Origin of the sequence: Murimonas intestini (genome assembly GCF_024622195.1) — a bacterium.
Lineage (GTDB): Bacteria > Bacillota > Clostridia > Lachnospirales > Lachnospiraceae > Murimonas > Murimonas intestini.
The window spans coordinates 173,015-230,685 of record NZ_JANKBI010000003.1 but is presented as its reverse complement, the minus strand read 5'-3'; the positions used below and the strand labels follow the sequence as shown (position 1 = coordinate 230,685).

Below are 57,671 nucleotides of genomic sequence, written 5' to 3'. Positions count from 1 at the left end.
TGTTGCTAAAGCACCTGTAGATATTGTATAATCCGGCCTGTCAGTGATAATGATAAAAAGAGATTTTGCAATGTTTAAAAAAAATTTTAAAAAAAAGGTTTTATCTGTTCTGTTGATGGGCATTACATACCTAACAGGAATTTTTCCAACCCTCACGTCATACCTCATTTTTTCTGTAACTATATAGCCATCATATTTTTCTATGAGTGGTTTAAGCATCAACAACTGTTCAAAATGTCCCCCCGATGATGATACCAAACAGATTTTAACCTCTTTCTTCCTTTCACCCATCTTACAGCCTCCAAAAACACATACCAGATGCTTTCAAGTCGACAACTTTGTAGAGTCCTTTAACGTCTATCAGTACCATTTCATTATCCTCACGACACTCAAATAATTTCTTAATGTCCACTAAACTTAATGCCCTGAATTCATTATGTGCAACTGCAATGATTACGCAATCCGCCTCACTAACTTCTTCCAGTTTGGTAAGGGTTACGCCATACTCTTCCCTTGCTTCTCGTTCACTTGCCCAAGGATCAACGACCACAGGCTTAACACCATATGTATTCAACTGCTTTATAATATCGTACACCTTGCTATTCCTTATATCCGGACAGTTCTCTTTAAAGGTTAAGCCTAGAATTACAACCTTTGATTTTTTGGGTGCCTGACCCACTGCAATCATCTGTTTGACTGCAGAATCAGCAACATAACTTCCCATACTATCGTTAACAATGCGACCATTCAGGATAATCTGGCTGTGATAACCCAACTTTTCAGCCTCATATGTAAAGTAATATGGATCTACACCAATGCAATGCCCCCCAACCAAACCAGGACGAAACCCAAGTGCATTCCACTTGGTGTTCATACCATCAACAACTTCATTTGTATCAATATCCATTCGGTCAAAAACCATCGCAAGTTCATTCATGAATGCTATATTGATATCGCGCTGACTATTTTCAACTACTTTTATTGCTTCTGCTGTTCTCATATTAGAAACAGGATGAGTTCCAACCTCAATAACGATATCATACACATTTTTGATTTCCTCAAGAGATTCATCATCGCAACCAGATACAATTTTTTGAATATTTTCCAACCGATGTACTTTATCACCAGGATTGATACGTTCCGGACTATAACCAATTTTAAAGTCTTCACCACATTTGAGACCAGATTCCTTTTCAAGAATAGGAATGCAGACAGTTTCTGTGCAACCTGGATAAACTGTAGATTCATACACTACTATTGCCCCCCTAGTAAGGTTACGGCCGACAATCTCAGATGCTCCAATAATAGGTGAGAAATCAGGTGTATGGTCTGTATTTACAGGTGTAGGAACCGCTACAATCAGGAATTTCGCTTCTTTCAATTTTTTTTCATCCGACGTAAAATCTACAGTAGCGTTTCTGATTGCCTCATTACCAACCTCTTTTGTTGGGTCAATTCCAGATTTATAAATATTAATTTTTGTTTTATTAAGATCAAATCCAACTACCTTTAAGCCCTTTTTAGCAAAAGCTATAGCAATTGGCAAACCAACGTAGCCGAGTCCTACCAAAGCAAGTTTTTCTTCACCATTTTTTAGGTTTTGATACAGGGACATTCTCTTTTCCTCCATTTTATATCTTCATCTATACATTTTTAAGCCATCATGTATTTCGGTAGCCTTCCTAATTATGTTCGGATTTATCGGTTTATAAACTCTTAAGCATTCAGATACAGTCACGTAATAACTAAATAACTACATCGAATTTTCAATTCATATACATTTGTCTTACATTTATAGTAAATAGTTTATATACTACATTAAAATCATAGAAACTATTATTGTAGTATATTACCCTCTAATCTAACTTTAAATAATTCTGGTAGAGTCGGTAGCACGTAATCGGCAAATAAGAGAAATCTATGATTTTCTTTTATATCCTCTAAATAATTGTTATTATTTGGACCTACAACACCGCATCCCCACCACTCTTCCACGACTCTCCCATCTCTAAACCGACCCTTTCTTCCCCACCACAACAAGCAAAGTCCTGAACAAAATCTTTATATCCAAACTCAAACTCCAATTCCGTATATATTCGTTATCTAACCGAACCACTTCCTCGAAGTCTGTGATATCACTCCTGCCGCTTACCTGCCAAAGCCCTGTTACTCCTGGTTTCATTGCCAGGCGGCTCTTATGATGAGGTTCATACTGTTTATACTCGTCCAGGGTCGGAGGTCTTGTCCCCACAAGGGACATTTCCCCTTTTAACACATTCAGAAACTGAGGAAATTCATCCAGGCTTGTCTTCCTGATGAAATGACCAAAGGGATAAATCCGGGGATCATTATCCATCTTAAACATCAGGCCATTCATTTTATTGCTGGCCATCAGTTCTTTCTTTCTCTGTTCAGCATCCATATACATAGAACGGAACTTATAAATCTTGAACTGCCTTCCATTTCGCCCCACCCTGGTCTGAGTAAAGAATATGGGGCCGGGAGACTGGACTTTTATTACCGGTGTTATGATAAGTGCGATAACACCGGTAAGAATGATCCCCACTATACCTCCGCAAATATCCATAAGCCGCTTTAACGCCAGCTGCCACTGGGTTACATTGTTAATTCCTGTGGTGAGTGTCATGATTCCGTTGATCGTCTCTACCCTGTAGGCCAGATAATTTTCTTTTAGCTGGACCAGATTTACGTGGACTACTATTCCCATATCCACTAATTCTTCTATTTCATCTGAAAGCTTTTCATTTTCCAGATAAAACAAAACGTCATCTATAACATTATTTTTACAATACTCTATGTAATCAGACCACTTTGCTACGATCGGAACACCTTCAATAGAATCCTCTTCTGTCTCACGTTCTCCGTTTTCCATTAGGACTATACCCACAAGCCTCATAGACCCATATGGATTTTTCATAAGCCGGTCTACGCATTGATGCACATATTCTCTTTTAGTTATAAGAAGCATCCTGTTTAGTTTCCCGTCATGGTAGGTACGCTTTCTGATTTCCCGTTTCCACATGACATGAAGAAACCATGTCATTACACTGTTTATTATAAAAAATGTAAACAGCATTATTCTGGAATAGTCAGCCGACATCTTCATGGCAAATAAAAATGTGAAAACCGCTGCCAGAAGAATGGCGTTAAATGACAGTACTGCCCATAACTCTTTCAGATATCCGCGCCGCAGGATTCCTGAATATGGCTCATTAAAAAATACAATGCATATAAACAAAACACCTACTAACAATGCCAGCCTGCCATAATTCTTTGAAACAATAGTTCCTTCTAAACCATTCCGAAATGCATAACACAGGAAGATAACTATTTCGGCGCATATAAGATCCAGTAAAATAAAATCGAAATGCTTAGCCCAGCTGCTCTTCTTTTCATAACGCATCCTGCTCTCTCCCCTGCCAGTTCTTTCTGCTTTTTCACACACCTGCTATTTTACAGTCAGTTCCAGCTTAACTATGTCTGACATGTTGCCGTCTGAATCTGTCACATAATAGGATAATGTATGTGTTCCACGTTCTGCAGCGTCTTCTCTTCCGTCTATCGATATGCTTCTCCATATCTCCAGTCCATCTTTGTCATCCACAATGTCGTCAATATAACTCATATAATCAATTTCCGTCCCATATTCAACTGTTGCTTTCTTTGTATTCAAAAATATGGCCGGTCTTCCGTCTTCTCTTGGTGTTCTGTCTTCTGACTCAGATTCATCTTCCGATTCTGATTTATCTTCTGACTCTTCTTCTGAATTATTTGTTTCGGTTTCATCGCCAGGCTTATTTGAATCATCGTTTTCTGTGGTCTTCTCCTCACCCTGTCCAGGGTTGTCTGTTTGACCAGCCGCTGCTCCGCCTGAAACCGGGACAGCTCCATCTTCGTTATTCTCTTTGCTGTCATTACTGCTGTAATTGATAATTCTGGCTACTTTTGCGACATTATTGCTGCTATCGACTACTACATAAGTAACAGTAGCCGTTGTCCCGTCAATGGCAGGTACTATTTTTTCAATAAAGACCTTGTCACTCAAATCGCCGTCTTTATTATCAATGGCAGTGACGCCCTCCAGAAGTTTTGATTCATCATCTCCAGGTGAGTAACTGATTTCTTCTGAATTAAATTGAATCTGAGGTGCAATTCTGTCACTTCTTGAGTAAAATAATATAGTGAGTCCGAGCATTCCTGCTGACAGTAAGAGAAGAACTGACACTATAATCTTTCTACTCATTTCTCTCCCTCACTTTTTCCGTAGTACTGACCATAATATTTACCATAGTATTTACCATAATACCGTCCATAATAGCTGTCAGATTCCATATCCACTTTATTTAGTACAGCTCCCAGAACTCTCACGTTCGCCTTTTTCAGCTGAGACAAAATATCAATAGCAAATCTGCGCCTTATATTTCCCTGTGAAACTACCAGCATCACCCCGTCACATTCTTTCGCTACAATCGCACTGTCTATAACAGCTCCCAAAGGCGGGGTATCTATTATCACATAGTCATAATACTTTCTTCCTGAATCAATCAGCACCCTGAAAAATTTGTTTCCCAGCAGCTCCGCCGGATTAGGAGGAACATGCCCGGCAAATATCATATGGAGATTTTGGATATTTGTACTGTACAGTACTTCATCAGCAGAACATCTTCCTGAAAGGAAACTGGACAGTCCTGTAATCTGTCCTGTAGCCTTATATCTTCCTACCATGACCGACTTTCTTAAGTCTGCGTCGATAAAAAGTACCTTGTCCCCATTCTCGGCCATGGATTTAGCAAGATTAAAAGCTGTGCTTGATTTTCCATCATTCGGCAGACAACTGGTAACTGCAATTACCCGCACATCATCACCGCAAAACTCAATATTTGAACGAAGGGATTTATATGCTTCACTGGCCTGGTGATTTAAGCTTGTAACCTTTTCTAAAACTACACTTTTCATCTCACTGCCTTCCTGCCCTTCTTACTATTTTTTTTACTGCTCCCAGACGTATACGGTATGGTGCCAATACAGCTGATTCCCAGATAACTTTCTATATCATCAGGAGTTTTAATCGTATCATCCAAAATCACTTTTATTACTATTATGAGGACTGAAACAAATCCTCCAAGTATCCCTCCTAAAAGAACATTCTTCGTAGTACTGGGACTTGATTTTACTAATGGGACATTTGCTTCATCCACAATATTTACTGCCTGTATGTCCATTACATCTTTAATATGTACTGCTGCCACTTCCCGTACCTGATTAGCTATTTTCATGGCCATTTCCGGATTCTCATTTTCAACAGAAATCTCCAGTATTCGTGTATCCGTCGGGGATGTGACTTCAATTCGTTTTGACAGCTGTTCACTTGTAAGGGGAAGGCCCAGATTCGCAATAACCTGCTCTGTTACTGTTCTGCTCTGAATCAGCTGGGCATAGTCTTTTGTCAGCTGTGTTCCTGTCTGCAGATCCGAATATGTTACGGACTGGCTGTCCTGTTTATTCAGAACATATACACTTGTAGTAGAAGTATACATGGGCGTCATCAAAAATTTTGTGATAACTAAGGCGATCAATGCACAGGAAACTCCTGCCAGTACGATCAAATACCATTTAGACAGCAAGCTGATAAAAAGCTGCCCCAAATCAATTTCTATTTCTTCTTTCTGATAATTGTTTTCCATCTCTCACTCCTGTTTTCATTCATATCATATAATCCGTAGACCAGGGTTGGATTTCCTAAATCATAAGATTATAGGATAAGGACCGCTCCCCCTTATTATTAGAGGGGACAGCGGCTGCCTACCACACTTTTGACCATAAATGTCTCATTAACTCAAGCTATACTCCCAGTCTGTCCATCTGCAGTTTTTTCTGCTGCATACTGCTGTGGACATAAATGTTCATTGTAGTGCTCACCGTTGAATGCCCCAAGATTTCTGAAAGAGATTTCATATCAAAACCCTTCTCAATGCACATAGTTGCGAAACCGTGTCTTATTGAATGAAAATTAAATTGATCCATATTGCATTTTTCCAGACATTTATGAAAATGGTATTGGATAATTCTTGGTTCCATTGGAGCCTCTTTTCCATTCAGGACATAACAATTATCATCACCTTTCCACTTCTGTAGTTCTTCAGTCAAGAAGCTGGGAATAGGAATCCACCTGTCGGAATCAGCTGTCTTTGGAGATACTACCACTAATTTTGTTTTAGCCTCCATATCATTTTTATTATGCTGAACGTTTTTAATCCTTATTACAGTTCTGGCTACATGCATTATTTCGCTCTCAAAGTCAAGATCTTCCCATCTTAATCCGCTTATTTCACCAATCCTCAGTCCTGTATACATACAGAGTTTTATTCCGGCACCAAAAGAACTGTTCAAAGTACCCAGATACCTTTCGAATATAGTTCTTTCATACGAAGACATAATTCTTGAGACTTTGCTGTCTTTGCGGATTGACGGAAAGGTTATTCCTTCCAGACTGCAGTATCCGGACTTATTGGCATATTGAATAATTCTTTTCATAAGAATAAAAATCATTTTCAATGTTGACGCGGCGAGCCCCTCTTCAGCTTTTACGCCGATAAATTTATCTAAGTCCTCGCTTTTCAGTTCTTTCAAATTTATATTTTTAAAATATGGGATTAAATGATTAGAAATTGAATTTAGATAGACAGCATATGTACTTTCTTTTATACTGTGCTTAATGCTTTTTAACCAAGAATGGCATAATTGTTCGAATGATATATCTTGAGATATGGTAATATTTTCCAGTTCTAAGAGTCTGACTGCCTCATCACGCTTCTGTTTCACTAATTGATATTTTGAAGCATATACAGAGGCGTATACAGATTTTCCATTTTCATCTTTACCAGCAATGTAGCGTGCTTCCCACCTCCCATCCTTTCGTTTTCTGATATTTTCCCCTCTTCTGGGCATATCACGCACTTCCTTTCATTCCGTATTTAGTTTTACAAATTTATAATAATATAAAACGGAATGATGCTGCAAGTAAAATAGAAGTTTGACCATAAATGCGACCCTGAATATGACACTATCTTCTATTAATTCCTATAATATTTGGGATATTTTTCTAAAATGCTAAAATGTTTATTGACATAATCTTATGGAAGTATTAATATATAACCTGAGTATTGTGGATATAAAAAAAAGATGCTACTATATTTAGTAACACCAAAGAGATTTACTTTATCGCAAAATCTTATGATTTGCGATAATTTTTCTTCAAATATCTCATCATTTCATACAATATTCTATAAAGTTTTCTAAAAAAACATACTACAAATATTCATTTCCAAGCATTTTTTTCGGATTTTCCCAATACAATTGCTGAGCATATTCTTCTCCAAAATGCTTTATGACGTATTCGATGCTTTTTTCTATCTGAGGCGTTCTTTTTGTGCTTCCATGACAATCTGTACCAACAAAATGTACGCAGTCCATGCTCATCAGTTTTTTACAGAAACGCCGGTCTGAGAAAGATCCTGCTATACTGCCTGCATTAAGCTGGATGTAATTTCCCATCTGTACAAGTTCTTCGGCCAGTTCAGGTTTCTTCCTAATACTCATACACCGCTCTGCATGTGCCAAAATAGTCTGGTAACCCAGACTCAGGATGTTGGAAAGGCTGTTCTTGATCTCTCTGTATTGTGCCCCTGGTGTGAACTCAATCAGCACATAACGGGAACTGCCCATTGTATTTCTGCCGGATCCTGCATCAGCAGCCAGCATGTCCATACTTCTGCTGTCCGAATATATCTCCCTTCCCAGATAGATTTCCATCTCCGGCAGTTCTGCTGACACCTTCTCTCTCACCTGTTCCCACACATGGTAAACCTTTTCCCAATCTTGAGCCGCATATCCGTAATGGTAATGAGGGGTTGCGATCATGCCGCGTATTCCTTCACTGTAAGCCATTTTTATCATACTCATGGTTTCATCCATACTCTCTGAGCCATCATCCACTCCAGGCAGGATATGGCAATGTACATCTATGCTGTTCAGCATCATGTCTCCTCCTAACTAAATATTTATGGTAACTGTCCAGTACTTTCACAGTTGTCTGCAAAAAATCCATTTAAAATCACCTTCGGCAATGTGTTTTTTGCACACCAAAATCATTTTCTCACGGTCTGTGCAGTAAATGCACAGACCTGCCCCTCAGGCTGTACCGCAAGAAAATTCCGCCCTGGATTATTAGAAGCACATCTGTGCCCTATATCCTGGCTTTTGAACCTTTTGTATCTCTCTTTCCTATACGTAATTTATTCAGATAGACATCCTTTTCCTTATATTTTACTGTCTGCTCCCCCTGTCCGTCCAAATAATGGACAGTTTCCAGGCTGTCTCCTTCAGTTAACCTGATGCCACGTACTCCCACAGCTCCTTTTTTCTTTTGGGGAATCTCCGAAAGAAGGAATCTTAAGAATACTCCATCTGCAGTCTGCAGGACTATCTGCTCTGCATCCGGCATACATGATACAAAGACCAGTTCATCTTCCTCCTGAAGCTTTGTAGCTGCTATTGTACGCTTTGACACATCAAATTCGGCTCCTTCAACTTGCTTGATCATTCCCATCTTAGTGGCAAACAGCAGGACAGATGACTTAATTTTCTGAAGACATTCCACAAAGATGATCCTTTCTTCTCCGCTGCTGTAATTACAGAGATTATCGATTGGTGTTCCTTTATCTCTGAATTTTCTGCCCGGGATATCCAGCACTTTCAGCAGATGCTGCTTACCTGAATCTGTGAAGATACATATTTTATCTGTATTCATGCAGGTCAGTACGTACTTATTTTCTGCATCTGCCGCTTCCCTGTTTCTCTCATATGCGGCCACATCCACTATTTTTGCATAACCGAATTTGTCCATCATAAAGACTACTTCTGTCTCTTCGATCTTCTTCTCCTCATAGACAGCTTCTTCAGCATTCTCTATCACTGTCCTTCTTGGTATACTGTATTCTTTTTTTATACCTTCCAGCTCTTTTATGATGACTCTCGCCATGGAGTTATAATTATTCAGAATATCCTCGTAGGATGCAATATTCTTCAGTGTAGCCTCGTGCTCCTTCATCAGGGCCTCTATCTCCAGCCCTATTAATTTATAAAGCCTCATTTCCAGAATAGCTGTGGCCTGTGCCTCAGTAAAATTTAATTTTGCTGCCGCTTTTTTCGATGCCGCTGATTTAAATTTTATGCCTTCTGTCACCCCATGGATCAGACATTCCTTTACCTGCTTCTGATTCTTGCTTCCCCGGAGGATCTCTATAATCAGATCTATGACATCACAGGCTTTAATCAGTCCTTCCTGTATCTCTTTTTTCTCCAGTTCCTTTTTAAGAAGCGTTTTATATTTCCTTGTTGACAGCTCAAACTGGAAATCAATATGATGTTCCAGAATAGCTCTTACCCCTAATGTTTCGGGCTTTCCATCAGAAACAGACAACATGTTGACACCAAAGGTATCCTCAAGCCTTGTCTTTTTATAGAGCATGTTGATCAGGTTTTCTGCATCTGCATTCTTTTTCAGTTCCAGAACGATCCTGATTCCTTCCTTGGACGAGTGGTTGGCAATATCAACTATGTCATTCGTCTTTTTTGTCTCGATCAATCCTGCTACATCATTCAAGAATTTTCCAATATTGGCTCCCATCATGGTGTAAGGGATCTCTGTAATAACGATCCTGCTCTTCCCGCCTTTATCCTTCTCTATCTCCACTTTGCCCCGTAGTTTTATTTTTCCTGTACCGGTCTTGTAGATATTGATGAGCTCATCTTTATTAACTACGATGCCTCCTGTGGGAAAGTCCGGCCCCTGGATAAATTCCATGAGCTGCTCTGTGGTTAGCTTAGGATTCTTTATCATTGCTACTTCAGCATCTATAACTTCCGCCAGATTGTGCGGCGGAATACTGGTCACCATACCCACGGCAATGCCGTCCGCCCCATTTATCAGCAGATTAGGGATGCGTACCGGCAACACTTCAGGCTCTTTTTCCGTCTCATCAAAGTTGGATACAAAATCAACCACATTTTTGTCCAGGTCAGCCAGAAAAGATTCCTGTGTTATCTTCTGAAGCCTGGCTTCTGTATAACGCATGGCTGCTGCCCCATCTCCCTCAATAGAGCCGAAATTTCCATGCCCGTCCACCAGCGGCAGGCCTTTTTTAAATTCCTGTGCCATAACTACAAGCGCCTCGTATATGGAGCTGTCGCCATGGGGATGGTATTTACCCATGGTATCTCCTACTATACGTGCACATTTCCTGTAGGGTCTGTCATATTTGATCCCCAGTTCATACATATCGTACAGAGTCCTCCTCTGTACCGGCTTCAGTCCGTCCCGCACATCAGGCAGCGCTCTCGCTATTATAACGCTCATGGCATAATCAATATAAGATTTCTGCATGAGCTCAGAATATTCTGTCCGGATGATCTGCTCTTCTATCATTTTTTCCATCTCTCGCCTTCTCCCTTCCTAAATATCCACCTGTGCGTCCTGGGCATGTTCGTAAATAAACGCTTTCCGGGGTGATACTTCTGTCCCCATAAGCATCTCAGTCACATCAGAGGCCATGCGGGCATCCTCAATTTCCACTCTTTTCAGCTTTCTGGTTGCCGGGTCAAGTGTAGTCTCCCAAAGCTGCTGTGCATCCATCTCTCCAAGGCCCTTATACCGCTGAAGTGTAAAGGTCCCTTTGTGGGTCTTTCTGTACCGTTCCAGTGCCTTTTCATCATAAAGGTACTCTTCTTCACCCCTTGAGGGCATTGCTTTATAAAGAGGCGGCATTGCGATGTAAACATGTCCTTCATATATAAGTTCCGGCATAAACCTGTAAAATAACGTAAGAAGCAGCGTACAGATATGAGAGCCGTCCACATCGGCATCAGCCATAATAATTATCTTATCATACCTGAGCTTTGTAATATCAAAATCATTTCCATAGCCTTCTGAAAACCCGCATCCGAATGCATTTATCATAGTTTTGATCTCAGCATTTGCAAGTACCTTATCTATGCTGGCTTTTTCAACATTCAGGATTTTTCCTCTTATGGGCAGGATAGCCTGATAATTCCTGTCTCTCGCCGTCTTGGCGGAGCCTCCGGCTGAATCACCCTCCACTATGAATATTTCACACTTTCCTGCATCTCTGCTCACACAATTGGCCAGCTTACCGTTAGAATCAAAAGAATACTTCTGCTTTGTCAACATATTTGTCTTTGCTTTTTCTTCAGACTTTCTGATTTTAGCTGCCTTTTCCGCACAGGACAGGACATTTTTCAGTGTCTCCAAATTTCTGTCAAAGTAAAGGACAACCTCCTCTCCGGTAACTTTACCGGCTGCCTTGGCTGCATCCTGGTTATCCAGCTTTGTCTTTGTCTGACCTTCGAATCTGGGCTGGGGATGCTTTATTGAAATGACCGCCGTCATTCCATTTCGGATGTCAGCCCCGGTAAAGTTAGCATCTTTCTCTTTTAATACTCCAATTTGGCGTGCATAGTTGTTCATGACCGCCGTAAATGTCGTCTTAAATCCTGTCAAATGTGTTCCGCCCTCTGCATTGTAGATATTATTGCAAAATCCAAGCACATTCTCATGAAAAGCATTAATATACTGAAAAGCACACTCAACTGTAATGCCCTCTGATTCCCCTTTAAAATAGACAGGCTCATGGACAACCTCTTCATTTTTATTTAAATCCTTCACAAACCCAATGATCCCATCCGGCTCGTGGAACTCTATATGTTCCTTTACCTCTCCGCGCCTGTCCTCGAATATGATCTTCAGGGCAGGATTCAAATACGCTGTCTCATGGAGACGGCTTTTCACCTCATCGGCTTTAAACCTGGTCTTTTCAAATATTTCCGGATCAGGCAGGAAATTAACCTTTGTCCCTGTCTTCCGCGTCTTTCCTATGACAGGTAAAAGTCCGTCTACAAGCTCCTGTACCGGAATCCCCCGCTCATATCTGTCATGGTGGATAAACCCATCCACACTGATTTCAATATCCAGATATGTAGAAAGAGCATTTACAACAGAGGATCCAACTCCATGCAGACCGCCGCTTGTCTTGTATACCGTATTATCAAATTTTCCTCCCGCATGAAGCGTTGTAAACACAAGACGTTCAGCCGGAACCCCTTTCTCATGCATTCCTACAGGAATACCACGGCCATTGTCGTTGACAGTTGCCGAACCATCCTTTTCAAGAGTAACCTCTATAAGGTCACAGAAACCTGCCAGATGTTCATCCACCGCATTATCTACGATTTCATAGATCAAGTGGTTAAGCCCTTTTCTTGACACGCTGCCGATATACATCCCGGGCCTCTTCCGAACAGCTTCCAGACCTTCCAGCACCGAAATGCTGCTGGCGTCATAAATGTTTTTCTTTGCCATATCCCATATTCCTTTCTATTCCCAAAATAAGCCCTGGTCACCCAGAGCCTACTTCCGCTGACGTTAAGCCAGCTTTATACTCAGATTCAATTATAAATAGTTTAAAAAAAATAATCAAGCATAATTATCCGCCGCCGCTTTGCCAAATAAGTAAATGGTCACTGTTCTCTCCGTGATCAGCAACACACTCCGTGATACACAGAAAAGACTTGCATCTTCCCTTGTCAAACACTTATTCGGAACTTTTGTTCGAACTAAATATATCAAAATAATACTGCGTTGTCAAGGGCAAAGCCTCCCCCAAAAAACCGCATATTATTTCCGGTTGGTTCCGATTTTAGACACGGCTTGTTTTAACTACTTTCTTATGCTACAATAAAAGTACATGTGCGGACATCTGTGAGGATGCCGCACTTTTATAAAGGAGGAAACAAAAGATGGCAGATGACCAGAAAATATTGTTATTTGAGAAGATGCCAATACCTAAAGCCGTAATGCAGCTTTCAATTCCCACAGTAGTCAGCTCGCTGGTCATGGTGATTTATAACCTGGCAGACACTTATTTTGTAGGAATGTTAAATGACCCGGTGCAGAATGCTGCTGTAACATTGGCAGCGCCGGTACTCCTGGCGTTCAACGCAGTCAACAATCTGTTCGGCGTTGGAAGTTCAAGTATGATGAGCCGTGCGCTGGGGAGCAAGAAATATGATACAGTCAGGCGGAGTTCATCATTCGGATTTTACTGTTCGCTGATTTCCGGCCTGTTATTCTCACTTTTGTGTTTTTCTTTCCAGAATCCATTGCTTACTGTGCTTGGAGCAGATGCCAATACAATAGAAGCGACACGGGGATACCTGCGCTGGACGGTATTATGCGGCGCGGCCCCGGCGATTCTGAATGTGGTAATGGCTTATATGGTGAGGGCGGAGGGCGCGTCTCTGCATGCGAGCATCGGTACCATGAGCGGGTGTCTTTTAAATATTATACTGGACCCGATTTTTATTCTGCCCTGGGGGCTGAATATGGGCGCGGCCGGGGCCGGTCTTGCCACTTTTCTGTCAAACTGTGTGGCATGCTGTTATTTCTTTGTGCTGCTGTATGTGCGCAGAAAAAGCACCGTGGTATGTATTTCCCCAAAAAAGTTCGGCTTTCAGAAGGATATTGTACTTGGGATCTTCGGAGTTGGGATTCCAGCAGCAATCCAGAATCTGCTCAATGTCACCGGCATGACCATCTTAAACAACTTTACATCTCCCTTTGGCGCCCATGCAGTGGCTGCCATGGGGATCGCCCAGAAGGTAAATATGGTGCCGCTGCAGGTGGCAATGGGATTTTCTCAGGGCGTCATGCCGCTGATCAGCTATAACTACGCCAGCAATAACAGGAAACGTATGAAAGAATCCATTATGTTTACGATCAAGACGGTCGTTCCGCTGATGGTTGTGGTGTTAATCTCGTTCAGTGTTGGCGCAGGGCCTATTATAAATGCTTTTATGAAAAATGAGAGTATTATTTCTTACGGGACAAGCTTCCTGCGGGGTTTCTGCCTCTGTCTGCCGTTTCTCTGCATGGACTTTATTGCAGTAGGTGTCTTTCAGGCAGTGGGGCATGGCCGCTCAGCGCTGGCGTTTGCGATCCTGAGGAAAATTCTGCTGGAGATTCCGGCGCTGTATGTGCTGAATATCCTGTTCCCTCTGTACGGACTTCCGTATGCACAGTTTGTTGCAGAATTTGTATTGTCAATTGCAGCTGTTGTGATGCTGAGGCGCATATTCAAGGCTGGGGAAGTCCCTGCCGGGCGTTAAGCTCTCTTACACACTGCTGAAAAAAAAAGGAGACTGATTTTATTTACACCCAGTCTCCTTTTTTGTACCCTTCCTTCGGATGGGCGTGCTGCGCACGATAATGTATTCTATTCTTCTCCGCTTAAATAACATCTGATATCTTTGATAAAAATATTTAAAACTATTGCAGATACCACATAGAATATATCAACTATGATCAGATAAATATATAACGGTCTTCCTATCATCCTTATAAATAAAAAGATCAGATGGGAAACACCCAGGATCATAAATACCCATATGGCCCAATTATGTCTTGTTTTCAATAAATACGCAATATAAATTTGAAGAATACCTGATACCACTGAAATTATAGCAGACGGGAATCCCTGTTCGGCAAAATCCATTATGCAGGATAGTATAATAACAACAGTTAATGTAACAAAAAATATATGTAAAATTTTCTTTCCCCTTTCCGGGTGCCCTTTTTCCATTCACTTACCCCCCTGTCCTTAAAAAAATGTCCTGCATGCTGAAATCAACGCTGCTGCACTGCATATTGATTTGATATGGTATAAATATTTTAATTCATTTGACTATAATGCCTGTAATAATACTCCTCCGCGTCCTTTAATTCATTTAAAAAATTACTCATATCATATTTTTCAGCCTTTTCATAAATTACTTCTGAAACAAATCTATACCAATATTCCTCAACATCATCACAAACTTTACCGTTAATCTTATCTTTCCCATTTTTAAATTCTTCGTATTTGATTTTATATAATTTGTCTATAGTATCCATGACTCTATAATATTCTTTAAGTTTTAGAATATAATCTTTCAAGGTAGTATCAAACTCTTCGTAGTATTCTTCAATTTCTTCATAATTTACTGCACTTTCCACTTCTTCTATATGCTTCTCCATTAGTTTATCATATTCGGTTTCCGGCAGTTCATACCCCTCTTCTAATGCATATTGGTATATCGTCATAGACCTGTTTATTCTTTCTTTTGCATATAAAACCGCATCTTCCTCAGAACTTCCATATTCCATCTTCTGCTTAACTTCTTCTATGAAAAAATACCGTAAATCCAATATGCTAAATTGTTTGTTAAGTTTTAACTCCCATTCAGATGGTACGCCCAGGTAAGGTTCCATATTAATTTCCTGCCAATCAATATATGATGTAATAAACTCAGCATCTTTATATATCGTTCCTCCCGTTGTCTCCATATACCACTTATCGTCAACTTTGAAGAAAAGGAACATGTCTTTGGAGCCGTCATTATATATTATAGAAACCGTATGATAGTATCCATTATTCTGGATCGTTTCCCTATCACCTTCATCTAAGAGTGGCGCCTCCCTGATTTCATCCATAAGCTTTATTGCTCTTTCCTTACCAAAATGTTGTATACTTATCTTTGCTGTATTCAACTGAATTTCTGATACCTCTTCAATGTCTTTTAATTGTATGGTAACTTCTTTCCCTGTAAATCCTAAAAGTATCAGGCATAAAAACATACTAAAGCACAAAATAATTTTCTTCATATCTCTCCTCCTTTCCCCCAGCACCATTGTGTATATATTTATGTTACCGCATTTATATTTATTTGTAAATAGCAGATATAATTAGTTTATTTTTTGTATACAGACATTTTACCTTGATTATTTTTAATATTTAATTTTATACAAGTATTTATCTGTAATTATCTGTCCACATCTGAGATTCAGAATTCTGATCCATAAGCTGCCCTCTCAGCACCGGTAAAAGCTATAAACGAATATCACTGGCGAATAAAATAAGCAGATATTTTATAGAAATATAATAAATTATCCATCTAAATATATTGACTATGCATTTAAAGTGGAATATTATAAAGGTAATAAAGAAGTAAAAAAACAACAATATTAAAAACATATCAAATTTTAATATTGAAGAGACAAGTTAAATGCTGGAACATGAAATGTATGTGTCTGTCAAAAAGGAGGCGGTCTGTATGTTAGAAATGGTAGTTAAAGTTGTAAGTGCATTTCTTTTGCTTTTAGTTCTGGTAGGAACTTGTGTATTGCTTCTGGAGGCATGGTGGTATTCCAAAAAGAGGTTGGATGAAATGCCCGGTTCCAGTTTGACTTTGTTTGAAAAGATGTTTTATGCTGTTGGAGACATCTTTGCTGTAGCGTCAGAGTGGAAGGATTACTTCATTATAAGGATGAAGGAAATCTTTATGGGATATCATCTGGATATGGAGACCCCCGGTTCCAGATATGCAAGGAGATACAGTAAAAAAGAGATTTCAGAGAGGGCACAGACAATGGGGAAAACCTCCAAAGCCAGAATCAGGCTGAAGGTTTAATGAATATCGGAGCTAATGAAAGGAAAGGATGCTGTGTATGCAGTGTCCTTTCCTTTTATTAATTTTTGTGCTACTTCAGTCGGAAGAAACTGTAAACGATATTTTTCCCAGGAATTATAAGGGCTGCACAGACCGTTTAGCGCAGAAATTGGTTGAATTTTGCATATTAAAAAATTTTTTGAAAAAATTTGAAAAAAGTACTTGCTTTTTTTGGAAAGATGGTATATTATAATGTCTGTAAGGTTCGTTGGTCAAGCGGTTAAGACGCCGCCCTCTCACGGCGGAAACAGGGGTTCGATTCCCCTACGAACTGCTAATTAAAATCTCAGGTTGCCAAATTGTTGGATACCTGAGATTTTTTATGTATTTAAATTTGAGAAAGCAACACAGGCTTGTGGACTGATCGGAGAATAAAATGATAAACAGAGAAGATATGATGGAATTAACCAGACGCATGACTCCAGCACGGACTTCCATGACCAGGATTGCCGGAAGTTATATGGATGCTGACGGCGAAATAGACGGGACCTTTAACACAAATTTCTTGAAGCTTTCAGCCGCAGAGAAAAGTAAAAAACTTGCTGTTGCTAAAGCAATTCCTTTTTCCGGTACCAATGAAAATCTGAAAAGATATAAATTTCCCAAAGATTCAATGAAGCAGGGAAGCATGTGGCATCTTTTGATGTGCATGAAATCTTGCGGACTGAAGAATGATGCATTGATGGACACATTCTATGAACTGGTATCTGAATTATATCAGGTTAAGCACGACTATGCGGTTTTTGTGTTTCATGATCGTTATGATGTTCCGGTTAAAGGGGCTGATCATGAGAGACTGGGTGAATCTGAAGAAGTATATGAATATATCATATGCGCCATCTGTCCGCTGTCAGGTGAATATGAACCAGGCAAACCAGAGTGTGGATTTATTTTCCCGGCTTTTGCCGACAGAAGTGCTGAGCAGAATTATGTGGATGTATTTCAGTCTGATGCAGGACATCCTCATTTAGAGATATTGAAAATTTTAGGCGTGTGATACTTCCCAAAAATACAGCCGGATGCCCGCAGATCTGGGCGCCCGGCTGCAATATGGTTATTATATTAAAACTAAACCTTATCCAGTTTATAATTTTATTACCTCCAGATCATCCGGCACAAACAGATTTCCTCTGTAGTACTGGCGTCCTTCTTCTGTGTACATATGTTTTCTGCGGGGCAGGTTCTCATCTTCTGTGTGATATAAAATTAGATTCGGAACTTTCAATTCAGCTGCTGCCTGACAGGCATCTTTTACTGTACTGTGGCTCTTCTCATAAGGCTTGAACCTTTCATTCTGACTATAGAGGCAGAAGGCTTCATGCATCAGCCATTCACTTTTCCTGACCTCTTCATAGTTTTCCGGATTATATGGTTCATCGCCCAGACATGTAAATTTCCTCTCATTATCCAGCTTTAGTGTAAATCCATACTGCTTCGCTTTCCTTGAACCGATATCAAAAAATTTCACCTTATGATCTATGATTTTCCTTTTTTCACCGTCTTCAACAGCAACGATCCTGATACGCCCTCCCAGAAGCCTGATAATTTTCGGCATAATGGTCAGCCGCGCAATCGATTCGATTTTCCCGGCCAGTTCGCTGTGGCAGTATATGTTCAGATCACCCTCATATTTTTTCTGGTTTATCTTCTGTCCGATAATCCGGATCATCCAGAAAACGCCCAGCAGGTGGTCAATATGCTCATGTGTAACAAAAATATCATGTATCTGCTCAACAGGAATTCCTGCCTTCTTCAGCTGCATCAGTATCTGGTTGCCTCCACCTGCATCAATAAGAAAATACTTATCCTTTTCTGACAGGACAAAACAAGTATTATAGCACTCAACCGCCGCCGCATGTCCTGTTCCCAGCATAGTTAACTTCATATATTTTCCCCGCCCTTTTCTGCACAATATATCCTAATGCGACAAATGTATCATTACGTATTCACTATGTCCGCCTGTCCTGACCGGATATCCCCACCCGGCTATACCCGAACTCACGATAACATCCAGAGTGTTCAGCCTGCGGTGTCCATAATTAATCTCATTTATCCCCATCAGTTCCATGAGCGGCCCTGTAGGCCATATCTGCCCTGCATGTGTATGTCCTGAAATCTGCAGGTCAAACCCTGCCTCCTCGTTCTCCTTTAGTTTTCCCGGCTGATGGTCCAGAAGAATCTTGAATACATCCTCATCCAGTCCTTCCGTTAAAACCTCTGCTGACCCTCTCCCATTTGTGGATGCATCCTTCCGTCCGATCAGACATACACCGGGAGTCAGCAGGACGGCTTCATCTTCCAGAACCTTCACTCCTGCTTCTTCTAATGTGAGACGAAGCTCCTCAGCAGTATATTCAGAGTCTGTCCGATAGTGGTTAGGGTCGTGATTTCCAAATACGTAATATGTTCCGTAAGTGCTCTGTACATCCCCAAGTATTTCCGCTGCCTGTTCCATTTCTTCTTTTTTAGTGTGTTCGTCAAAAATATCTCCTGCCAGCAGAAGCATATCCGGCGACTGTCCTCCAATCTCCCCGCACCACTTTAACAATCCCCCGGCATCCATAGACGTGCCAAGATGCAGATCTGATATTACAGCGATGTCCAGACTCTCTCCTTCCTCCAGCTTGGCAGATGTAATATCATATTCCGTCACATGTATCTGATGCATATTCCAGAATCCGTAGATAAAGACAAACGCCACAGCAGCAGCTCCTATGACACCGCTTTTATACAAAAAGTCCCACACCCTGTTTTTTCCGTGAAACCATACTTTATTTAAAATCAGATTCAGTATCTCCATGATAAGGCAAACTGCCAGAAAATGATAAACAACGACTGCGCCAAGCCCAAATACCCACCATCCAATAGCTGCACAGCCAACACTAAATATCAGGCAAAGTATCCTCGTATACCACCTTCCCTTTTCCAGCTTGAACAGGGATAAAAACCGCCTAAAGAAAAAATAAAAATAGATTCCGGCAGGTACTAAAATGACAGCCGGAAGCAGATAGAATACTAAACGCACAACAATCCTCCTTACCATCTTTTTAATAATGCTGCTTATCTCCATCTCCCGGATTTTAGCAGCTTCTTACCGATAGTATACTATGGTTCATCTAAATAATCTATAAATAATTTTATTTCCGGATATAATCAGGTAACAGTTCGTTACTGTTCACTCCGTGACCAGTAACACGCTCCGCGATGCACAGAAACGGCAAAACCGCCGTTTCGCGCTGCAACCCTCGGGATTTTCGTGCAAATACGCACGAAAACACCTCGCGGTATGGTGACGTGTGAACAGTAACAACAGTTCTTCCACTATCCCACGAAGCGCTGTTATAGGTCAGAGGGCTGCCAAACAGCAGACGGCTTAATTGTAACCTATTTAGAAAAGGCAGGTCCCTTTCAGAAACAGCAGCAATCTCTGTCTCTTTCCGGTACCTGCCTGTTAATAATAATCTAAAGCTTTTGTTTATAACTGAACATGAAAAATTATTTTACCCATGCTCCGCTCCTGTCAAGGAAATATTTCTTTCCGTCTACGTCTATCCAGCCCGTTGCCATGGCTCCGTTTTGTTTCAGATAATACCACTTACCGCCTGTCCTTATCCATCCTGTAGCCATCGCCCCGCTGCTCTTTAAATAGTACCAGCTTCCGCCCACTCTCTGCCAGCCGGTCGCCATGGCTCCGCTGTTCTTTAAGTAGTACCAGGTATTGTTGATTCTCTGCCAGCCAGTTGCCATGACACCGTCAGGTTTCAGGTAATACCACACCCCCTTCAGTTTCACCCAGCCAACAGCCATGGCCCCGCTGCTCTTTAAATAGTACCAGTTACTGCCTAGTCTCAGCCAGCCTGTGGCCATTGCTCCGTTTCCTTTCAGATAATACCAGGTATTCCCCACCTGCTGCCAGCCTGTGGCCATTCGTCCGTCATTTTTCAGATAGTACCAGATACCTTTTACCTTCACCCATCCTGTAGCCATGGCTCCGCTGTTCTGAAGATAATACCAATCCTTCCCCAGCTTCAGCCAGCCGGTCTGCATATAGCCTCTGTTATTAAAATGATAATATTTACCATTTATCAGAGCCCACTGATTGGCAGGGTAGCCCTTATCCTCATATTCATACCACCACCCCTTAGTGTTCTTTTTCCACTTTCCATTTCTGGTGACAGCCTCCGGATGGGCCGCAGCTCCGCTGTTGACACTTTCTTCTGTCTGACTGTTATTCACAGGAGGATTTACTGCCCCACCCTGTGCGGGAGGATTTATTGCCGGCGCCTCTGTCTGAGGTATTTCTGTCTGAGGTGTCTCCGCCGGATTTGTCTGAGGCTGCTCTGTCTGCGGCGCTTCCGTCGGTTTCGTCTGTGGCTTCTCCGTCTGCGGCACTTCCGTTGGTTTTGTCTGCGGCTTTTCCGTCTGCGGCGCTTCCGTTGGTTTTGTCTGCGGCTTTTCCGTTTGCGGCGCTTCCGTTGGTTTTGTCTGCGGCTTCTCCGTCTGCGGCGCTTCCGTTGGTTTCGTCTGTGGTTTCTCTGTTGGTTTTGTCTGCGGCGCTTCGGTCGGTTTTGTCTGCGGCTTCTCTGTCTCTGGCGCAGACACTTTTTCTTCTACTGTGACCGTAAAATAACAGCTGATATTGCTGTCTATAGCATAACTGATCTTAACATTCTGTGTCCCCGTCTTATTAATGTCGAACCCGGAAATCTGGTACTCACCGGCAGACAGGTTTGACATGCTTCCGTCACTCCATACAGCGGAGACACTCAGTCCGGCTGTCTGAAGGCTTTCACCTTTTATATACTTTATCTTAGACGGTCCTTTACAGGAAATTCCTGTAACCTTTCTCTCTTCAGGCACACTGCCTGATTCTGACAGCTGCCTGCATTTTACATAGGCGCTGCTTCCATTCGTGTATGCAATATACGCCGTCCCGCTTGCTATCTTGAGTGTAATGTCACTGTTTGAATTGGCATCCACTGAACGGTCTACTGACTCCCCGGTTTTGCTCCAACTCCCATTTTTATACTGATACACTGAAAGTATATTTGCATCCCCGGCGCTCTCCATGGCGGCCACATAAGGAACGCCGTTCCAGACATCGATGCTGCAGCCTGTTGTGTGAGCTGATGTTACATGTCCGCCCAGCTTCTTCCAGCCGTTTCCTTCATACCTGTAGATATCTGCCAAGTTCTTTATGCCTTCACCTGAAATCGCTGCAAGGTACAGATTCCCGTCACTTCCTTTTTTAATAGTTACTCCATTCACATTACTGCCTACATGGCATACGCCAAGATCTGACATCTGGGCCCCTGAGATCTTTTTAACCACAATATCCTGACCGCTGGCGTAACGTGCCGCCACATAAGTCCCTGTCCCATCTGATGTCATCGATGGGGAATACAGGGCCCCAATATTGGAAATCCTGGGTTCACTCCCTGTATCCTGCAGATATGCTGCTCTCATTGTCCCCATTACAGCATCCGGCGTATAAGTAATATATGTGATATAAAGCCCGTCACTGGCAGCCTCTGCTCTGAAGCCTCCTGAGTATACATTATCCAGGACTTTCCTCTCACTCCACGTTCCGCCTGACAGCACCGACATATACAGGCTGCTGTTCTGTCCGGCCGCTTTTGTATAAAACATGCATGGCCTGCCTCTGAAAATAATCAGATTTTTATCTCCTGAATATGCCCCGCTGATCGCCGGTGCTGCGCTCTGCCATGTACTGCCTCCTAAGCCCGCCAGATAGAGGGATGCATTTCCATATTGATTATCATCATATGCCACATATATATTCTGATTTTCATCTGAAGCCATAACTATCTGCCCTGATGAACCGGACACTACTCCTCCGCCGCTTACTTCCCATATATCCAGTTTAGAAGAATCGCCAAATACAACATCAAATGTGATGGAATCTCCTCCGCCGGCGCCTACATTTTCAATTCTTATGCCAGAATTACTTCCGTCTGAGAAATTGATAATGTTTTCAGATGACGTGTTATCCCTGATTGTCTTTTTAAAGTCTGTAGAACCGTAAGATGTCCTGCCTGTGGAAGATGACAGATAAGAATTCTTTATTCCGTCAGAACTTTTGCTGCCGCAGTATTTTTCATCCGTCACACCGGGACGGAATACATACACTCCGTCTGGACCTCCGTAGTGATTGCTGAGATTGGCTGCTCTTGTATTTATCCTGTATATGATAAGTCCGCTCCCGTCAATCTTTGCATCAAGAGTGATTTCGCCGGGAGGCAGTGCATTCCCCCGTTTTCTGTACTCAACGACAAAAAACTCAGATGACGACAGAGGTGATTTCAATATTATCCCATGGTTTCCTGATGCCAGCTCCTGTGAGTTAAGGACAAGGCCTTTTGTTGATTCCGTGACTGTACTGAGGTTCACCCATCCTGATACAGCCTGCCTCAGATACGCCAGCGGATACTGCATATAGATAGATTCCGATGACATGATGTCCCAGCTTCCCACAGGACTGTCATCTCCCCCATTTCTGTACAGATCCGGATAGCCGATTGAATGAAGGAACTCATGGCTGATAACTCCCTGTTTGCTTAAGATGCTGTCAAACACCCCATAACCATTTAATATATTGTAAGTCCCCACATACTTTCCCCTGACCGTCTCTGTCCCGGGATAATCTGACTTATGAGAATAATAGGAGTTTTCACTATCTTCCACATATGGTTTATCTACTACTACAACAAGATTATCTATTGAACCGTCACCATTATAATCTAACTGCGAATTTCCAAGGCCGTCATTTTCATTAAGCTGCCTGATAACTGACTGTATGACAGTCACATCATTATCCCCCGGGGCATCCGGCACCACATATGGCGTGAATGTTTTACCTGCCGGGTCATACTGCGGAAAAATATTATGAACCTGAAATCTTCCATAGGAAATGGCATTCAGATAACCTGCAAAAGAAGACGCCGCTGAAGAACCATTCCACATTTCCATAATCTCATTCTCTCTGCCCTGTACAAAATTCTTTTTTGACAGGGGCACAAACTGCACAAATACCACCACATTGGCGAATTCCTGCACACCTCCCGGTACAGCCGCCGCCTCTGAATAAAGCCCGGGCAGCGCACTGACGAGCAGGCATACTGCCAGAATCACTGATAAAAATCTTTTCATTTTTCCCATACATATCCCCCTGTGCTGCAGTTATGGCTCCATATCCCATATGGTGCAGATATTTCTTATAAAAACCTTAATTTTATCTTAGCACTAATGAAATGGTATGGCAACTTCTATTATCAGCAATATGTATTTTTATTTACGCTTCCGTCAATATCCGTCCCTGTTCAGTTATTCTTGTTATCCTTTTTCCGGGCTTTTTCTTTTTGGGCCGCCCGCTTTTCTCTGTATTTATCTCTTAACCTGGCTATCATCTCAATAAGCATCTGATTTGCTACCTGTCCCATATCTGCCTCCTAAATATTTCATTCAATTTTTCAGATTCCCTTTATAAGTTCCTTATAAAAACCCACAGCCTGCACAACAGACTCCGTTGATATGTTCTCATCTATGCCGTGCACGGATTTAAACTGCTGGTTATTAATATCGATAGGTGCAAAGCGGATGACCGCATCGCACAGCCTGCCAAAATGCCTGGCATCTGTTCCTGCCGGTAAAATAAAGGGAGCGCATGCCGCATAATCAAAATATTTCTCAACACATGATTTTATATATTTGTAACCTGTACTCTCCAGGCTGGCCGGAGGATAATACTCATTGCCTTCCTTCGCGTCACTCATTACGATTCCATAGTCAGCTGCTGTTTTCTGAAGTATTTCTATCTCTGCTGACAGATCGTCTTCATTGACACAGCGGAGGAAAAGCTCTGCCCGGCAGCTGCCGTCCTCTACAGTATTTATATTTTTGAACGTGCCGCTTGTGCCAAGCATGGCACCCGCCTGTTCATTCATCGCCGGAATGATCCTTTTTAGAAGCCCTCCAAAAAGCCACATATTAGCAAAAATGATCCGCATGGGAAATGACATATAAGGAGCCAGCCCGTCGAACATAGCTCTCAGCTGCGGGGAGATCCTGCGGATAAACGGCGGATGGCTGTGGACCCTGCTTATGAAAGAGGCCATACGCACCTCCGGAGTATCTGTTTTTGCCATAAGGCCTTCATGTCCGCTGCTCTTTCCCGCAGTCAGGTTTATAGTATGCCTGCCCTTTTCATGTACAGCAAGCATGGCGCATTTACATGAAATTCCGCTCATAGGCGCATCTATAACTGCACCGCCTTCATCCAGTATCCATTCAAACCTGATCCCTTCTTTCCTAAAGTATGAAACTGCCAGAGGGATTCCGTCACCTGCGATCTCTTCATTATGTGAAGAAGCCAGATAGATGTTGCAGGCTGGCTCAAAGCCTTCATTAAGGAGCTCCTCAATTGCAGAGAATTCTGCAAAGAGAGGTGTCTTCGTATCTACTGTCCCACGCCCCCATATGCACCCTTCTGCCACTTTCCCCGAAAAAGGGGGATATTTCCACCCGCCGCTGACAGGCGCCACATCATGGTGAGACATAACCATGACATTGCGCGCAGTATCCCTGCCCGGTATCATGTATACATAACAGTCATCCCCAAAGATCCTGAGACTGGCTCTGCGTGACATGACTGGAAAAAGTTCTTGTATAACTGTCCTGAGCTTTGAAAACTCTGTATCATCATACGAATCTTTATGTGAAACAGTTTCGCAGGAGATAAGCCTGGCAAGCCGCTTTGAATAATACTCTTCCGACTCAGGTGTACCCTTTTTTTCTTTCTCTTTCAGGCTTCTGGCCGACACTTTGCATAAAACAGCTCTTATTGTCACAACAGCCAGCAGAATAATTAATATACACAATATTGTTATTAAGATAAAAATCGCCATCCCGGTATCCTTTCAGCCTCAGGAGCTGCATTATCATGATTTGCTCCTGTCTGCATTTATAGTTTCTAAAACTTCTTTTTCCTCATATCTTAAAAAGGCCAGCACAGCCAGCAAACTGAATATCCCGCCTGCTATGGCCGTGTATTTCAGCCCTGCCCTTCCTACATTTTCACCTGCCGCCGCCCCTATTACTGTAAGGGAAGGAACTATCATGATTGCAAGAGAATTGCCCATTTTCACTACAAAGCTTCTGGCTGCTCCAAAAATCCCCTCCTGGTTCACGCCTGTAGTGACTGTGTCATACTGGATCACATCTGCCATCATTGAACCTGGAAGTACATTGAGCACTGCAAATGGAAATGAAACAAACAATGCAAATATACATGCCATAACCATTTTATTGCCCGGCATAAAATCGCTGACACAGATCGCCAGTTCAGCCACAGTAAATACAATACAGCCTGCAATAATCGGCAGCCGCTTGCCTCTCCGTTTTGCCCATTTGTTAATAAAGGGGTACAGAAGGAGCGAACCTGCTATTGATATAGCCAGTATGAGGACGGATGATGTCTCCGGCAGTCCCATAAGTGAAGTCACATAATACATAATGCACGCCTGAAAAAAAGCCATCCCTGTATTCTCCAGCAGCTGCCCCAGGGTAACACACCTGAAATGCCTGCTGGAAAAAGCATGTTTTAATGATTCTGTGAGAGTGACATTTGGCCGCACAGACTGCACATATTCTTTTTCACGTATAGTAAAAACAGGAACCAGCAGCAGTATAATTCCTATTACCGTAAAAATAAGAAAAGTTATCCTCCACGCAGCCAGGGGTTCAAACCCCGCACTCTTCCAGCCATTTACAATGAGCGGAGTCACATATCCTGCCGCGCTCCCGGTCACAAAGAAAAAGGAGCTGACTGTATACGCATTCACCCGCATGGCCCCCTCCTGGATCATCTCAGGGATCAAAGCATTGTGCGGAATCATATATAAAGTATAAAACAGATAATACCCCCACAGAAAAACAGCTATCCAGACTGAATTCACAATCCCCGGGCCATCAGACGGCACACAGAAAATAAGAAGCGCACACAGGCCAAATGGCACAGCGGCAGCTTTCATCATTGGAATACGCCGCCCATCCTTGTGCCGGCTCTTATCACTTCGGGAGGCAATCAGGGGATCAGTAACGGCGTCAATGATATGGCCCACTGCCTTAATGAATCCAATCACTGTTAAAATGCCAAAAATAACAACGCCCTGGGTGATCAGTGTGGGCAGCCCCGATTCTTTTGTGGGCTGGTAAAAATAAATTAAATAATTATTCAGCATAGCTGTAAAAAGACCCACCGCAAACTGCGGCAGGCAAAGCCTTATGATAACATTTCTGTCTACTTTCCTCTTCATTTTCTCTCTCCTTCCTTTTGCTCATTATATCACAGCAGCCCGTATTGATAAAGTTAATTCGGGGTGTTCACTCCCTGACCAGTAGCGTTTCACAATGGGGATAGTCGTAAAAAGAAAAATGTGTTATGATAATAAAAAATCAAAAAGAAAGTACTGTGAGGAGATATTGTGAAAAAGGGACAGATTTTAGAAGGAACCATCAGAGAAGTAAAATTTCCTAATAAAGGTATCGTTGAGGCAGATGGACGTGAGGTCATCGTAAAAAATGGCGTTCCGGGACAAAAGGTACGTTTTTCTGTCAATAAAATCAGGAAAGGGAAGGCCGAGGGACGGCTTCTGGAGATCCTGGAGCCATCACCGCTGGAGATCCCGCCTGCATGCATCCATTTTGGAACATGCGGAGGATGCATTTACCAGAACCTGCCTTATAAGGAACAGCTGGAGATCAAAGAGGCTCAGGTGCGCGAGCTGCTGGACGGAGTGTGCAGTGAACTGGAATTTGAGGGAATCAAGGCCAGTCCAAAGCAGAACAGCTACCGCAATAAAATGGAGTTTTCTTTTGGGGATGAAGTAAAGGACGGCCCGCTGGCTCTCGGTATGCATAAACGCGGCAGTTTTTATGACATAGTAAGCGTCCCCGAGTGTAAGATCGTAGATAAGGACTATAATAAAATACTGAAATGTGTCTTAAGCTTCTGCAGTGAACAGAGCATGACTTTTTACCACAAACTCACCCATAAAGGCTACCTGAGGCATCTGCTGGTGCGCAAGGGCGCCAGAACAGGAGAGATCCTCGTGGATCTTGTCACCACTACCCAGGAAGAGCATAATCTGGATATGCTTGTCATGAAGCTTCTGAGGCTGAAACTGGAGGGCTGTATTGTCGGCATCCTGCATACTGAAAATGACAGCCTGGCTGATGTTGTACAGAATGACAGAACAGAAATTTTAACCGGAAAAGATTATTTCTATGAAACTCTGCTTGGGCTTAATTTCAAGATATCACCCTTCTCCTTCTTTCAGACGAATTCCCTTGGTGCGGAAGTTCTGTATGAGACAGCACGCTCCTATGTGGGGGAAACTAAGGATAAGGTAATATTTGACCTGTACAGCGGAACAGGAACAATAGCTCAGATTCTGGCCCCTGTGGCTAAAAAAGTCGTAGGCGTGGAGATCGTGGAGGAAGCTGTAGCCGCCGCCAAGGAAAATGCAGCTCTCAATGGCCTGGAAAACTGCGAATTTATTGCTGGAGACGTTCTGAAGGTGATCGACAACGTAACAGATAAACCTGATCTCATTGTTCTGGACCCGCCCAGAGACGGCATCCATCCCAAGGCACTCGAAAAGATAATCAACTTTGGAGTTGACCGCATCGTATATATCTCCTGTAAACCCACAAGCCTTGTAAGAGACCTGGAAGTACTCCAGGGCAGAGGTTACCGGGCTGTTAAAGCTGTCGCTGTGGACATGTTCCCTGGTACGGCACACGTGGAGACAGTATGCTTATTGTCCAGGCTTAACGCCGCACAGCATAAAATCTAATAAGACAAAGGATGAGAATGCTATGAAATTGCTTTACGCGGAGGATGAACGGCCGCTTTCCGAAGCGGTGGTGGACATCCTTACTTATCATAAATATATTGTTGACGCCGTGTACGACGGCGAGGATGCATATGATTACGCCCTGACTGGCGGCTATGATGGTATTATCCTGGATATCATGATGCCCAGGCGGGACGGGATTGATGTTGTCTCTGCCCTGCGGAAAAACGGGTGTAAAACTCCAATTTTGCTTCTTACAGCAAAGACACAGATTGAAGACCGCATCCGGGGGCTGGACATGGGAGCAGATGATTATTTACCGAAACCCTTTGATATGGGCGAATTACTGGCCCGTATCCGTTCCATGCTGCGCCGGCGGGAAGTATTCCACCCCGATCTGCTTTCCTTTGGCGACCTGACCCTGAATATACAGTCCGGTTCACTGTCCTGCGGGGATATGGAATTTATACTGCCCAAGCAAGAATACCGTCTGATGGAACAGCTGATGGCAAATCACAAAATTTTTCTTTCCTCCGAGGACTTGCTGGTAAAAGCCTGGGGCTATAATGCAAAAGCCGATATCAACAGCGTTTGGCTCTATATCTCCTATCTTCGCAAAAGGCTTGCCGCTATGAACTCCGGCGTGGAGATCGTGTCAAAACGAAATATCGGCTACCGTTTGGAGATTCCTATATGATGAAAACACTGCGAAAGAAATTTATTCTCTTTGCCATGTCTGCAGTTACCATTCTTCTGATAGTATTGATTGGGGCTATTAATGGATTTAGCTGGATTATTCTGGACAGACAATCGGATTCCATATTACACACTTTAGTTAATGCTGACGGAATGCCCTTACCGATGGATTTTCCTGACCAATGGCCATTTATGCCGGCGCCGGATATGGATGCTGTAAAATCAGCCCTCTTTTTCATAGTTCATACAGATACTAACGGCAATGTTCTTGATGTTAATATCGACCAGATATCATCAGTCGACACGGAACAGGCAATACAATATGCCGGGCAGATTACCGGTACCTCAGGCAAAATTGACGGATACAAATATGAGGTGAAGCAGCTGGGCACAGACCGGTTGATTTTCTTCATGGAGATTTCAGCACAGATCAGCATTTTTATTATGGTACTGAGCGTATCCTCCGTAATCGCAGTGATATGCTGGCTTGTGATTTTATTATTTGTAGTTATGTTTTCCAGCCGGTTTGTTCGTCCAATCATCGCAGGGATAGAAAAACAAAAGCAGTTTATAACAAACGCCGGACACGAGCTAAAAACGCCCCTGGCGATCATCCAATCCAACAATGATGCCTCTGCGCTGATTCATGGAGAAACAAAGTACAGCAAGAATATCCGGCTTCAAACCCAGCGGCTGAATGTCCTTATGACGAATCTCCTGACCCTTGCCAAGTTGGATGAAGAGGTGAAGCTCCCCACAGAAACGGTGGATATCAGCGAACTGATCTGCGGGATATTTTCGGCCTATGAAGATTCCGCGTCAGAAAAACAAATTACACTGTCCGCAAAAATTCAGCCCCATATTTTGATGCAGATACACATGGAGACCTTTATGCAAATGATATCCATCCTGCTGGACAACGCCGTAAAATATACCCCGGAGGGCGGAACGATTTTGTTTTCCGTGCGTACCGAAGGAGTACATATTAAAATTTTGGAAGAAAACACCTGTGAGAATCCCCACGGCACTGACCCCGAACGGCTCTTTGAGCGGTTCTACCGCGGGGATGATGCCAGGACACAGAACAGTGCCTCCTCCGGATATGGGATTGGGCTTTCTGCCGCACGTGCCATTGCAGAGACTTTCGGCGGAAAACTGACGGCAGAGTATCCTGAAACAGGGAAAATCCGCTTTACTGCCTTCTTTTAATACAATTTCACAAAATGTTCACAAACCTTTCCGCAAGTATTCACATGTGGGAAGGTTTTTCTAATGTTGCTCATAGGTTCGGCTTTTATAATGAGAATAGAAAGGAGGAATGCCACATGCAATACAGACATGAAGTAAAGCATGAGATCAGCAATCTGGATATGCTGATTTTACGGCAAAAGCTGAAAGTCGTTATGATGCCGGACATTCATGCCAGAAATGGGCAATATGAGATTCGCAGCCTGTACTTTGATAATCTGGATGATAAAGTATTGCGGGAAAAATTGGACGGTGTGAACATCCGTGAAAAATATCGGATTCGTCTCTACAACAATGACCCCTCTGTCATTCACTTGGAACGAAAGTTCAAACACGGTGAGCTTGGCTGTAAGGATTACGCTTTACTCACCCCAGAGCAGGCACAGGCAATCGTAAATGGCGATACCCGCTGGATGGCCGCGAGCACTGACGAAGTAATACTCAGGTTTTATACCCGGATCTGTGCTGAAGGCCTGGCGGCAAAAGTGATTGTTGACTACACCCGTGAGCCATTTGTGTTTGATCCCGGCAATGTCCGCGTTACTCTGGATTACAACATTCGAACCGGACTTCGCTGTACTGACTTCTTAGCCCCCAATTGCACGACCATCCCCATACAGGGTGATCCCTGTATCCTGGAAGTGAAGTGGGACAGCTTTTTGCCCGATATTATTCGTGATATTGTACAGCTCGAAGGCAGACGCAGTACAGCATTTTCAAAATATGCGGTCTGCCGTATGTATGAATAAAATTTACAACATAAAGGAGAAACCCGACTATGACTTTTAGTGATATTTTCAAATCAAGTTTTCTGGAAAATATATCTTCAATCAGTATCTTTGATATGATTCTGACCATTATACTATCCTTTGGCATTGGACTGTTTATTTTTCTTGTCTATAAGAAAACCTACCGCGGCGTAATGTATTCCGCAGGCTTTGGTACAACATTGATCGCTCTGACTATGATTACGTCTATCGTAATCCTTGCTGTAACCTCCAATGTAGTCCTGTCCCTGGGTATGGTAGGCGCTCTGTCTATCGTCCGTTTCCGCACTGCCATTAAAGACCCGCTGGACATTGCATTCCTGTTCTGGTCTATCGGAGCAGGCATTATTTTAGCCGCCGGAATGATTCCTCTGGCTATTATCGGCAGCATCTGCATTGGTATCATACTGCTGGTATTTGTCAACAAGAAATCCAATACTCATCCTTATATTGTGGTTCTGCGCTGTACAAATCACGATGCGGAGATAAAAATAAAAGAATTTCTCGCAAAAACTGTAACCCGGTCAACAATTAAAAGCAAATCCGCTGTAAAGGGCGCTGTTGAACTGAACATTGAAGTCCGCCTGAAGGACGATGATACCGATTTTATAAATATTCTCTCAGAGATGCCCGGTGTTAACAGCGCAGCCATTGTCTCTTACAACGGTGATTATATGGGGTAAACTATGTCAGGAAGTAAACATTTTGAAAGAATTGCATGGGTCGTCACAGTTCTGACGCTGGCCGTTACAATTCTGTTCTTGAACGGTGCGTCACTTGGTATTGAAGCAATGGAGCACACCATGGGATACGAAGACCGCTTATTTGACAACACAAGGGTTCATAACATTGATATTGTCATGAACAACTGGGATGAATTCATTGCGAATGCCACAAGTGAGGAATACTATGCAGCCAATGTAGTGATTGATGGGGAAGCCTGCAAAAATGTAGGGATTCGCGCAAAAGGCAACACCTCCCTGTCTACGGTAGCTACCCTCGGCAGTGAACGCTACAGCTTCAAGATTGAGTTTGACAAGTACGACAGCACTAAATCCTATCACGGTCTGGACAAACTGAGTCTGAATAATTTGATCCAGGATTCTACCATGATGAAGGACTATTTAACCTATACTATGATGGGCAAATTTGGAGTGAATTCCTCTTTGTGCAGTTTCATCTATATTACGGTCAATGGGGAAGATTGGGGACTGTATCTGGCCGTTGAAGGTGTGGAGGAAGCCTTTTTAGAGCGCAATTACGGCTCCGGCTACGGAGAACTCTATAAACCGGACAGCATGAATTTTGGCGGCGGACGCGGTAACGGTATGGATTTTGATCCGTCTGCCATGTTTGGCACTGAAGGAAGTGGTGGTTTCAGTTTCGGAGGCGGCTTTGGAATGGGTTCTTCCGATGTGAAGCTGCAATATATTGACGATCAGCTTGACAGCTATTCTAATATCTGGAACAATGCAAAAACTGATATTACCGAAGCCGACCAAAGGCGTCTGATTGAAGCTCTGAAAAAGTTGTCCAACGGTGAGGACATTGAATCTGTGATTGACATTGATCAAGTGATTCGTTATTTTGTAGTTCATAACTACGTCTGCAACGATGACAGTTATACCGGCATGATGGTCCACAACTATTATCTTTATGAAGAAGACAGCCGGCTGGCCATGATCCCGTGGGACTATAACCTCGGGTTTGGCACATTCAGCGCCGGAGACGCAACCACCACAGTCAACACCCCCATCGACACCCCGGTTTCCGGAGGTTCCTCCGACAGGCCTATGCTGAATTGGATTTTTGAAAACGAGGAATACACCCAGCTGTATCATCAGTATTTCTCCGAATTCATTGAAACCACGGATATTACGGACATTATCAACAATACTTATAATCTGATCAAACCCTATGTGGAAGAGGATCCCACCGCGTTTTATACCTGCGAAGAATTTGAATTGGGTGTCCAAACCCTCCGTCAATTCTGTGAAATGCGAAGTGAAAGCATTTCCATGCAGCTTGAAAACACGGAAACTACCAACAACATGAGCTATGTGGATGCTTCCGCTATTACACTCTCAGACATGGGTTCCATGGGAGGCGGCATGGGTGGTTTTGGGGGAGATATGCCAGGCTTTCCGGAGAATATGCCGGAGGATATGCCGGAAAATATGCCAAAAGATATGCCGGAAAATATGCCCGAAAATATGCCAAAAGATATGCCGGAAAATATGCCCGAAAATATACCCGAGAATATGTCCGAGAATATGTCCGAGAATATGTCCGAGAATATGCCCAAGAATATGCCCGAGAATATGCCCGAAAATTTTACAGGAGAAATGCCCGAGGGATTCGATCCTTCAAATCTCCCGGATGATTTCTCTGATAATTTTATGGGGCAGTCCTCCGGCAATAAAGCAATACCCGCACCATCCGATTCTTCAGACTCAGCGGGAGATATAAATGCAAATGATCCCTCCGGCGGTAATCCGGAAATACCCGGCAGTAAGCCTTCCTTTGACATGAAAGGTGCAGTTACTTCTTCAGCCGGCCCCAATGAATGGATATGGCTTGCCATTTCGATTGTCATTCTCTCTGCAGGTTTGATTGTGGCGAAAAAGTATAAACGTTGAGCCAGACTGCGCATCCTCCCGGAGTGGTTTCTTCTATAGGAAACGGAGTTTCCTATAGAAGAAAAAGGAGCTGCACCATGCAGCTCCTTCATCCTACTTTACTATAGGCAATAATCTCTCTTATCAACCGGCAGCTTACCTCAGTCCTGCCGGCTTCAAATCTGATACCAGCTTTATTCCTCTGTCTGATCCTCTTCTTCACTGTCATCTGCATCATCGAAGTAATCATCGAAATCGTCATCGAAATCATCTTCAAAATCTTCCAGATAATCTGGTGTGAAGTAACGGTATACTGCATATGCAATAGCTGCCACTGCAGCTACGGCTCCAATAATTGCCAGTATCCATAATACTGTATTTTTGTGCTGCTCATCTTCTTTTTTCTGTAAGCTTGCAATTAAATCTTCTAATTTATTCATTTCACGCACGTCCTTTCTTTTATAATATCTAGCTGAACTTGTATCTTGTGATTAGTATATCACCATTTGAGAAAATTTACTATAAAAAAAATCTAATTTCGTGAAAATTAATAATCTTCTATCAAAAGCCCAGATCGTCAAGTATTTCTTTAGCTTTTGCCACACAGTGGTCGCATCCTTCTATGGTTACTGTCTTGTCAGCAAGACTCACTTTAAAGTCCAGGCCAGCCGCTGTCATAGCTTTTGTGATTCTTTCTACGCATTTTTCACAGTGCATCTCTTCTACATTTAATACTGTTGTCATAATATATTCTCCTTTTTTCATTTACTATTTTAGTGTCAGATCTATTTCATAAGTTTTTGGATCGTTTTGCACAGTTCATCAACAACTTCTTCATTGCCGCCTCTGATATCTTCCACCACACATGTCTTGATATGATCTGAAAGCAGGATTTTATTAAAGCTGTTAAGGGCGGACTGGACCGCTGACACCTGTGTCAGGATATCAACACAGTAACGTTCCTCATCAACCATATTCCTGATCCCCCTGATCTGGCCTTCTATCCTGTTCAGGCGGTGCACCAGATCCTTATATTCCTTATCATCTCTGTGCTTCTGCTTATGGCAGCAGCTCTCTTCTGTCATACTCCACCTCCTCTATGACGTCCGCCGGCGGCAGTTCGTCATTATAGTTACCTATAATTTTACTCTTTTGAGCCTCAGCGCATTGCTGACAACAAACACTGAACTAAATGACATGGCCAGGCCTGCGATCATCGGGTTAAGCAGCGGCCCTCCAAATATATACAGCACGCCTGCCGCCACTGGAATACCGCATGTATTGAAGCAGAATGCCCAAAACAGATTTTCCTTGATATTCCGTATTGTAGCCTTGCTCAGTTTGATTGCCTTGTAAACATCCTTCAGATCTGATTTCATCAGGACTATATCGCTGGATTCCATGGCGATATCGCTTCCGCTTCCTATGGCCGCGCCGATATCTGCCTGCGCCAGGGCTGGTGCATCATTAATCCCATCACCTACCATCATAACTCTTTTTCCCTGCTTTTGCAATTCATTTACAACTGATGCCTTGTCTCCCGGCAGAACCTCCGCGATTACTTTATCTACATGCACCTGTTTTCCAATGTAATCTGCCGTGCGCCTGTTGTCCCCTGTAAGCATATAAACCTCTACACCCTGTTTTTTTATCTGGTCTATTGCCTCTGCACTCGTTGGTTTTACAGTATCCGCCACGCTGATGATCCCTGCCAAAGTCTTATCTATTACAACAAACATAGGCGTCTGACCCTTTTCGGCAATTTTCTCAGCAAGACTGTCCATACCTGCTGTGGATACAGATAATTCCTCCATCATCCTGTCATTCCCTATATAGACCTCCCTGCCCTGGAGCACTGCACGTATCCCTTTTCCCGTAAGGCTTTCAAATTCTTCAGGCTCCGGGAACGGTATCTTTCTTTCCCTGGCTTCCTCCACTATGGCGCGCCCCAGAGGATGCTCTGATGTATTCTCACATGCAGCTGCTGCGGACAGCAGTTCCTGCTGTGTCATGCCTTCCGGAATTATTTCAATGACCCGCGGTTTTCCCTCTGTAACTGTCCCTGTCTTATCCAATACTACTGTATCTATCTTATGTGTGATCTCCAGCGCTTCTCCGCTTTTGATCAGAACACCGTTATTGGCTCCCACGCCAGTCCCTACCATAATAGCTGTAGGAGTGGCAAGTCCCAGCGCACAAGGGCAGGCGATGACAAGAACAGAGACAAAAACCGTTAGGACAAAGGAAATATCATGTCCCGCCAGTGCCCAGCCTGCCGCCGCTATAACTGCTATGAGTATGACAGCCGGTACAAAATATCCCGCCACTCTGTCAGCCAGCTTGGAGATCGGCGCTTTTCTGCCCTGGGCATCTTCCATGAGCCTGATGATCTTGGAGAGTGTAGTGTCTTCTCCCACATGTGTTACTTCTATCTGCATGGCGCCGTTATAATTTACGCTGCCGCCGATCACTTCATCTCCGGGCTGCTTCTCTACCGGAATACTTTCACCTGTCAGCATAGATTCATCCACGCTGCTGCCGCCTTTGACGACGATCCCGTCAAGCGGCACTCTGCTTCCGGGGCGCACCACAAGGATGTCCCCCTTCTTCACCATGTAAGCCTGCACTTCTGATTCCTGTCCGTCCTTCAGGAGTATGGCCGTGTCAGGCGCCAGCTGCATAAGCTTCTGGATCGCCTCCGAGGTCTTTCCCTTGCTTCTGCTCTCCATATATTTTCCCAGCATTACCAGGGTGACAACTACAGCCGCTGACTCGTAATAAAGATTTTCTACATACATATGTGATCTCGGGATCATGATCGTATTTATGATACTGTAGATGTAGGCACTTCCTGTCCCTATTGCCACAAGTGAATCCATATTCGGATGTCCCTTAAAAAGTGTCTTAAATCCCACTATATAAAACTTTCTGCCGCAGATGAGCACAAATGTTGTCAAAATAAGCTGTGCCAGCGCAAAATTTACAGGACTTTTATGCATATCCAGAAAACCCGGCAGGGGCAGAGGAAATGGAAGCATGTGGCCCATGGACAGATACAGCAGAGGAACCGCCAGAACTATACTTATGATAAGCCGCCTTTTCATAACATGCAGGGCTTCTTCTTTTTCCTCCTCCTGTTTCTCTATCTCCTCCCTGGGCTTCTCCACAAACTGTTCAGCGCCAAAACCGGCCCTGTCAACTTTGGAGATGATCATATCAGGAGTCACTGACGCTTCATCATACGTAATTGTCAGCTTATTTGTGGCAAGATTCACTTCGCTGTGTTCTACGCCGGGTATCTTTCTGGTAACCCGTTCAACAGCGCTGCTGCATGATGCGCATGTCATGCCCGAGATCATATATACCTCTGTTTTCATATAAGAATACCTCTCTTCCTGTTATTATTTATTATTAAACTCGCTGCCCGCGGAATTACTCATACCCCGTATGGGTATATAAAAATCATAGTCTATATCTACCTATTTGTCAATGGATAATCTTATTATTTTCAAAAAAAGAAAACATATCCGGACTTTCGGTATAATTTAGTCCGGATATGTTTTCTTTTTTGAAACTGCTATTTAATCGGCCAAAGCTCTATATACCCTCTTGAGCCCACAGGCTCCAGCTGAATACGGGGATTTGATTCATCCCAGCTGGCTCCTATCTCCTGGGGATCGTATTTTTCCACAGCCTTCTGGATCTCCTCTATTGCCTGGCAGTATTCCTCTTCTTTGAAGGGTTCGCCTTTAAACATGAGATATCTGGCTGCCGGAAGCTCTATTACCTCAAAACCTTCCGGGATCACCCCGTCATAATCTATGGAAACTTCCACTCCCTGTACATACTGGGAGGTTCCCGGCCTGATATACGCCTGAGGAAGCCACATACATACTGGTTCTCCGCTGATAGATCTGATGCTTGTCAGAAGTCCCCACACATCACATCCTACTTCTTCGCAATATGCGAAATAGTCTTTGGCTTTTACTCCCCGTTTAACGATCACTTTCCTCTCTGGTTTTTCAATTGCCTGTACAAATACATTCCTTACGTTTTCCATCGTCTTCTCCTCTCTGCTGACCCGGTATTTAACTCCATAAGGGGTAAAGAGATACAGAGGAACAGGGTTTAAAGAATATTCCCTTGGATTGCAGCCGAATTCGCGGAAGAATGCCCGTTGATAACCGTCTACACTGCCAAAGCCAAGTTCAAACGCTGCATCTATGATCTTGCAGGATTCATCCCTCAGCTTCAGAGCTGACCTGGAAAGCCTGAGCCTTCTGATATAATCGGCCGGGGTCTGATTCGTCCATTGAGTAAACAGACGGTAAGAGTACCATGGGGAAAAAAGAGATACTTTAGCCAGATCTGCAAAAGTGATATTTTCCGCCAGATGTTCTTCTATATAATCCTGCATCCGCTGAACAGCTTCTATTTGTTCCTTCATTTTCTCTGCCTCCTTATGCTATCCATAATACAGCCTGAGCGCCTAAAGATTCTCGATTTTTTTTGCTGTAAAACATCAGGTATAAGAAGCCGCTTCCCAAAAAAGAACCGGCGGCAGAGACTGTCACTGCCCTCTTACCATCTCTGCTATTGCGCTGACAGTCTGCTCCTGCTGTTCTTCCCTGCTGATTGCTGCAGTTCCGTCCTTATCCTGCTCCCCATAATTTCCAAACTGGGCATGATTTCCACCCTGTATGCAAACCTCATTATAATCCTGAGGCATATACTCCCTGCCGGCTTCCAGTTTTTCTCTGTTTATAACAGTATCCTCACTTCCATATACAGATAACACAGCAAAGGCTTCTGATTTAAGGCTCTTAGTGGGATATGCTCCAAGCAGTACTGCACCGTCAAACTTATCAAGATTAGATGCTGCATAAGATGCTGCCATGGCTCCTCCCAGAGAATGACCTCCAATATACCAGTGCTCATAATCAAAGGAATCCAGAATACTGTCTGCCCTGTCCTGTCCGAGCACTGCCAGATTGCCGGGCATATGGACAAGAAAACAGTCAATCCCCTGACAGGCCAGTTTCTGCATCAGAGGTGCATATGCCGTATATTCAACCTTGGCTCCGGGGTAAAAGATGAATGCTGTATCCTCCCCGCTTCCATCGAAAAACAGCCCGTACTCAAATTCACTTACCTTTACCTGATCAGTATCTTCCAGATATCCGGGCACATCTCCTGTTCTGTGATAATAATCATTCACATATAAAAAGCAGACTCCGGCAGTACATACCAGCACCAGGGCCACAACAGCCAGCGCTGTCAGCACCCGGCGCATGCGCGTCCGTTTTCCTTTTTGGCTCTTTAGATCTTTTTGTCCGTTTTCTTTCATAATTATACATCTCCTGTCAATTGATCAAACGTAATTATTACAGTTTAACATAGAATTACTGCCGCTTCAAGGAACAAAGTTTTCTATAAAATATGCAAAAGCCGGCGCCCCTTGTCACTGTCTGTGACAAAGGCGCCGGCCCGGACTATGTTACATGAAATTATTTCTGTACTACTTTTTCATCGTACTGCTTTTTCAGCCTGGTCATCTCAGATGCCCAGTTATCCAGATATTCCTGAGCTGTTGTATTTCCTAACAGGACATTCTGGAATTCTTTTGCAAGCGTATTCTGGTGGAGGTCAAAATAACCTGTCACGTTGATTGGAAGAGTTGCAATCTTCGTATTTTCATCAAGAAGAGCGTCCGCTGATTCTTTGATGGGCAGGGATTTCCGTACCCATTCATCCTTCAATGCCTCTTTATTACAGGGAACCTGACCGATCTTCTCATTGAACTGGCTGTCAGCGCTGTGCTCTGTGAGCCAGCTTACAAACTTAAAAGTCTCTTCCGGATGCTTTGTATTTTTGAATACAGACAAGGTAGTAGCTCCATTTGACACAATGACATTTGTATCCTGGATAGATTTCAGGTTTACAAGAGCGCCGAACTTTCCTTCTCCCAGTGTATCCCTGTGCTGTCCATAGGAACCGATATTATGGAATATCATAGCGGCCGATCCTGAATCAAATGCTGAGATCATCTCAGTTGATGCATTTGTGATATCGCTTTCCGGTGTGTATACATTGTACAGTTTTGCAAACTTATCCAGGAATTCTACATGAGCCGGATCATTGATGGTGGAATTTCCGTTTTCATCAAACATTTCTGTGATTCCTGAATACTGGTACATCATCTGTTCAAACTGCTGTGAACTTCCTGCACCCCCGCGGATGGAGAAACCATAAACTCCATTTTCCTTATCAGTAGTCTTTTCTACTGCGGCGAGTATTTCATCCCAGGACTGGGGAATCTCTGTATCAGCTTTTGTAAAGATATCTGTATTATACCAGACAGCAGGGATCGTCACAGTCTGGGCAAGGCCGTATGTCTTTCCGTCCGGGGACATTTCCTTGATGCTGTTCTGGAATGTCTCCAGCAGCTCATCTTTTTTATCCCAGGAGGACATGTAGTCATCCAGCGGAAGAAGGGCATCCTGCACAATAAAATCGTTCAGCCAGTACTGGTATGTAACTCCGCAGTCAGGTGTTGTCTCAGATTGGATCGCCACATCGTATTTAGATTTCGCCTGATCTGCCGGAAGAGGCACATATTTTACCTTTATGCCAGGATTTTCTTCCTCAAACTGGCTGATCAGCTTACCATATAATTCTGTACGTATTGTATCCGCATAATTGTCCCAGAAGGTGATCTCCACAACATCACCGCTGTCTGCCGCGCTTTTGGACGCTGTCTGCCTCTGGCTCTCTTTATCACCTTCTGAACTGCCGCATCCGGAAATCATTGAAATCCCAAGTACTCCACAGAGAATAGCTGATATAAATTTCTTTTTCATTATTTTACCTCGCTTTATCTTAACATTATTATTTTAATATCCTAAGTTTTGATATTCTAAATCTTTATATACCAGATAACAATATACTGGATTATAATATACTAAATCCTTTTAATCCCGTCCTATGATCAGCCCTTCACAGCGCCTGCGCTCAGCCCTGTCACCAGGTATTTCTGCAGGTAGGCAAATAATGCGACCGGAATGATCATGGCAATGATAGCCCCTGAAGCCATAGCTCCATAGTGTACGCCGTACTCGCCCTGCATCATCTTCAGTCCTATAGGGACTGTATACATATCAGGGTCATTTAAAAACATCATTGCAAACAGGAACTCATTCCAGCAGCCTATCAGTGCAAAAGCTGCCACTGTTATGATTCCCGGAACCAGCATGGGGATCACTACACGGACAATCCCCTGCATCCTGCTGCAGCCGTCGATCATGGCGGCCTCCTCCAGAGCTATGGGCACGCCCTCTATAAAACCCTTCATCAGGATACAGCAGAAAGGAAGCTGGAATGTGACATTCACCACGATCAGAGCCAGGTGGCTTCCCACCAGATGCATTGTCTTGAAGGTGTTAAAAAGCGGTACAAGCAGCACTGCCGCCGGAATAAACTGGACTGCCAGAAGCAGACCCATAAAAACTCCTTTGCCTTTAAATTTGTAGCGGGTCAGGGCATAACCAACCATGATCGCAACAACTACGATAAAGATAACTGATATGAAGCTTACTTTCAAGCTGTTTACGAAATATTTATCAAACCCTACATTCTTCCAGGCTTCTACAAAGTTGGAGATGATCGGGACCTTTGGCAGATAAGTAATTGGCTTGCCAAGGATCTCTCCTTCCCCCTTAAATGATGTGTTCACCGCCCAGTAGATTGGAAACAGGACAAAGATGTTAATCGCTATAAGCGGGAGCCAGCGCAGAAAAACAATCACTCTTTTCTTTTCTTTCATCACTCATCACTCTCCTTTCCAAATCCTGAAGCCTTAATATAGATGACTGCCACAATTGCCAGGATAAAGAAACTGATGACTGAGATTGCGGAGCCGTAACCATAATTATTTGTGGTAAGCGCCTGGTTGGCGATCAGCATGCTGAGGGTTGTTGTCTTTCCCACCGGTCCGCCTCCTGTCAGGCTGTAGATCAGATCCACACTGTTAAATTCCCAAATGGTACGGAGCAGTGTTGTGAGTACTATTGTGTTTTTCAGCAGGGGAAGAGTGATCTTGCGGAAGGTCTGAAACCTTGTACATCCGTCCACCTTTGCCGCTTCATAGATATCCTGTGAGAGTCCCTGCATGGCAGCCAGCAGACTGATTGCAAAGAAGGGGATACCTCTCCACAGCTCTGCCACTACTACTGAACCCAGCACTGTCTTTGAATTTGCCAGCCATGCCACATTTTCCTTTATGATTCCCAGTTTTCTAAGGATATCATTGAGGACTCCGAAATTCTCATTGAATATCAGGCTGAAGAGCACTGCTGTCAGCACTCCTGACATTGCCCAGGGCACAAAGGTCATTGCCCTGAAAAATCCTCTGCCTCTGAAGCTCTGATTCAGGATCAGGGCCACTATCATTCCGAATACCAGCTGAAGCCCGACTTCTGACACAACCCATTTCAGGGATACGAGAAGTGCGGAATAGAATTCACCGGTAGTCAGTATTTTGACAAAATTGTCAATCCCGCAGAAGCCATTCAGGAACGGCATAGTCGGATTATAATTCTGGAAGGCCAGGTAAAAGACCTTACACAGCGGGTAGATCATGACACACCCGATGAACAGCACTGCCGGTAAAATCAGAAGATATGGGGTTAAAACGGTCTTCTGTTTCTTTTGCATTTTTTTCACCTTTCTTTTCTCTTTCTGACACAAAACGTTTTGTATTTCATGTCTCTTATTTAATCATGGGAAGGCCTTAAAGTAAATTCAATAAGTTTAGAGATTATGTATAAAATATTTAATGCCCTCTGCAAAACCATTTGCATATTCTTAAGCCCTGCCCCTTATCTGTTGTCATAAGTATCATTGGCTGTATCCCTGTCTCCTGCCACTTCTATTGTCACATGGTCCATCTGAAGCTCCTTTACATAGCTGATCCGCCCGAATTCCCTGACTGACATATGGATGTCAGAGAGTTTAACAGACTCTATGGGCTGCTCCCTGTATCCCTCAATATCAAAAGCCCGGCTGATCCCTGAGTAACCGGCATCATTTTCCGCCCTTACATTTCTGACCGTAATATTCGATACATGTGTAAGAGGCTCATCCTCCGGCACCGGCTCCAGCAGCTTCCTCCAGCTTTCCGGCACTTCACCCTCATAACCATCCGGAAGCTCACATGTACAGTAAGCCGGATTCCAGTCCAGACAGATATGGAAGGGATACTTCACATTCTTCATCTGCAGGTTTTCCACAAGAATATTTTTTATATATCCGCGCCTCGGCCTTGATGACTTGATGCGGAAACCGCAGTCTGTGCCCTCATACTGAAGGTCCCGGATAATGACATCTTCTATTCCCCCTGAAAGCTCGCTGCCCAGAGTCACTCCAAAACCTGCATGAATCCTGCAGTTCCGGATCGTGATATGATGTGAGGGTCTGGCTGTCCGCAGCCCGTCGGCGTCTCTTCCTGATTTAATGCAGATACTGTCATCATCGCAGGAGGTCTCACAATTTTCCACAAGGACATGGGAGGAGGAATCAATATCTATCCCGTCTGTGGACGGGCTGCCGGCATTGCCCGCTATACGTATCCCATCTACATGGACATGGCTGCAGTAGCAGATGTGTACATTCCAGAAGCCTGACTGTTCTGATGTAAAATCCTTCAGCAATACTTCACTGCTGTCAAATATGACAACATTTCTGACCCTGGTACAGTCATAATCAGCTGCCCAGCGCAGTCCTTTTGCATCATACTCTCCGCGCATTCCTCCTTTCCTGTCTTTTCCCCAGTATTTCTCCCACCAGTACGGGCCCTGTCCGTTAATCACTCCTTTTCCCGTGACAGAGACTCCTCTCTGATGATTACAGTTTAGCACTGCCGCAGGCCATTTCATTTCTATGCCTGCAACGCGTGTTTCTATCAGGGGATACTGGCTCTCATCCGTAGTTCCTTTCAGGATGCAGCCCTCCTCCATAGTAAATTCCAGCCCGCTTTTAAGGAACAGGGCCCCTGTTAAGTACGTTCCTCTTTTAAGTACCGCACGTCCGCCTGCTGCCGCCGCATCATCAATCAGCGCCTGCAGTTTCTCTGTCACCAGAACCGTACCGCTGCAGTCAATTCCATATTCACTGCTCAGAAACTCTTTTCTGTCCATCTTTTTCTTTCTCCTTAGCCCTGCACAGGTGCAAAGCCTGTGCATATCTCTATATATTCACCAGCCTGTGGCTGTCATAGTCGAAATAAGTGCCATCCAGCATATTAGCCAGAGTATTTGTCCTGACCAGCTCTATCTCATTATCATCCTCCCGGATCCACTCCTTCCTGCATTCCCACACATACGGAGTAAATGCCCTTATTCCCAGGTCGTGTCCGTTTATTTTCACACTTAGGCAATCCAGGCATCTGTCCTCAAAATCGAAACGCAGCTGAAACACCTCGGGAAGATTTTCTTTCTGTATTTCTGCCTTTGTCTTAAAATGCAGATGTCCGCTGTAATATGGGAATCCCTTTGTATATTCAGGCTCAAACCTGGCAGTGTGGGGCATTGATGTCAGCCGCAGGTCCTGCACTCCGAAGCTTCCCAGCAGACAGAGCGGGTCACGCACCCCGTCCGATTCTGACATGGCTGTTACTTCTATCTTTATTTCATTCTCACCTGATCTTATGAGACGTGATATATCACAGAGCTGATTATTCTGGTCATTGATGAAACGGTGATAAAAATCCTCCTCCCTCAGAGGACTTCCATTCACAAAAATTCTGTATACTCCCGTAACTGCCCTTCTGTCCCAGAGAAGTTCCATATCACGGATATCAGCGTCCAGATAAAATGTTGTCTTATATGTCAGGTCTACAGGATAGGAAATATGTATCTGCTTCGGCGTGCCAAATGTACTCTCATATGAATAGCGGCTTCCATCCAGCACCGGCGCCGATGCACACTGCTCTATAAGTGTCTTTGCCTCTGTCTCCCACCAGTTCCTTCCATCTGCCGTCACAAGAAATTCTGCCAGCCTGTATACATTTTTTCCTTCTATACTTATTTCAAATTCCTGTTCTGACGGCAAGGTCAGTACGGCTTGCTCATCCTGCTGCACATCCCGCTGTTCACACTCTTCCAGACGCAGATAGATGCTTGCAAGCCCGGGAACGCTGAATCTGTATGTCTCCCGGCACTCACCCATATACCTGGCATCCCCTGTCTCCATGGAGAGTGCTGTAACAGACATGTTGTTCCCCGTCCTGTTGACAAGCTCTCCCTCTGCCCTGTTCCGTCCCTGGTTGATCAGTGACACGCAGAGCTTGCCGTCCATATCCCTGCGCACAGATGTTATAAAGGATCTGCGCATAGTGTCATTATCCAGTCTGACCTCTACAGGTTCATCCAGTATCTCCCTGACTCTGCTTATATATCTTTCTTCAATCTGTGCTTCACTCAAAAGGCCTTTGGCCGGAATCAATGTCACTCTTTCCTTATTCTGAAGCAGCAGCTCCTGCCACTCCCGTCTGGCCTCCTCATCTGTATATCCTGCATCAATAGACATATACGGCAGATTCCCCAGAAAGATAACAGAACCGCCGGACTCTGCAAATTCTCTGAGCTTCTGCAGTGCTTTTCTCTCATAAAAATAAGCTGGAGGAACAACGATCAGGCTGTAGGACGCATTTCCCATGGAAATCCGGCCATCCTTTACTTCAAAATCCGCAAGCATCTCCGAATCCAGATGATTGTACTGCAGCTGGTTTAACAGCAGTGTCTTTGTGGTATAGACCCAGTTATCCCTGATCTCATCACATCTTTTTCTCTCCGGCTCAGACTCCCCCCTGTATGGAAAACCCTGGAAGGGATCACCTAACAGCGCCCACATAGTAGGTACCGGATCCAGCACTGCCGTGCTGCATGTATCCCTTGTATTGGAAGTATAAGCTCCTATCCTGCCCACATAATCCGCAAGGCTGCGGTAGTGCCTCCAATATGGATTCTGGAAAAACTGGGATGGGGGCGCATCATGCTTTGTAATCGAATCTATCGTATAGTAGAAGGCATGGAAGACAAAGAAGTTGATGCCGCTGCTGCAGAGCCTGTCTATCATCCATTTGGCATCCTGCAGGGTCATAGTCCATCCTACACTGTGAAAGCTTTCGATCAGACACTGCTCTCTTCCCAGCTGCCTCGCCAGTGAAGATGCCGCATTAGAACTGTAACGGAATGCACAGAGGTATTTATCATAGATCCATTCCAGTTCCCTGCCTGCCTTCTCATGGGCCGTGTCTCCTCCGGGTATATGGCTGTAACGCTGGGTGGAGAGACGCATATAGGGTACCTCCGAACAGTAAGATATTCCGTGTTCACCGCACCAGTCTGATACCTGCTTATGATAGCTCTCCACAAATATCTGATGTATCACATCATACAGATCATAACGGATACGGTAGGCTCCCTCCCAGTTTTCATCGTGGAGGGCCGGAAGTACCTCTGTCAGTGAGTAGCCTTTTCTGTCCCTGAATGCCTGGATCACTTTTTTAGACCAGGGTATGGGGCTGAGCATCCCAACCTCATCTGAGAAAATCCCCATTACACTCTCTGACATATTTTTTCCCAGAGCTTTCCGGTATTTCTCATGGGTTGTGTCCAGAAAGCTTCTGACTGCTTCTTTGCTGCACGGGTCAAAAAATCCTCCGTAGAATTTAAAATCACCCAGTGGTTTCTGTATATATATATCTATATCCCAGCTGCCTTCCGGCAGGCAGGTTTCCAGAACCTCCTGGGGGCCATAGGAAAAAAACCGTTTATTATTATACATGGTCAGCCCTGTGATCTGATAGATCTCAGAGGTCTGCAGGCTGCCTATATCCTCCATAAGGTCCAGCCTCTTCTCATAGATACGGCTTCCGTCCTCCCTGAGCAAAAACGCGCCTGCGTACAGCACCTCCCCCCAGCCTAACTCACGGCGGATGCGGCCGCCCTCCTCTGCATGGATTCTCTCATGATGAAGCACCATATGCTCTGCTTCAGGATGGAGTTTGAGCACCTCTCCGCCGCTCATTCCGCTGGGGTATGGATATTCATCATACAGCCAGGCCTCCATTCCCAGCTCCTTTGCCCTTCTGCACGCAAATTCAACAAGTTCGAACCATCTGCCGGACAGATACGGTACCGTCAGCCCCTGTCTGGCGCAGATAAAAAATCCGCCCAGACCTTTATCCTTCATTTCTCTTATCTGGTAATCCAGCCCTTCTTCAGTAATGTCCCCGTTCCAGAACCAGAAAGGTTTAATCCTGTACATGGCTGCAGGGTTCTTTAAAACTTCTTCTAATCGTTCCATCATTATATCCCTCGCAATCTTTTACTGCTAACATTTAACCACCTGGGCGCATGGAAGTAAATTTAATAAGTTTGGCTCTTTATTATAAAATCTTTGACAAATTTCGCCGCCTTTGTTATATTCAATATGACTTTATGCACACATATCTGTACATACGATTGGAGATATTTTAAAAATGAAACAGACATACAGCCGGTTTTCCCGGTTCTCACTGCGTACTTCCCTGACCCTGCTTCTTCTGCCTTTCCTGGCGCTGATCCTGGTCAGCTGCTCCCTTTTCTATTATTCCGGGACTAAAAAGTACAGTGAACTGCTCCAGAAAAATATAGAAACCCTTGTCCAGCAGACAAAAAATTCTCTGGACGGCAGCCTGCACAACATATATGAACGGTCACTCTCACTTACCACTGATTACCGTTTTTACTCTATGAACCAAAATTTAATACATGGAGAGGATCCTCTCACTCCCGCTGAATATTTACAGCTGTCCAACGGCTTCTCAGATTTTCTTCTGCAGAATCAGCTGTATCTGGATTCCATCGGCCTGTATCTGTCTGACAATTCTATCCACTACTACAACTCTGTTTCCGAAGCTAACAAGGTTCTGTATCCTGATTTTCATTTTTCAGACTACAGCAGTTTTGGCCAGAGTCTGGGCTGGATGTTTACTGCAGACCAGTATCCTTATCCCATCACGACCGGACGGGCCCCTGATTTCTGCCTCTTCCAGACTCTGGGATCCGGCGATGGCAAAGTAAATGGATTTTTCATTATTGGGCTGAATGACCAGGTCTTTCTGGAACATATCCGCAATTTCAAGGTTACCCCAAACAGCTGCCTGACGATCCTGCGCAAGGACAGCGGACTGCTCTTCTCGGATGAGGAAGACCTGGGCAGCCCCACGCTTGCAGCACTTCCGGATACAGAAATAAATGAGATCAAAGAGAAAATATCTGACCGTTCCTCTGACAGTCTGACGGCCTTTATGACAAGTTCCAATTATGTAGTTTACAATCCTCTTCTCCTGGAAGGGACAGGCCTGCTGGCTGTCGTCCCGCTGGATGAAATGTTTACAGATTACAGAGATTTCTCCACTCTGCTGCTGATCCTGGCGCTGGGCGCAGTCTCCATCTTCATAGCTTTGTATCTTTTTATGCCTAAAGTATTCTCCCACCCGGTGGTCAGCCTTGTGGAGCAAATGAAGAAAATCACAAGCGCTGACACTAAGCTTCCCATAAAAGCATATGGCAGCCGGGAGATCGTATATATCGGCGAGGAGATCAACGCCATGCTGAACCGTATCCGTGCCCTGACCCTTTCTATGGAAAAAGAAATGAAGGCAAAACAGGTGACCCAGCTGCAGTTCTTGTTTGCCCAGATCAATCCACATTTTCTGTATAATACCCTGGACTGCATCCGTGAGCTCTGTCATGCCCGGGAAAATGAAAAGGCTGAGGAAATGCTGGACCAGCTGGCTGTCTTTTACAGGATTGGAGTGAGCAAGGGAAGATCATTTATTACATTAAAAGATGAGCTTCTCCACAGTTCCATGTATCTGGCCATATTAAAAACCAGGTTTGAAGACTTCCAGTTTGAGATCAGTCTTCCCGAAGAACTGGAAAACTGCCTGACGCTGCGCATGATACTCCAGCCGCTCATAGAAAATGCTGTTTACCACGGAATACGCCCCTGCAGGCTCGATGGCACTATCCGGCTGAATGTAAAAAGAGATGGAAATGTGATACATCTCACAGTAAAAGATAATGGCTGCGGAATATCAGAAGATGTGCTTGAAAAAATAGAACGATCCTTAGAAGCCCCCATATGCGACTATTCTGATGCATCTCTCGGTGTATACGGCATAAAAAATATCCAGGACCGTATACAGCTTGCCTATGGCACAGACTACAGGCTCTCTGTAGAAACCGAGCCGGACTGCGGGACTTCTGTTACAATAACGATTCCTTATGAGGAGGGAAGAGATAATGACAAAAATACTATTTGTGGATGATGACGCTATTATCCGCAGAACACTCCCGGGACGTATTCCCTGGGAGACGTATGGCTGGGAACTCATGTATACAGCCAGGGATGCTATGGAAGCCCTGGATTATCTGAAGAATCATGAGCCTGATATCATTCTGACTGATATTAAGATGCCGGGCATGACAGGCATAGAGATGGCGTCTATTGCCATGGATTACTATCCGAACCTGAAATTTGTTTTTCTTTCAGGCTATAAGGACTTTGAATACGCCCAGCAGGTCCTGAAACTGAATGCAGTGGATTATCTGACTAAACCGTTTGATAATGACCAGCTGACAGCGGCCCTGAAAAAAGCGGAAGAGCTTTATAAAAAAGAACAGAATGTCAATTATATACTCAATGAAAAATATCCGCAGATCAAACGCAACTACATATCCAGGCTCATGCAGGAACAATTTCAGCAGATGGATGATTCCTTTTTCAAAGCGTTCGATATCAATCTGACAAATGGCCTGGGTATCGCATGTTTTATTGAGATGCGCTATGGTGAGCCCTCCTCTTACGACGCCATCCATGCCAGTCTGGAAGCATACTGCACCCAGCTGACCGCCCGGTATAAAGGCAGTTTTTTCTTCTGCATGGACAACCTGCAGATATTTATGATATATACAAACAATGATTCCCTGGAACCCTCCAGCCTTTATAGCCAGCTTTCCCTGCTTGAAGCAGAAATCACGTCCTATATCCAGGGTGTCCTCGGATATGAGGTGGCTGCCTTCTACCATGGGAGTATCATGAATAATTTTTATGGGCTTTACGGCTCTTACCAGGCCGCCCTTCAGGATATGAACTCAAACCTGAACAATCTGCTCCTGTCTGTCCGCCATTATATAGAACAGAACTACGGGGACTGTGACCTGTCTCTTCAGCAGATAGCTGCACATTTTCATGTTAACCACTGTTACCTCACAAGTATCTTTAAAAAGCAGTTTGATACAAATCTCTATGATTATCTGATCAAGATCCGTATGGAAAAAGCTGCTGAAATGATCGTGAATACAGATCTGAAAAACTATGAGATAGCGGCCGCCACAGGCTACAAGAATCCTCAGTATTTCAGCCTCAGTTTTAAAAAATATTATAACTGCACCATCACTCAGTACAGGGAAAAACTGCGCAGTGAACAGGCTTAAGGTCACTATTCACAACTTAAGTTTCCTATAAAATCAAATGAGCGCCATACTGTTTAACTGACAGTATGACGCTCGTTTAATTCTATATCTATGCAAAAATACTTCCAAGAGCTCCAAACAGTCCGGCGCTGGCCGCTCCCATAATGACGCCTGCCAGCAGTACGCCTCCCATGACTGCAATCACGCTTGTCTTAAAATCCATATCCAGCAGGCTGGCAGCCAGTGTGCCCGTCCATGCCCCTGTTCCCGGCAGAGGGATTCCCACAAACAATAAAAGCGCCCAGAATAAACCTTTTCCTGCTTTCTCTTTCAGTTTCTGCCCGCCCTTATGTCCTTTCTCAAGGCAGAAGGTAAAAAACTTTCCAACCCCGGGCTTGTCAGCTCCCCACTCCAGTACCTTCCTGGCAAAAAAGAAGATGATCGGAACAGGCAGCATATTTCCGATGATAGAAATTATGTAGGACTGCACCAGCGGAAGTCCCATGACCTGTGATACAGGTATCGCTCCCCTGAGCTCTATCAGGGGGATCATTGAGATTAAAAATACATACAGATATTTAGTGAGCACGTCTATTTCTCCATTCATTCTTAATTATAGTCTGCTTCTGCATACTCTCCCATTATAATGGAATCTTCTTTTATTGTAAATAAATAATTCCTTAAAAGATTCCTGATTAATTCCTTAAGGTTGCTGCAGATAACATACTATTGACAATGAATCTTTAAGATTGTAAAGTAAAGTTAGAGAGGAAATTTTTACCATATAATAAATTTTTACGAACGGGAGGAATGGGTATGGAAGAACCAAAGAAAAAAACAGGAGGAACTCTTCTGCAGCAGGAAATGGATTATATCGACCAGATCGTAGAGATGATCGACCGTCAGAGCGCCCACACAAATAAAAGGTGGAATGATGATCCTGTACGGAGGCAGAAAAAAGAATCCGAATCAGGCGGCTTGGCTGAAGCAGATGTTCATCAAAACAGTACTGACAGCTCTGGTGAAACCTCTCCTATTTACCTGCGTATTAAAGTATTAATGGAGTGGTATGTAAAAAAAGCTACAGCCTCCAAACGCAATTATTATGTTTGCTCTATAGCCACTACTACTATCCCGCTTATTGTGACAGTGATAAATACAATCAATGCCATACGGCCGGAAAAATATTCCTGGCTGCCTGTATGTATCTCCGTCTTGTCAGGGCTGGTGTGCCTGATTTCTGCATGGCTTACCCTGTCCCGGAGTCAGGAAAACTGGGTACGCTACAGAAGCAGCGCAGAAAAGTTAAAGCGGGAGACCATGCTTTATCTGGCAGGGCTGGAACCATATAAGAAATGGGAGAGGGTTCCCCTCGGAAATATGGACAATGACAGGCTCCTGGTTCAGAATATAGAAAAAATCGTGCAGGATGAAAATCAGTCCTGGGAGAAAACCCAGCATAAAACTGAAGAGCCAAAAGATACATCCGTTTTACCGGCAAAAGCAGAATAACAATAACTATTTATCAGCTCTGTGCATTTACCGCACATTCTGCGGCAGCCATCAGGCTGTCATGACTTTATCATGATGCCTGATGGCTGCTGCTTTCTATTTATTTAATTGTCATTATCTTTCCGGCAGGCATATTTTGACAGGGAAACAGGCCCCTCAAGAACCTCACGCTCTACGAAAAGGCTTCTGTCCTCTCTCGGCCGCACCGACCACTTAACAAGCATGATATTATTGCGCTCTATTTCTATACATGTGATACAGCGTGGATGGACACAGCTTCCTGTATTGAAATAACACCCTTCTTCCGGCTCTGAAAATACCGGCCTGTGGGTATGTCCCGCAATCAATACATGCTGCCTCTCCTTTGCATAGGAAGCCAGTTTTTTCTCAATATGCTCTTTTGCTTTTCTTGGGCGCCCCGCTCCCGTGGGATCCAGAAATCCCAGCAGTTCCAGATGACGCCACACATACCTCACCAAAAATCTGGCCAGGGGCCAGAGTGTATCATTTAAGAGATCTCCCTGATGCCCGTGTACCAGAAATATCTCTTCTGAAGCCCCGCTGTTTTTGAGTATCATTCCTTCGGCTACTGAAATACCGGGCAGCAGAGGTATATCGCAGTGGGAAGAATCACAGTAGTATGTGTCGCAGTGACGGCTCATATAATCCTTGCGGCGCTTTATAATGTCATGGTTCCCATAGAGCATATAAAGACGTTTCTGTTTATAGAACCTTGACAGCATCCAGAAAATATCACTGTGAACCTCTACAATAGGCTTCAGCCGTCTGTTTTCCCACAGTTCATCACCATCTCCTGCTTCGATATAAGTGAATCCATTTTGAAAATAATATTCCAGCGCCCCAAAACAAACAGTCTGGTTAGCCAGAAAATTATCCCCTGCGTTCCCCTGTCCCCGGTGGCAGTCGCTCATGATGACCAGTCTGGAATCTGAATCAAATGGAATAACCTGTGCATTCTCATATACCTCATCAAGCCTTTTCTTTACTGATGCGATCTCCATGGAACTTACCTCTCCGCTTCACTTGTCTCTGCCTTTTTTGCCGGGCAGCTTTTAACCCCTGGCTCATCAGCTAAGTCCATGTCATCCTGTTTTCTGATCCTTCCATCTGAATCATCTTCCCAGTTATCACTTGCATAATAATTACTCTGCATATCGTCCTGCCTGTCATGATCGCAGCAGTCAGATGAATTTTGCCTGAACCCATTGCATGACTGTCCTGGCTGACATGCTGACCGTGATGCTCCGGGAGAACAGGGACGGCACATTGAATCAGGGCGGCATCCCGTACTCGTATGACATTCTGTATTCGGGCGGCATTCTGTGTTCGGACGACATCTTGCATCAGGATGGCATGGGGAACACGTCTGGTTCGGGTGGCATGGCTCACATGACGGCTCCTGCGGACACGGACAACACGGACGCTCAGGATGACACGGCGGCTCAGAACAACACGGCGGTTCCGGGCGGCATGGCGGCTCAGGATGACACGGCGGTTCCGGACGGCATGGCGGCTCAGGATGACACGGCGGTTCCGGGCGGCATGGCGGTTCCGGATGGCATGGCGGTTTTGGCGGCCTAGGCGGTTTCGGGCCGGGCCCCGGATTTGGGTGACGTCCTTCCAGCCAGTCTTTTATCCACTCGAATGCGCCATATAAACCTTTGGCATAGAGTGACTTCGTAAATAGGTCATATATTTCCGGTGCCATAGCCTTTGCGTATTCCAGCTTATCAAGTGTATCGCTGTATTTTCCGGTCGCAAATTCGTATAGCTTGCAGTTATTGCTGTTTGTCTGCTGAACAAGCGTCTCCTGGACTTTATTTCTTGAGAGTGTCTGCGGCGAACGAGGTGTCGTAAAATGAACCGATACAGTCTTTCCCCTTACAGAATATTCTTTTCTGACATAGCCAAGATCCGTCAGACTTTTGACAAATGCATCCCTCATCTCCCTGTCCCGGAAGGTGATCTTTGCATCCATAGTAAGTGACTCAGGCTTTGAAAATTCTCCAAGTTTAAAACCTGTAAGCCACCAGTGCAGAGCTTTGCGGCGCAGGATCACCCTGCCGTTTTTCCTCAGGATATATGACAATTTAAGCATTTCATCATTGGTGATATTCTCATAAAAGGTTCCTTTAAATTTATCGGTGTCTATATCCTCGCGTTCTGTATTATACACACCGATCTCTGCGCCTGTTGTAATGCCGTACTGTCCCTTCCACAGCTCGATCAGCCACCTTTTGCCTGCATAAGAAAATGTAACAGGTTCACAGTCAAAAATCATGTTAAACAATGGCGCTCCCTCATCATAGAGGCGGCAGTATCCCACCTGGCGCTGCCAGCAGTTCATCAGAGAATAAAAGTAGTCCCCGTTTATCTCATATGCAAATCCTGCCTCTTCAATGTCAGCGTCCAGTTCTTCCTTTTGCCTGCACTTATCGGGATTTGGACGGAAGCGGTGACTCCGGACTTTCCAAACAATAAAAAAAATCAGCACTGCCAAAATTAAAACAGCAGCTGCAATTATAATAATAGTTGTAATCACAATATCTGCCCTTTTTCAAATTATTAATACATTCTATTCCGAGTCCCGCATTTCGTGACAATACCTGTACTGACATGGAAACACCCACGGTAAATCAACCGTGGGCGTTTCCTATTAGTGTCTTTATCCCAGCACAAAGTCCTGAATCTCCTTCATCCTCTGCTCTGCTGTTTCATACCCCTGCCTGTAAAAAGCCTGCAGGCGTTCTGTGTTATTATCCGCTCTGCTGACAAGAACTTTATAGGGCCGGATGATCAGTATTCTCTGCTTTGCTTCCAGCTCCTCCAGATATTCTATCGTCTCATTATAACGCCTGTTCCTGCTCTCAAGCTGCTCTGCCAGCATAGGATAATTCCGGTACATCATATATGTGATCCAGCGTGACCGGCCAGCTGTGGGTTTTCTGTATTCCTTCTCCCTCGTCAGGACTACTATATTTTTCTCATAACCAAGCTCCATAGCATGACGGACAGGAATAGAATCAGAAATGCCTCCATCCAGATATAAATGTCCATCCAGCCTGGTCATCGGACATACATAAGGTACGCTGCAGCTTGCCCTAGCGATCTGCATCAGCCGTTTTCCGTCATGTTTCTCCGACAGATAAGCAGCCTGCCCTGTTCGGCAGTCTGTGGCTACATATTCGCAGGTTACGCCCGACTCCTCATAAGCTTTATAATCAAAAGGAAGCAGTTTGTTAGGATATTCGTCGAAAGCCAGATCAAAATCAATCATTGCCCTTTTTCTGAAAAAATGGGTCCAATGAATAGGAGGACGGTTCCGCCCATTGGGAATCATACAGTCACGTGACCTTCCCCTCTGCCTTGCGGCATAATCCATTGCATTGAATGAACCTGCGGAAACTGCAGCTATATAAGGCAGATAGACTCCATAATCCTGCATACAGTCCAGCACCCCGGCGGTAAATACTCCCCTGTTAGCCCCGCCTTCTAATATCAGTCCAGTATTTTTCATATATCTGTTTTTCTCTTCCATGCAGCTTACTCTCCTTTTTCCATTCCCATCCGCAGTACAGTTTATAACAGGCAAAACAACACCTTTACTGCAGGTAAAAATTATAATTCCGCCATGAGTAAAAATCAATGATTCTGGCAGGAACGTCATTTTTCTGGCACAAACGTCATGCAGATTCCATGACAGGAATGTCTATTTAAGATATAATAAAGTACGTAGACAGAATTGTGATTTGGAGCATTCTGCAAAATACATAGCCTGTACAGATAAGTTCCAGCTTTGAAGGGGTGAATTTTTATGGATCTGCATAAATGGCTGTTAATGATGATACAGTTTTTTGTTTTATTCCCGGCAGCGGCATTCTGCTACCTGCCTATGAAAAACCAGCTAAAATATACACGGGGCCGTTTATTTTTTATATGTGCTGTTTTATTTATTTTGTATACTCCTGCCGCCTCATGGTTTGCCATGTATCTGGACCTGGATGTTAATGTGGTTTTGCTGCCATCTCTCGTAATTTTTTTCTTTCTTTACTACAAAACTGTAAAAACAGATCTGGCCAGGACACTGGCGGTGTTTCTGAATGCCTGTGCTGTCATGTCCTTCCCGGCTGTGGCTGCCTTTATCTTTGATGCCGCCCTGCATCCCGCATCAGGTTCTGCCTATTTTTCCCCTGAAGCAGGAGCATTTCAGTTTATTGCCTCTGTACTGCTGGTTCTTGCTCTGGCTTTCCCCCTGCACCGCTATTTCAGCTGGATGCTGGACCACCTGAACTTTCCGAAAGTCTGGTACTCTACCACGGCTCTTCCGGTAATGCTGCTTTTATTCAACTTGATGATGACTCCCTACTCTTATCAGACACTGCATACCGGGCGGATCATGGTAATGCTTCCATGGCTGGAAATCATTCTTTTCCTCCTGCTGCTGTTCCTGTATGTCCTTTTCTACCATATGTCTGTTGTAATTTTTAAACAGGCCAGGCAGGAAGAAGAAGTCAGGTTTCTGGAAATACAGGCCGGTCAGTATGAGTCCCTGCAAAATCATATCCAGCAGACTAAACGGCTCCGCCACGATTTCCGCCACCTTGTCCACGGTATGGCAGGCCTTGCCGACAACGGTGATTTCGAAAGCCTTCGGGCACAGCTGCATGAATACGAACAAGAACTGGACCTGAATACTCCTGTCAATTATTGCCACAATGCAGCGCTGAACGCCCTTTTTAATTATTACAGGGAAATGGCGGCCTCAGAAAATATTAAAACAGACTGGAAGATCCATATTCCTGAACCGCTGACTGTCTCTGAGCTGGATTTATGCAGCCTCCTGGGCAATCTCCTGGAAAATGCCATTGCCGGATGCAAGACAGTTCCGGAAGATCAGCGCTTTTTCAACCTTTCCATCCTTCTTAAAAATATGGACTGCCTCTATATAGTTTCTACCAACAGCTTTGACGGCAAGGTCAAGAAAAATCAGGAAACCTTTATGTCCACAAAGCGGAACGGTGAAGGTACCGGACTTTTCTCCATAAAAACAATCGCAGAAAAACACAAGGGTATGGCACAGATATCTAACAACGAACGGAATTTCTTTATTGATATCATGCTCAAACTCTAAAAACTACCCCCTCCGTGCATCCCATAACTTAGATCCTTCGGATGGGCATGCTGCGCACTAAGAGGGTGAAAAAACAAAATGGAACATTTACATTTACTTTATTTAAGTAGAAGGGATGAGTTAGTAATTTGAATATTGCCTTAGTAGACGACGAAGATGAATATCTGAATATGATAATAAAATACTGCCGGAAATTTGGAACACAAAACAATCTCTGTTTTGAACTCTCCGGCTTCAAAGATGGAGAAGCTTTTCTGAAAGATTTTGAGAAAGGCTCTTATTCCTTAGTTTTCATGGATATCTATATGGCAGGCATGAGCGGGATTGAGACGGCCCGCAGGCTCCGTGAAAAAGACAGTGAATGTATACTGATTTTTCTGACCTCCAGCCAGGACTTCATGCCGGATGCATTTTCCTGCCATGCTTTTGAATATATAACGAAACCATTTACTGAAGAAAGGGTTTTTCAGGTACTCCAGGATGCATTAAAGGTAATCCATCCTGTTTCCAGATTTATTGAGATCGTCAGTGAAAGGAAAACTATTCCTGTTTTCCTGACAGATGTGATGTCTGCCGTAAGTGACGGCCATTATCTGGCAATCGGCCTGACAGACGGCACATCTTTAAGGAGCCGCATG

General features: G+C 44.0%; 46 protein-coding genes and 1 tRNA gene (2 of these 47 running past the window's edge). 15 read left to right on the top strand and 32 right to left on the bottom strand.

Annotated features, from left to right (window positions below):
- The 10 genes from pssD to NSB28_RS07065 form a co-directional block, all read right to left on the bottom strand.
- Window positions 1-291: the 5' portion of a PssD/Cps14F family polysaccharide biosynthesis glycosyltransferase gene (gene pssD / locus NSB28_RS07110; protein ID WP_257497615.1), read on the bottom strand. Its footprint begins 186 nt before the window's first position; 291 of the gene's 477 nt are visible here — the first part of the coding sequence; the start codon lies at window positions 289-291; its stop codon lies off the left edge, out of view.
- A gap of 1 nt (window position 292) precedes the next feature.
- A complete protein-coding gene (locus tag NSB28_RS07105) occupies window positions 293-1,615 on the bottom strand; it encodes a nucleotide sugar dehydrogenase (protein ID WP_109626219.1) in 1,323 nt (440 codons plus the stop codon).
- 393 nt (window positions 1,616-2,008) lie between these two features.
- Window positions 2,009-3,424, bottom strand: coding sequence for a sugar transferase (locus tag NSB28_RS07100; RefSeq protein WP_109626218.1), 1,416 nt, complete (start codon window positions 3,422-3,424; stop codon window positions 2,009-2,011).
- A 45-nt stretch (window positions 3,425-3,469) separates the two neighbouring features.
- The gene (locus NSB28_RS07095; protein ID WP_109626217.1) at window positions 3,470-4,264 is read right to left on the bottom strand and encodes a hypothetical protein; all 795 of its coding nucleotides are present in this window, start codon (window positions 4,262-4,264) and stop codon (window positions 3,470-3,472) included.
- Entirely contained in the window at window positions 4,261-4,977 is a 717-nt protein-coding gene (locus NSB28_RS07090; RefSeq protein ID WP_109626216.1) for a polysaccharide biosynthesis tyrosine autokinase, read from the bottom strand. The genes NSB28_RS07095 and NSB28_RS07090 overlap by 4 nt, the downstream gene beginning before the upstream one ends.
- The gene (locus NSB28_RS07085; protein ID WP_109626215.1) at window positions 4,974-5,705 is read right to left on the bottom strand and encodes a YveK family protein; all 732 of its coding nucleotides are present in this window, start codon (window positions 5,703-5,705) and stop codon (window positions 4,974-4,976) included. The genes NSB28_RS07090 and NSB28_RS07085 overlap by 4 nt, the downstream gene beginning before the upstream one ends.
- A 157-nt stretch (window positions 5,706-5,862) precedes the next feature.
- Window positions 5,863-6,969, bottom strand: a complete 1,107-nt coding sequence (locus tag NSB28_RS07080) for a tyrosine-type recombinase/integrase (RefSeq protein WP_109626214.1) — start codon at window positions 6,967-6,969, stop codon at window positions 5,863-5,865.
- A gap of 360 nt (window positions 6,970-7,329) precedes the next feature.
- Window positions 7,330-8,061 carry a CpsB/CapC family capsule biosynthesis tyrosine phosphatase gene (locus tag NSB28_RS07075; RefSeq protein WP_257497609.1) on the bottom strand — a complete coding sequence of 244 codons (732 nt, stop codon included), beginning with the start codon at window positions 8,059-8,061 and terminating at the stop codon, window positions 7,330-7,332.
- Between the two features lie 205 nt (window positions 8,062-8,266).
- A complete protein-coding gene (locus NSB28_RS07070) occupies window positions 8,267-10,507 on the bottom strand; it encodes a DNA gyrase/topoisomerase IV subunit A (RefSeq protein WP_109626370.1) in 2,241 nt (746 codons plus the stop codon).
- A 27-nt stretch (window positions 10,508-10,534) separates the two neighbouring features.
- Complete coding sequence (locus tag NSB28_RS07065; protein ID WP_109626212.1) at window positions 10,535-12,457, bottom strand: DNA gyrase/topoisomerase IV subunit B; 1,923 nt, start codon at window positions 12,455-12,457, stop codon at window positions 10,535-10,537.
- 437 nt (window positions 12,458-12,894) lie between these two features.
- Here NSB28_RS07065 and NSB28_RS07060 point away from each other — a divergent pair, with 437 nt between their 5' ends.
- The gene (locus NSB28_RS07060; protein ID WP_109626211.1) at window positions 12,895-14,262 is read left to right on the top strand and encodes an MATE family efflux transporter; all 1,368 of its coding nucleotides are present in this window, start codon (window positions 12,895-12,897) and stop codon (window positions 14,260-14,262) included.
- A 107-nt stretch (window positions 14,263-14,369) separates the two neighbouring features.
- Here the strand turns inward: NSB28_RS07060 and NSB28_RS07055 are convergent, their stop codons facing one another.
- Window positions 14,370-14,735, bottom strand: a complete 366-nt coding sequence (locus NSB28_RS07055; protein WP_109626210.1) for a hypothetical protein — start codon at window positions 14,733-14,735, stop codon at window positions 14,370-14,372.
- Window positions 14,736-14,824: 89 nt separating this feature from the next.
- Window positions 14,825-15,796, bottom strand: coding sequence for a hypothetical protein (locus NSB28_RS07050; RefSeq protein ID WP_109626209.1), 972 nt, complete (start codon window positions 15,794-15,796; stop codon window positions 14,825-14,827).
- A gap of 449 nt (window positions 15,797-16,245) precedes the next feature.
- Between NSB28_RS07050 and NSB28_RS07045 the strand changes: the two genes are divergently transcribed.
- From NSB28_RS07045 to NSB28_RS07035, 3 genes are all read left to right on the top strand, one after another.
- On the top strand, window positions 16,246-16,602 hold the full coding sequence (locus tag NSB28_RS07045) for a hypothetical protein (protein ID WP_148410501.1): 357 nt from the start codon (window positions 16,246-16,248) through the stop codon (window positions 16,600-16,602).
- Between the two features lie 241 nt (window positions 16,603-16,843).
- A tRNA-Glu gene (locus tag NSB28_RS07040) sits at window positions 16,844-16,915 on the top strand.
- A 102-nt stretch (window positions 16,916-17,017) separates the two neighbouring features.
- A complete protein-coding gene (locus tag NSB28_RS07035) occupies window positions 17,018-17,638 on the top strand; it encodes a DUF4317 family protein (RefSeq protein ID WP_109626206.1) in 621 nt (206 codons plus the stop codon).
- A gap of 87 nt (window positions 17,639-17,725) precedes the next feature.
- On the opposite strand, the gene NSB28_RS07030 is transcribed toward NSB28_RS07035, so the two are convergent.
- The 5 genes from NSB28_RS07030 to NSB28_RS07010 form a co-directional block, all read right to left on the bottom strand.
- Window positions 17,726-18,526, bottom strand: coding sequence for an MBL fold metallo-hydrolase (locus tag NSB28_RS07030; RefSeq protein ID WP_109626205.1), 801 nt, complete (start codon window positions 18,524-18,526; stop codon window positions 17,726-17,728).
- Window positions 18,527-18,559: 33 nt separating this feature from the next.
- Window positions 18,560-19,666, bottom strand: coding sequence for a metallophosphoesterase (locus NSB28_RS07025; protein ID WP_257497608.1), 1,107 nt, complete (start codon window positions 19,664-19,666; stop codon window positions 18,560-18,562).
- A 470-nt stretch (window positions 19,667-20,136) separates the two neighbouring features.
- Window positions 20,137-23,820, bottom strand: coding sequence for a bacterial Ig-like domain-containing protein (locus NSB28_RS07020; protein ID WP_109626204.1), 3,684 nt, complete (start codon window positions 23,818-23,820; stop codon window positions 20,137-20,139).
- 311 nt (window positions 23,821-24,131) lie between these two features.
- The gene (locus tag NSB28_RS07015) at window positions 24,132-25,565 is read right to left on the bottom strand and encodes a M20/M25/M40 family metallo-hydrolase (protein ID WP_109626203.1); all 1,434 of its coding nucleotides are present in this window, start codon (window positions 25,563-25,565) and stop codon (window positions 24,132-24,134) included.
- Between the two features lie 33 nt (window positions 25,566-25,598).
- Entirely contained in the window at window positions 25,599-26,975 is a 1,377-nt protein-coding gene (locus NSB28_RS07010) for an MFS transporter (RefSeq protein WP_109626202.1), read from the bottom strand.
- Between the two features lie 168 nt (window positions 26,976-27,143).
- Between NSB28_RS07010 and rlmD the strand changes: the two genes are divergently transcribed.
- The 6 genes from rlmD (at window position 27,144) to NSB28_RS06980 (ending at window position 33,867) form a co-directional block, all read left to right on the top strand.
- Window positions 27,144-28,517, top strand: coding sequence for a 23S rRNA (uracil(1939)-C(5))-methyltransferase RlmD (rlmD, locus tag NSB28_RS07005; protein WP_109626201.1), 1,374 nt, complete (start codon window positions 27,144-27,146; stop codon window positions 28,515-28,517).
- A 22-nt stretch (window positions 28,518-28,539) separates the two neighbouring features.
- On the top strand, window positions 28,540-29,214 hold the full coding sequence (locus NSB28_RS07000; RefSeq protein WP_109626200.1) for a response regulator transcription factor: 675 nt from the start codon (window positions 28,540-28,542) through the stop codon (window positions 29,212-29,214).
- Window positions 29,211-30,422 carry a sensor histidine kinase gene (locus NSB28_RS06995; RefSeq protein WP_109626199.1) on the top strand — a complete coding sequence of 404 codons (1,212 nt, stop codon included), beginning with the start codon at window positions 29,211-29,213 and terminating at the stop codon, window positions 30,420-30,422. The genes NSB28_RS07000 and NSB28_RS06995 overlap by 4 nt, the downstream gene beginning before the upstream one ends.
- 116 nt (window positions 30,423-30,538) lie before the next feature.
- Window positions 30,539-31,210 carry a polyphosphate polymerase domain-containing protein gene (locus tag NSB28_RS06990; RefSeq protein WP_109626198.1) on the top strand — a complete coding sequence of 224 codons (672 nt, stop codon included), beginning with the start codon at window positions 30,539-30,541 and terminating at the stop codon, window positions 31,208-31,210.
- A 29-nt stretch (window positions 31,211-31,239) separates the two neighbouring features.
- On the top strand, window positions 31,240-31,911 hold the full coding sequence (locus NSB28_RS06985) for a DUF4956 domain-containing protein (RefSeq protein ID WP_109626197.1): 672 nt from the start codon (window positions 31,240-31,242) through the stop codon (window positions 31,909-31,911).
- 3 nt (window positions 31,912-31,914) lie between these two features.
- The gene (locus NSB28_RS06980) at window positions 31,915-33,867 is read left to right on the top strand and encodes a CotH kinase family protein (RefSeq protein WP_257497607.1); all 1,953 of its coding nucleotides are present in this window, start codon (window positions 31,915-31,917) and stop codon (window positions 33,865-33,867) included.
- A gap of 173 nt (window positions 33,868-34,040) precedes the next feature.
- Here NSB28_RS06980 and NSB28_RS06975 read toward each other — a convergent pair whose 3' ends face one another.
- The 11 genes from NSB28_RS06975 to NSB28_RS06925 form a co-directional block, all read right to left on the bottom strand.
- Complete coding sequence (locus NSB28_RS06975) at window positions 34,041-34,286, bottom strand: hypothetical protein (protein ID WP_109626195.1); 246 nt, start codon at window positions 34,284-34,286, stop codon at window positions 34,041-34,043.
- A 121-nt stretch (window positions 34,287-34,407) separates the two neighbouring features.
- Entirely contained in the window at window positions 34,408-34,590 is a 183-nt protein-coding gene (locus NSB28_RS06970) for a heavy-metal-associated domain-containing protein (RefSeq protein ID WP_109626194.1), read from the bottom strand.
- A 41-nt stretch (window positions 34,591-34,631) separates the two neighbouring features.
- The gene (locus NSB28_RS06965) at window positions 34,632-34,931 is read right to left on the bottom strand and encodes a metal-sensing transcriptional repressor (protein WP_109626193.1); all 300 of its coding nucleotides are present in this window, start codon (window positions 34,929-34,931) and stop codon (window positions 34,632-34,634) included.
- A gap of 51 nt (window positions 34,932-34,982) precedes the next feature.
- A complete protein-coding gene (locus tag NSB28_RS06960) occupies window positions 34,983-37,223 on the bottom strand; it encodes a heavy metal translocating P-type ATPase (protein WP_109626192.1) in 2,241 nt (746 codons plus the stop codon).
- 200 nt (window positions 37,224-37,423) lie between these two features.
- Window positions 37,424-38,293 carry a helix-turn-helix domain-containing protein gene (locus NSB28_RS06955; RefSeq protein ID WP_109626191.1) on the bottom strand — a complete coding sequence of 290 codons (870 nt, stop codon included), beginning with the start codon at window positions 38,291-38,293 and terminating at the stop codon, window positions 37,424-37,426.
- Between the two features lie 123 nt (window positions 38,294-38,416).
- The gene (locus NSB28_RS06950) at window positions 38,417-39,193 is read right to left on the bottom strand and encodes an alpha/beta hydrolase (protein ID WP_257497605.1); all 777 of its coding nucleotides are present in this window, start codon (window positions 39,191-39,193) and stop codon (window positions 38,417-38,419) included.
- A gap of 160 nt (window positions 39,194-39,353) precedes the next feature.
- Window positions 39,354-40,706, bottom strand: coding sequence for an ABC transporter substrate-binding protein (locus tag NSB28_RS06945; RefSeq protein ID WP_109626190.1), 1,353 nt, complete (start codon window positions 40,704-40,706; stop codon window positions 39,354-39,356).
- Between the two features lie 128 nt (window positions 40,707-40,834).
- Window positions 40,835-41,668: a carbohydrate ABC transporter permease gene (locus NSB28_RS06940; protein WP_109626189.1), complete on the bottom strand. Its 834-nt coding sequence runs from the start codon at window positions 41,666-41,668 to the stop codon at window positions 40,835-40,837.
- Window positions 41,668-42,558: a carbohydrate ABC transporter permease gene (locus tag NSB28_RS06935; protein ID WP_109626367.1), complete on the bottom strand. Its 891-nt coding sequence runs from the start codon at window positions 42,556-42,558 to the stop codon at window positions 41,668-41,670. The genes NSB28_RS06940 and NSB28_RS06935 overlap by 1 nt, the downstream gene beginning before the upstream one ends.
- A 164-nt stretch (window positions 42,559-42,722) precedes the next feature.
- Entirely contained in the window at window positions 42,723-44,039 is a 1,317-nt protein-coding gene (locus tag NSB28_RS06930; protein WP_109626188.1) for a glycoside hydrolase family 28 protein, read from the bottom strand.
- A 49-nt stretch (window positions 44,040-44,088) separates the two neighbouring features.
- Window positions 44,089-47,214, bottom strand: a complete 3,126-nt coding sequence (locus NSB28_RS06925) for a glycosyl hydrolase (protein ID WP_109626187.1) — start codon at window positions 47,212-47,214, stop codon at window positions 44,089-44,091.
- A gap of 172 nt (window positions 47,215-47,386) precedes the next feature.
- On the opposite strand from NSB28_RS06925, the gene NSB28_RS06920 reads away from it, so the two are divergent.
- Both NSB28_RS06920 and NSB28_RS06915 read left to right on the top strand, forming a co-directional pair.
- Window positions 47,387-49,222, top strand: coding sequence for a sensor histidine kinase (locus tag NSB28_RS06920; RefSeq protein WP_109626186.1), 1,836 nt, complete (start codon window positions 47,387-47,389; stop codon window positions 49,220-49,222).
- Window positions 49,197-50,390, top strand: coding sequence for a response regulator transcription factor (locus NSB28_RS06915; RefSeq protein WP_187374283.1), 1,194 nt, complete (start codon window positions 49,197-49,199; stop codon window positions 50,388-50,390). The genes NSB28_RS06920 and NSB28_RS06915 overlap by 26 nt, the downstream gene beginning before the upstream one ends.
- A gap of 88 nt (window positions 50,391-50,478) precedes the next feature.
- Here the strand turns inward: NSB28_RS06915 and NSB28_RS06910 are convergent, their stop codons facing one another.
- Window positions 50,479-50,958 carry a COG2426 family protein gene (locus tag NSB28_RS06910; RefSeq protein WP_109626366.1) on the bottom strand — a complete coding sequence of 160 codons (480 nt, stop codon included), beginning with the start codon at window positions 50,956-50,958 and terminating at the stop codon, window positions 50,479-50,481.
- A gap of 227 nt (window positions 50,959-51,185) precedes the next feature.
- On the opposite strand from NSB28_RS06910, the gene NSB28_RS06905 reads away from it, so the two are divergent.
- Window positions 51,186-51,881: a DUF4231 domain-containing protein gene (locus NSB28_RS06905; protein ID WP_187374282.1), complete on the top strand. Its 696-nt coding sequence runs from the start codon at window positions 51,186-51,188 to the stop codon at window positions 51,879-51,881.
- Window positions 51,882-51,985: 104 nt separating this feature from the next.
- Here NSB28_RS06905 and NSB28_RS06900 read toward each other — a convergent pair whose 3' ends face one another.
- The 3 genes from NSB28_RS06900 to NSB28_RS06885 form a co-directional block, all read right to left on the bottom strand.
- Window positions 51,986-52,903, bottom strand: a complete 918-nt coding sequence (locus tag NSB28_RS06900) for a metallophosphoesterase (RefSeq protein WP_109626183.1) — start codon at window positions 52,901-52,903, stop codon at window positions 51,986-51,988.
- 5 nt (window positions 52,904-52,908) lie between these two features.
- Entirely contained in the window at window positions 52,909-54,444 is a 1,536-nt protein-coding gene (locus tag NSB28_RS24650; protein WP_330665353.1) for a DUF4474 domain-containing protein, read from the bottom strand.
- A 123-nt stretch (window positions 54,445-54,567) separates the two neighbouring features.
- Entirely contained in the window at window positions 54,568-55,440 is an 873-nt protein-coding gene (locus tag NSB28_RS06885) for a patatin-like phospholipase family protein (RefSeq protein ID WP_257497603.1), read from the bottom strand.
- 276 nt (window positions 55,441-55,716) lie between these two features.
- On the opposite strand from NSB28_RS06885, the gene NSB28_RS06880 reads away from it, so the two are divergent.
- Complete coding sequence (locus NSB28_RS06880) at window positions 55,717-57,033, top strand: ATP-binding protein (protein WP_109626181.1); 1,317 nt, start codon at window positions 55,717-55,719, stop codon at window positions 57,031-57,033.
- Between the two features lie 128 nt (window positions 57,034-57,161).
- On the top strand, window positions 57,162-57,671 hold the 5' portion of the coding sequence (locus tag NSB28_RS06875) for a LytR/AlgR family response regulator transcription factor (RefSeq protein WP_109626180.1). It continues 225 nt past the right edge of the window; the window shows 510 of its 735 coding nt (coding positions 1-510); the start codon lies at window positions 57,162-57,164; its stop codon lies beyond the right edge, outside the window.

What these genes read in the sequence shown, in the direction of transcription:
- NSB28_RS06925 (WP_109626187.1), bottom strand. Translation starts at nt 47,214, where the DNA reads ATGATGGAACGATTAGAAGAAGTTTTAAAGAACCCTGCAGCCATGTAC.
- NSB28_RS07065 (WP_109626212.1), bottom strand. Translation starts at nt 12,457, where the DNA reads ATGGCAAAGAAAAACATTTATGACGCCAGCAGCATTTCGGTGCTGGAA.
- NSB28_RS06880 (WP_109626181.1), top strand. Translation starts at nt 55,717, where the DNA reads ATGGATCTGCATAAATGGCTGTTAATGATGATACAGTTTTTTGTTTTA.
- NSB28_RS07000 (WP_109626200.1), top strand. Translation starts at nt 28,540, where the DNA reads ATGAAATTGCTTTACGCGGAGGATGAACGGCCGCTTTCCGAAGCGGTG.
- NSB28_RS06905 (WP_187374282.1), top strand. Translation starts at nt 51,186, where the DNA reads ATGGAAGAACCAAAGAAAAAAACAGGAGGAACTCTTCTGCAGCAGGAA.
- NSB28_RS06915 (WP_187374283.1), top strand. Translation starts at nt 49,197, where the DNA reads ATGACAAAAATACTATTTGTGGATGATGACGCTATTATCCGCAGAACA.
- NSB28_RS07010 (WP_109626202.1), bottom strand. Translation starts at nt 26,975, where the DNA reads ATGAAGAGGAAAGTAGACAGAAATGTTATCATAAGGCTTTGCCTGCCG.
- NSB28_RS06945 (WP_109626190.1), bottom strand. Translation starts at nt 40,706, where the DNA reads ATGAAAAAGAAATTTATATCAGCTATTCTCTGTGGAGTACTTGGGATT.
- NSB28_RS07045 (WP_148410501.1), top strand. Translation starts at nt 16,246, where the DNA reads ATGTTAGAAATGGTAGTTAAAGTTGTAAGTGCATTTCTTTTGCTTTTA.
- NSB28_RS07105 (WP_109626219.1), bottom strand. Translation starts at nt 1,615, where the DNA reads ATGTCCCTGTATCAAAACCTAAAAAATGGTGAAGAAAAACTTGCTTTG.
- NSB28_RS07095 (WP_109626217.1), bottom strand. Translation starts at nt 4,264, where the DNA reads ATGAGTAGAAAGATTATAGTGTCAGTTCTTCTCTTACTGTCAGCAGGA.
- NSB28_RS06975 (WP_109626195.1), bottom strand. Translation starts at nt 34,286, where the DNA reads ATGAATAAATTAGAAGATTTAATTGCAAGCTTACAGAAAAAAGAAGAT.
- NSB28_RS06995 (WP_109626199.1), top strand. Translation starts at nt 29,211, where the DNA reads ATGATGAAAACACTGCGAAAGAAATTTATTCTCTTTGCCATGTCTGCA.
- NSB28_RS06985 (WP_109626197.1), top strand. Translation starts at nt 31,240, where the DNA reads ATGACTTTTAGTGATATTTTCAAATCAAGTTTTCTGGAAAATATATCT.
- NSB28_RS06885 (WP_257497603.1), bottom strand. Translation starts at nt 55,440, where the DNA reads ATGGAAGAGAAAAACAGATATATGAAAAATACTGGACTGATATTAGAA.
- NSB28_RS06930 (WP_109626188.1), bottom strand. Translation starts at nt 44,039, where the DNA reads ATGGACAGAAAAGAGTTTCTGAGCAGTGAATATGGAATTGACTGCAGC.
- NSB28_RS07030 (WP_109626205.1), bottom strand. Translation starts at nt 18,526, where the DNA reads ATGAAGTTAACTATGCTGGGAACAGGACATGCGGCGGCGGTTGAGTGC.
- NSB28_RS07090 (WP_109626216.1), bottom strand. Translation starts at nt 4,977, where the DNA reads ATGAAAAGTGTAGTTTTAGAAAAGGTTACAAGCTTAAATCACCAGGCC.
- NSB28_RS06920 (WP_109626186.1), top strand. Translation starts at nt 47,387, where the DNA reads ATGAAACAGACATACAGCCGGTTTTCCCGGTTCTCACTGCGTACTTCC.
- NSB28_RS06970 (WP_109626194.1), bottom strand. Translation starts at nt 34,590, where the DNA reads ATGACAACAGTATTAAATGTAGAAGAGATGCACTGTGAAAAATGCGTA.
- NSB28_RS07060 (WP_109626211.1), top strand. Translation starts at nt 12,895, where the DNA reads ATGGCAGATGACCAGAAAATATTGTTATTTGAGAAGATGCCAATACCT.
- NSB28_RS07055 (WP_109626210.1), bottom strand. Translation starts at nt 14,735, where the DNA reads ATGGAAAAAGGGCACCCGGAAAGGGGAAAGAAAATTTTACATATATTT.
- NSB28_RS06950 (WP_257497605.1), bottom strand. Translation starts at nt 39,193, where the DNA reads ATGAAAGAAAACGGACAAAAAGATCTAAAGAGCCAAAAAGGAAAACGG.
- NSB28_RS06965 (WP_109626193.1), bottom strand. Translation starts at nt 34,931, where the DNA reads ATGACAGAAGAGAGCTGCTGCCATAAGCAGAAGCACAGAGATGATAAG.
- NSB28_RS07020 (WP_109626204.1), bottom strand. Translation starts at nt 23,820, where the DNA reads ATGGGAAAAATGAAAAGATTTTTATCAGTGATTCTGGCAGTATGCCTG.
- NSB28_RS06990 (WP_109626198.1), top strand. Translation starts at nt 30,539, where the DNA reads ATGCAATACAGACATGAAGTAAAGCATGAGATCAGCAATCTGGATATG.
- NSB28_RS06980 (WP_257497607.1), top strand. Translation starts at nt 31,915, where the DNA reads ATGTCAGGAAGTAAACATTTTGAAAGAATTGCATGGGTCGTCACAGTT.
- NSB28_RS07050 (WP_109626209.1), bottom strand. Translation starts at nt 15,796, where the DNA reads ATGAAGAAAATTATTTTGTGCTTTAGTATGTTTTTATGCCTGATACTT.
- NSB28_RS07080 (WP_109626214.1), bottom strand. Translation starts at nt 6,969, where the DNA reads ATGCCCAGAAGAGGGGAAAATATCAGAAAACGAAAGGATGGGAGGTGG.
- NSB28_RS07100 (WP_109626218.1), bottom strand. Translation starts at nt 3,424, where the DNA reads ATGCGTTATGAAAAGAAGAGCAGCTGGGCTAAGCATTTCGATTTTATT.
- NSB28_RS07085 (WP_109626215.1), bottom strand. Translation starts at nt 5,705, where the DNA reads ATGGAAAACAATTATCAGAAAGAAGAAATAGAAATTGATTTGGGGCAG.
- NSB28_RS07035 (WP_109626206.1), top strand. Translation starts at nt 17,018, where the DNA reads ATGATAAACAGAGAAGATATGATGGAATTAACCAGACGCATGACTCCA.
- NSB28_RS07015 (WP_109626203.1), bottom strand. Translation starts at nt 25,565, where the DNA reads ATGGCGATTTTTATCTTAATAACAATATTGTGTATATTAATTATTCTG.
- NSB28_RS06940 (WP_109626189.1), bottom strand. Translation starts at nt 41,668, where the DNA reads ATGAAAGAAAAGAAAAGAGTGATTGTTTTTCTGCGCTGGCTCCCGCTT.
- NSB28_RS07075 (WP_257497609.1), bottom strand. Translation starts at nt 8,061, where the DNA reads ATGATGCTGAACAGCATAGATGTACATTGCCATATCCTGCCTGGAGTG.
- NSB28_RS06960 (WP_109626192.1), bottom strand. Translation starts at nt 37,223, where the DNA reads ATGAAAACAGAGGTATATATGATCTCGGGCATGACATGCGCATCATGC.
- NSB28_RS06955 (WP_109626191.1), bottom strand. Translation starts at nt 38,293, where the DNA reads ATGAAGGAACAAATAGAAGCTGTTCAGCGGATGCAGGATTATATAGAA.
- NSB28_RS07070 (WP_109626370.1), bottom strand. Translation starts at nt 10,507, where the DNA reads ATGATAGAAGAGCAGATCATCCGGACAGAATATTCTGAGCTCATGCAG.
- NSB28_RS06935 (WP_109626367.1), bottom strand. Translation starts at nt 42,558, where the DNA reads ATGCAAAAGAAACAGAAGACCGTTTTAACCCCATATCTTCTGATTTTA.
- NSB28_RS06900 (WP_109626183.1), bottom strand. Translation starts at nt 52,903, where the DNA reads ATGGAGATCGCATCAGTAAAGAAAAGGCTTGATGAGGTATATGAGAAT.